This is a genomic window from Shewanella glacialipiscicola (assembly GCF_023283485.1).
GTDB classification, from domain to species: domain Bacteria; phylum Pseudomonadota; class Gammaproteobacteria; order Enterobacterales; family Shewanellaceae; genus Shewanella; species Shewanella glacialipiscicola.
Genome location: NZ_JAKILU010000011.1, coordinates 1 through 57,671 on the forward strand (window position 1 = coordinate 1; position 57,671 = coordinate 57,671).

Below are 57,671 nucleotides of genomic sequence, written 5' to 3' on the forward strand. Positions count from 1 at the left end.
GCAAGAGCTTGCCAGACGAACCCTTCGGGCAGCGTTTGGCTGGCGTTTCTGCTGCGTTATCGCCCGTTTATGTAGAATAACTACACTGCACAGGCTTTGCCTTGCATAAAAGCCAGCCAACTCGCTGCAAAAATAACCCTGAAATGTCAACACGCCCTAATAATGGCCCAATAAAAAACCCCGCAAGCGCGAGGTTTTCAAATCGAGTTTAAACGTTATTCAGCATCATCTGCCGATCTGTCCATATTCTCTGTATTTTCAAGCCATAAGGCGTTGATGATACCGAAAGAACAGGCTAACAAAACCCCTAACAACCACGTGAAATACCACATAGTAGATGCTCCTTAAATTGTCAGTATTAGTAGAGTGAGGCTTTATTATCTTCAATATGTTTACGGCCGATACGACCAAACATTTTGAAGTAAGTCCACGCTGTGTAACTTAATACTAAAGGTACAAAAATCGCAGCGGCAACCGTCATCACACCTAAGCTTGTTTCACTGGCTGTTGCATCCCACATAGTCAAACTCACATTAGGATCTAATGACGATGGCATCACAAATGGGAACATCGCTGCGCCACAGGTTAAAATGACCATAGCCACTGTGAGTGAACTAAATAAGAAGGCAAAACCGGAACGGTTAAAGCGACTCACCAAAATCACTAACAAAGGTAATACCACACCTAAGATTGGGAACAACATAGTGATGGGATATTTGTCATAGTTAGCTAACCATGCACCGGCTTCAATCGCAACCGTCTTTAATGCTGGGTTAGAAACCGCATAATGATCGAGTGTAGAAGTCACTACATAACCATCAATCCCATTGGCTAGCCACACGCCTGCTGCGGCAAAAAACACTGCCACTAATAACGCAAAGAATTGTGTGGCTTTTGCTGCACGAACGCGCAGTTCACTATCAGTCTTCATTTGCAGCCAAGAAGCGCCCTGCATCATGAACATGCTTACGCTCACCAGACCTGCGAGCAGACCGAAAGGATTCAACAGACCAAATAAACCACCGTGGTATTTAGCCCGTAGGAACTCGTCAAATTCAAACGGTACGCCTTGTAATAAGTTACCAAAAGCGACACCGATAATCAGCGGAGGCACAAAACCACCGACAAACAAGGCCCAATCCCATGACTTACGCCACTTTGGATTTTCAATTTTTGAACGGTAATCAAAGCCAACTGGGCGCATATAAAGCGCAAACAGTACCAACATCATGGCGACATAAAAGCCAGAAAAAGACACTGCATACACCATAGGCCAAGCGGCAAATAACGCGCCGCCCGCTGTAATTAACCACACTTGGTTGCCATCCCAATGGGGGGCAATGGTGTTGATCATAATGCGGCGTTCTGTGTCGTCTTTACCAATAATCGGTAACAACGCACCCACACCCATATCAAAACCGTCCGTTAACGCAAATCCGATGAACAGTACGCCGATCAAAGCCCACCAGATAACTCTCAACGTTTCATAATCAAACATAATGAAATCCTCTGCTTAAGCTTCTAGTTTCTCGAAATGATAACGACCCGTTTTTAAACTACTCGGACCAATACGGATAAACTTAAGCATTAAGAATACCTCAATCACCAACAGCACTGTGTAGAACAAGGTGATAGACAGGATGCTGAACCATAAGTCGCTAGTCGTTAAACTTGAGGCTGACATAAAGGTCGGTAATATCTCTGAAATAGTCCAAGGTTGACGACCATATTCAGCGACAAACCAACCACACTCAATAGCAATCCAAGGCAATGGCAAACTATAAAGCGCGGCTCTAAGTACCCATTTTTTCTCTTGAATTTGGTGACGAGTGCTTTGCCAAAATGCAGCAGCAAAGACAAACAACATAATAAAGCCTGCAGCCACCATTAAGCGGAAACTCCAGAAAATAGGCGCTACGTTTGGAATAGAATCTTTAGCAGCGGCTTTAATCTGTTCTTCGGTCGCATCGACAATATTATCGGTATAACGTTTGAGTAAGAAACCGTAGCCTAAATCCACTTTTGCAGCGTCAAAAGCGGCACGCAGTTCAGGAGTAACATCACCCGCACGCAATTTGACTAACATGGCATACGCTTTCATACCGTTACGAATACGTATTTCATGCTCAGCAATTAAATCGTGAATACCCGTGACTTGTTCATCAAGTGAGCGGGTAGCAATAATGCCCATTGCATAGGGGATTTTAATTGCATAATCGGTATGCATGGTTTCCTGATTAGGGAAACCCACAGCGGTAAAGGCTGCTGGAGCAGGTTCAGTGTGCCACTCAGCTTCAATCGCCGCTAATTTAACACGCTGTGCCTCACCCACTTTATAACCAGACTCATCGCCTAACACGATAACCGATAAAATCGACGCCATACCAAAACTGGCCGCAATCGCAAATGAGCGACGAGCAAAAGGCAAATCACGCTTTTTGAGGATGTAATAAGCACTGATCGCCAATACAAACATGGCACCAGCGACATAACCAGATGCCACGGTATGGACAAATTTCACCTGCGCGACGGGGTTAAAGACCACCTCAGAGAAGTTGACCATCTCCATACGCATTGTTTCGTAGTTAAACACAGAACCGACAGGGTTTTGCATCCAACCGTTTGCGATCAAAATCCAAAGGGCTGACATGTTAGAACCAAAGGCCACTAACCAAGTCACCATTAAATGTTGGCGTTTAGAGAAGCGATCCCAACCAAAGAAGAACATACCCACAAAGGTCGATTCTAAGAAGAACGCCATCAGGCCTTCAATCGCTAATGGCGCGCCGAAAATATCGCCTACATAGTGCGAATAGTAAGACCAGTTCGTTCCGAATTGGAACTCCATCGCCAAACCCGTCGTCACACCTAAGGCAAAGTTAATTCCAAATAACTTACCCCAGAACTTCGTCATATCTTTATAAATTTGTTTATCTGTCATCACATACAGTGATTCCATGATCGCCAGCAAGAATGCTAGCCCCAAAGTTAAGGGAACAAATAGGAAGTGATACATGGCTGTCAGCGCAAACTGCAACCGTGACAGCTCAACAACCTCTGCAACAATCATCGGTGACTCCTTACGTGGTGCGTCCAATGGCTATGGACATAGGCAATTATTCGCAACAAGTGCCTTGGTAGGATAGTGAGTTTCATTTTGTGCTTATATCTGTCATCAGTATAAACCGTTAAATTTAATCTTTCGCATTACATCCAAGCTGCAAGGTGTAAAAAGTCCTCAGCCTCATAACATATCGAGATGTGAGTCACACTATTGCATAACATTGAGAGCAATACTTTACTACTTAATAGGTCAAATGAGTCATCAATATAAATATCAGCAAGTTAAGATATATATTTACGCTCATCTACTATTATTTTATACGCCTGAGTTTGATTCAAATCAATCAAACCCAGTGGTTTAGATGGGTTTTGCGGCAAGGCACACACTTCCCTACAGGAAGGTATTGACAACATCCACCAACGAGAGTAGTGAACTTGCATTATTCTATATAAAGCCATGGTTTTACACCTTAGCCACCAAAAACGTACGCTAACAGCAAAAACCAGAACAAATTAAAAATATAGCAACAACCAGACTAATGAAAAATAACAAATAAAAACACATTAACATATAAAAATACATAAGTAACAATGACTTATATTTATACAGTGTATTTAAACCAATAAAACAAGAAATTAACCATTATTTTATCTAATGTATAATTGTATTTTTTATCGTTTGATAAGCGCATTTGAGTTGTCTAATATATAGCCTGTGTTAAGGAGACCATTGGGTTACACGGTGTCGTCGCCCAGCCCAAACCTACTTCGCGCACATTGGTATTAACTTTTGGTGTGGAGATATTGATATGACTAAATTATTTGAACGTCTGGTTAACAGTTACAAGCGTGTTTTTGTTGAACTTTATACCGCTAATGAACTTAAATAACACTCCGAATGACTCGAAAAAGTCATTGGATTAATTTGACGTACTATTAACAAAAAAAGCCCCTATCTCATTAAGATGGGGGCTTTTTTTGTTAATAATCATGATGGTTTTCTTGAGTGATCAAGTGAAGTAAAACAACCTGTCGTAGATCAACTCAGCTACGACCTACTTAGTAATAGGTATTTAATGCTTGAATACGACTATTTTATCACTTTGATCTATTAGCATATTTACAATAAGCATTAATAGCCTGAAATACATCGTTTTTTGTAAAAGTGCATTTTAAATATGAAAAAAGGAGCGAAATTATCGCTCCTTTTTTACGATGACATAAACCGGATTTTACCCTTCAATATAGGTAAAAGCTGGTTATTTTAATCACTTAACCTAAGGTCACTCGTGCATTTCTAAACATACGCATCCACGGGCTATCTTCACCCCAAGCATCAGGATGCCAAGAGTTAGCTACGGTTCTGAACACACGTTCTGGGTGCGGCATCATCAACGTTACGCGGCCATCGGTGGTACAAATACCAGTCAAGCCATTTGGCGAGCCGTTCGGGTTTTGTGGATACTGAGTCGCGATATCCCCCTTGCCATTGACAAAACGCAGCGCAATGGTGCCTGACGCTTCGGCCTTTGCCAGCGATTGTGCACTGGCGAACTCAGCCAAACCTTCACCGTGGGATACGGCAATAGGCATACGCGAACCCGCCATACCTTGGAAGAATAACGACGGGCTCTGTTGCACTTCAACTAAGCTAAAACGCGCTTCGAAACGCTCTGAGCGGTTACGCACAAAACGTGGCCAATGCTCGCTGCCTGGGATAATTTCTTTCAGGTTCGACAGCATTTGACAACCATTACACACGCCAAGGGCGAAACTTGCATCACGCTCAAAGAAACGAGAAAACTCATCGCGAGCTCGCTCATTAAACAGAATCGACTTAGCCCAACCTTCACCCGCGCCTAATACGTCACCATAAGAGAAGCCACCGCAAGCCACTAGGCCTTCGAACTCATCTAAGCTGATACGGCCCGATAAAATATCCGACATGTGCACATCGTGGCTTTCAAATCCGGCACGGTCAAAGGCGGCAGCCATTTCTACCTGAGAGTTAACGCCCTGCTCACGCAAAATAGCCATCTTAGGGGCGATACCTTTAAGGATATAAGGCGCAGCGACATCAACACTTGGGTCAAAACTTAAGTTAACCGTTAAGCCTAAATCGGTTTCGTCTTGTTTGAGCTTAAACTCTTCAAGCGCGCACTCTGGGTTATCACGCAGTGCTTGCATACGATAAGTGGTTTCTGACCACACAGTACGCAGCGCTACACGGGTATCGCTGAAAACTTCACGCGCGCCATCGTTAATAGTGATGCGTTGATCATCGGCTAAAGTCCCGATCACATGGCAAGGTACGCCAGCGATAGCAAACTGAGCAGCAATTTTTGCGGCGTTGTCGCGGCTCACTTGCAGCACAGCGCCGAGTTCTTCATTAAAGAGCCTTTCTAAATCAGTGCCATGCAAATCGTCTATATCGATGTCTAAACCAGTATTACCTGTAAAGGCCATTTCTACTAACGTGGTAAATAAACCGCCGTCACTGCGATCGTGATAAGCGATAACAGACTTTTTAGCGACTAAATTTTGCATGGTTTCAAAGAAACCGCGCAGTAGTGCAGCGTCATCAAGATCTGGCGCGATATCACCCAGCTCACCAAACACCTGCGCTAAACAAGAACCACCTAAACGATTTTTACCCGCACCTAAATCCACTAACAATAAAGACGTCTCGCCTTTATCTGTGCGTAGTTCTGGTGTCACGGTATTACGAATGTCTTGCACCACACCAAAGGCGGTAATGACCAATGACATTGGTGACGTCACGGTTTTATCCGCGCCATCTTGCTGCCATGCTGTCTTCATTGACATCGAGTCTTTACCGACCGGAATGGTTAGGCTCAGCTCTGGGCACAATTCTTCACCTACGGCTTTCACCGCTTCATAAAGACCGGCATCTTCACCTGGGTGACCTGCCGCAGACATCCAGTTGGCAGATAATTTAATCCGTTTAAACGAACCGATATCAACGCCAGCGATGTTCATGATTGACTCAGCAACTGCCATACGGGCAGAGGCGCCAAAATCGAGCAGTGCCAACGGCGTACGCTCGCCCAGCGACATAGCTTCACCGGCGTAGGTATCAAAGCTCGCCGCAGTCACAGCGCAATCGGCAACTGGCACTTGCCATGGCCCCACCATTTGGTCACGGTTAACTAAACCTGTAACTGTGCGGTCACCAATGGTGATGAGGAAGCTTTTATCCGCCACGGTAGGTAGGCTTAATACACGTTTAACTGCTTCTTTTACATCAATACTATCTTGGTTTAGTGCGGGAGAGACTGCTTTAGCTGATACCACATCGCGGCTCATCTTAGGTGCTTTGCCTAATAAAACTTCAAGCGGTAAATCAATAGGGTTATTGTCAAAATGGCTATCGGTAAGCGTTAAATGCTTTTCTGCTGTCGCTTCACCCACTACGGCAAATGGCGCACGTTCACGCTCACAGATTGCCGTGAATAATGCGAGATTTTCAGGGGCAACTGACATCACATAACGCTCTTGTGACTCGTTACACCAGATTTCTAGCGGGCTCATTCCCGGTTCGTCCGATGGCACATTACGCAGATTAAACAGACCACCACGCTCTGCGTCATTGACTAACTCAGGGAAAGCATTTGATAAGCCGCCCGCGCCCACATCGTGGATAAATTGGATCGGGTTTTTATCACCAAGCTGCCAGCAGCGGTCAATCACTTCCTGACAACGACGCTCCATTTCTGGGTTTTCACGTTGTACAGAAGCAAAATCAAGATTTTCGCTCGATTGACCCGATGCCATAGATGAAGCCGCGCCGCCGCCCAGACCAATGTTCATTGCTGGGCCACCGAGCACAATCAGCTTAGCGCCAACGGTAATTTCACCCTTTTGCACATGTTCTTCGCGAATATTACCTAAACCACCAGCTAACATAATGGGCTTGTGGTAACCGCGCACTTCAACACCGTTATGGCTACTGACTTCTTGCTCATAGGTACGGAAATAGCCCACCAGCGCAGGACGACCAAACTCGTTGTTAAATGCCGCGCCGCCCAATGGGCCTTCGGTCATAATATCTAGCGCACTCACAATACGATCGGGTTTACCGTAATGGGTTTCCCACGGCTGTTCAAAACCGGGAATATTCAAATTTGATACGCTAAAACCGGTTAAACCCGCTTTAGGTTTAGAGCCGCGGCCCGTTGCGCCTTCATCACGGATTTCGCCGCCTGAACCCGTTGCAGCGCCTGGATATGGGCTGATAGCGGTTGGATGGTTATGGGTTTCCACTTTCATCAAAATGTGCATAGGTTCAGTGTGATAGTTGTACACCCCATCAGGATCTGGGAAAAAACGACCCGCAACTGAACCTTCCATCACCGCGGCGTTATCTTTGTAGGCCGACAACACATGATCTGGCGTGGTTTCAAAGGTATTCTTGATCATCTTGAACAATGATTTTGGCTGTACTTCGCCATCAATCGTCCAATCTGCGTTAAAAATTTTGTGACGACAATGCTCTGAGTTTGCCTGAGCAAACATCATCAATTCAATATCGTGGGGATTACGGCCTAAACGGACGAAGCTTTCGACTAAATAGTCAATTTCATCTTCGGCTAAGGCGAGGCCCAGTTCAGTATTGGCTACCTCTAATGCACGGCGGCCTTCGGCAAGAATATTTACACTCTTAAATGGTGCTGGCTCGGTGCGTTTGAATAACACATCAGCTTTAGCAAAATCATCGAGAATGATGTCAACCATGCGGTCATGCAGCAGTGCATTTAAAGCTTGTTGCTGAACCGCTGTCAGTGCATCTGATTCAACATAATAGGCAACGCCTCGCTCCAAACGCTTCACTTTACCAAGGCCACAATTATGGGCAATGTCAGTTGCTTTTGAAGACCAAGGAGAAATAGTACCGGGACGAGGCGTGACAAACAGAAGTGAACCTTGGGGGATATGAGTTTCTATCGCGGGTCCATAGGTGAGAATTGTTTCAAGTTGCTGGCGTTCGTTAGTGTTGAGCAACTCGCTCAAATCCGCTAAATGGACATATTCAGCATAGATTTGGCGTACCGGAAGCGCCGCATTCTCGCAGGCCTCCATCAGCTTTTGCATTCTAAACGTCGAGAGTGCAGGGGCTCCGCGGATGATCTCCATCACGTCTATTCACCTTATTATTTATTATTGCAGGGGTCAGAATTGGCGCTATTATAGGGAAATGTCTAGCACAAATCACCTGTGTCATTACGCAAAACAGTGTTTCCTGTAATATAAAAAGCGACGTATTTTTAAGTCATCATTTACCTCTACGAACGATTTTTTTACGTTATCACAGACAAACGGATATAATCCCACCAATGTTGGTCAGTTCATCACTCATGCCCTACTGTTAATCCTTTATTTATAACGTTGATTTAATTTGATATAAGCACATTTAATGACTCGATTCTTATTGGTTTTTATCCTAGGTTTCTTACTGACTGCCTGTCAGCCTGTTGCCGTGGACGAAACAGAATTTGTGCCTAAAAAATTAACGGAGTTAAGAGTTGGCACCTTGTACGGGCCACAGATTTATATGACCTCTGGTCAAGGCGATAGCGGTTTTGATTACGATATGGCGGTGTTGTTTGCTGAATACTTAAACGTGCCACTAAAAATGGTGCCTTACACTAACAATGCCGAACTGTACGAAGCTCTCAAAAAGAATCACATTGATATTATTGCCGCGGGTATGACTGAAACACCCGCTAGACGAGAACAATTTCGCCTTGGCCCACCGCTATACCGTGTTAATCAAGTCTTAGTTTACCGCGAAGGCATGCCGGTCCCTAAAGACATCAGTGACTTAAAAGGTAAGATTACTGTGATTGCCGATTCGGCCTTCGTCGAAACCTTAACCCAGTTGCAAAAACATTATCCAACACTGGTATGGGATCAAATTACCGACAAGGACAGCGAAGAATTATTGGCGATGATTGCCAATAAAGAAATTGATTACACCATAGCCGATTCCAGCAGTGTACAAATCAACCGCCGCTATTTACCTGACTTACGTTTAGGCCCCGTGTTAGAAGAAAAACTCAATATTGTCTGGTTATTACCGCCCAATCGTAGCGACCAGCTCATGAGCCAATTATTGGCTTTTTGGCATCAAGAAAAACGCGCCGGTACACTCGACCACTTAAATGAAAAATACTTTGGTCATGTGAAACGTTTCGATTATGTCGATACTCGCGCATTTATCCGCGCCATCGAAACCGTATTACCCCGTTATCGTCACTTATTTGAAAAATACGCCGGCAATTTAGATTGGCGTAAACTGGCGGCGACGAGCTATCAAGAATCGCACTGGAACCCGAATGCTCGTTCAGCAACGGGGGTACGTGGCATGATGATGCTGACCCAACCCACGGCTAAGGAAATTGGCATTACTAATCGTTTAGATGCCGAAGAAAGCATTCGCGGCGGCGCGGCTTACCTAAATGACATGATCAACCGTTTGCCAGAATCGATCCCCGAAAGTCAGCGTATGTGGTTTGCACTGGCGTCATACAATATAGGTTATGCCCATGTTGAAGATGCGCGAAAGCTCGCGGAATCAATGGAGTTAAACCCTAATGCATGGCGAGATTTAAAGAAGGTGTTGCCGTTACTGCAAAAGCGTAAATACTATCAAAAAACTCGCTATGGCTACGCTCGTGGCAGTGAAGCGGTGCATTATGTCGATAGTATTCGCCGCTATTATGACACGCTGGTGTGGATGGATAATCAATCAAAACAACACCCTGATGACGATAGCAGCGATTTAGAGGAAGAACAGCCCACACTCCCTGCTGGAACATTAAGCCCAGATCAGCCTAAATAACCTCACTCACCTTTAGAGACGTAAGCTTATCCAAGACTCAGGCTAAAACACATCTGTAGGCTAAACGCATGCTGAATTAAGCTTATCTAACCCGTGCTATTGCCGCATTTAAGTGCAACTGTTACTGTCTTGGTTTAACGGCTACGATAATGCGTTAACCGACAGCAAAATAACAATAAATGGGGTCTATATGAAAAGAAAAGCCATCAGCAACACAGCTGCGCGTCGTCGCACTTTACTAAAAGTCCGTCATAGACGTATTTTAAATCGTCAAAAACTGTTCTTTACTTTTATCCAATCTCAAGATTAATCCTGCCACTTAAATCAATGTTTACTCAATCGATTGCTGCGCCTTTTGAGCCTGTTTCAGGGCTTTTTTTTCATCTCTGCGACGTTTAAAAAAACGACTCAATTGCGCGCTACAAGCCTCGGCTAATACTCCAGAAGTGACTTCAACTTGGTGATTAAATGCAGGATGCTGCAGTAAATTGATCACGGTACCAGCTGCGCCAGTTTTTTCATCCCGTGCGCCAAAAACCACCCTTGCAATACGGCTATGCACCATAGCACCTGCACACATGGCGCAAGGCTCAAGCGTGATATATAGCGTTGCATCTAACAAACGATAGTTTTCGACTAAGCGCCCCGCTTCCCGTAAACATAAAATTTCCGCATGGGCACTAGGATCGTGTTGGCTAATCGATAAATTGTAACCGGTGGCAATTTGTTGGCCGTCCTTTACCAATACGGCGCCCACTGGCACTTCGCCTGCGGCCTCGGCTTTTTCGGCCATCTGCATTGCTACTTGCATCCAATATTCGTCTTGCTGTGATGGCTCATCTAGCTCAATTTGATCCACTCATGCCCCTATCTCATCGCCAAAAATAAGGCGGATTATATCAGTCAATTAACCATATTTCATAACAGAGTCATTCAACCCAAGTTACTCCATAAACAACAAAAAAGGCGCACTTGGCGCCTTTCACGTTAATTCAAATAATTAACTTATTCCCATTCGATCGTCGCTGGCGGTTTGCCAGAGATATCGTAAACCACACGGGAAATGCCATCGACTTCGTTGATGATACGGTTAGACACACGGCCTAAGAAATCATACGGTAGATGCGCCCAATGGGCGGTCATAAAATCGATTGTTTCTACGGCGCGCAGTGATACAACCCAATCATATTTACGGCCATCACCCATTACGCCGACAGAGCGCACAGGTAAGAACACCGTAAAAGCTTGGCTGACTTTGTTGTATAAGTCGGCTTTATGCAGTTCTTCGATAAAGATAGCATCGGCGCGGCGCAGCAAGTCACAATATTCTTTTTTGACTTCACCTAATACGCGCACACCAAGACCTGGCCCTGGGAACGGATGGCGATAAAGCATATTGTAAGGCAGACCTAACTCAAGACCAATTTTGCGTACTTCATCTTTAAACAGTTCGCGCAGTGGCTCAACTAGACCCAGTGCCATATCAGCAGGCAGACCACCCACGTTATGGTGAGATTTAATCACATGGGCTTTGCCTGTGGCGCTGCCCGCAGATTCAATCACATCGGGATAAATGGTGCCTTGGGCTAACCATTTTGCATTGGCACATTTTTTTGATTCTTCATCAAAAATTTCTACAAATACACGACCGATGATCTTACGCTTAGCTTCTGGATCGGCCTCGCCTTTCAGCGCGTCAAGGAAGCGGTTTTCTGCTGCAACATGAATAATATTCAGGCCAAAATGATCGCCAAACATATCCATCACTTGCTCAGCTTCGTTCAAACGCAGTAGACCGTTATCAACAAATACGCAGGTCAGATTTTTACCGATAGCACGGTGCAGCAGCATAGCCACCACCGATGAATCAACACCACCTGATAAACCGAGGATCACTTCATCATCACCGATTTGCTTTTTCAAGCGCTCAATCGCATCTTCGATAATTGATGAAGGTTTCCAATTTGCCGCGCAGCCACAAATGTCTAAGGCAAAGTGCGATAACATGCGCTGCCCTTGGCGAGTGTGGGTCACTTCTGGGTGGAATTGTACGCCATAGAAACGCTTTTCTTCATTGGCCATAGCTGCAAACGGGCAAGTGTCGGTTTTAGCAACCGCAACAAATCCTTGAGGAATCGCCGAGACTTTGTCACCGTGGCTCATCCATACATCTAGTAGTGGCTTGCCTTCGCCGCTGACTGCATCTTCAATGCCTTTAAATAACAAAGAATCTGTCAGCATTTCTATTTGCGCGTAGCCAAACTCGCCCTCACCCACACCTTGAATGACTTTACCGCCCAGCTGCTCAGACATGGTTTGCATGCCGTAGCAAATACCAAGCACAGGAACGCCCGCAGTAAATACGTATTCAGGTGCACGTGGCGAATTTTCAGCCGTCACACTTTCAGGGCCACCAGCAAGAATAATACCGTTCGGGGCAAATTCGCGGATTTGGGCTTCTGTTACATCCCACGCCCACAATTCACAGTACACACCGATTTCACGGATACGACGGGCAATCAATTGAGTGTACTGAGAACCAAAATCGAGGATCAGTATCTTGTGCTCATGAATATCGCTCATGGGTAACCTTTATCTCATCTATTGTTTTAACATTGCTCAACGCGGCAATAGCCAACGTTGAGTATTGAATCATAGGTTGTCAAAGAGGCGCCTTAGCGCCCTCTCATCAAACGCTTAAGAACCTGAACGGTAGTTTGGTGCTTCTTTAGTAATCATGACATCGTGTACATGGGATTCACCCATGCCCGCAGAGGTCACTTTAACAAATTGCGCTTTTTCATTCAGTTCGGTAATTGTGGCACAACCGGTTAAGCCCATGCATGAACGCAGTCCACCCATGTGTTGATGAATGATTTCTTTCAACTTACCTTTGTAAGGTACGCGACCCTCAATGCCCTCAGGCACCAGTTTGTCGGCCGCATTGTCAGATTGGAAATAGCGATCTGAAGAACCTTGAGACATAGCACCTAATGAGCCCATACCGCGGTATGACTTATAAGTACGACCTTGGAATAGTTCTGTTTCGCCAGGGGCTTCTTCTGTTCCTGCAAACATAGAACCCGCCATAATGCACGATGCGCCCGCTGCTAAAGCCTTAGCTAAATCGCCAGAAAAACGCACACCGCCATCAGCAATAACCGGAATACCTAAGCCTTTCAATGCTTCAGCCGCATCAGAAACGGCAGTAATTTGCGGTACGCCCACACCTGTTACGATACGCGTAGTGCAAATAGAGCCAGGGCCGATACCTACTTTAACTGCGTTAACGCCAGCTTCAACTAGCGCTAATGCACCTTCCGCCGTGGCAACGTTACCGCCTATAATTTGTAAATTGGGGTGCTTAGCACGGGTTTCACGAATACGTTGTAAAACGCCTTCTGAATGTCCGTGGGAAGAGTCGATAAGTAGTACGTCAACACCGGCTTTAACGAGTGCGTCAACACGCTCTTCATTACCCGCGCCAGCACCCACGGCTGCACCAACGCGTAAGCGGCCTAACTCGTCTTTACAAGCGTTAGGTTTACGTTCGGCTTTCTCGAAGTCTTTAACGGTGATCAAACCTTTTAGTTTGAAATTATCATCAACAACAAGGACTTTTTCGATGCGATGCGAGTGCATCAGCTTTTGTACTTCATCTAATTTAGTGCCTTCGGCAACTGTGACTAAACGCGATTTTGGCGTCATCACCTCTTCTACCGTTCGACTCCAGTCCGTGACAAAACGCACGTCACGTCCGGTAATGATTCCGACGAGTTCATTGGCATCGTTAACAACGGGGTAACCCGCAAAACCATTCTTCAATGTTAATATTTTGAGGTCAGCTAAGGTTGTTGATGGGGTAACAGTAACAGGTTGTTGAACCACGCCTGCTTCGTAAATTTTCACTTTACGAACTTCCTCGGCTTGCTGTTCAATACTCATATTTTTATGAATAAAACCTAAACCGCCTTCTTGCGCGATAGCGATCGCCAGACGAGCTTCGGTTACTGTGTCCATAGCAGCAGACACAAGTGGGATATTCAATTCAATGGTTTTGGTCAGGCGAGTTTTTAGGATGGCGGTATTTGGGAGTACAGTCGAATGCGCAGGAACAAGCAACACATCGTCAAAAGTAAGCGCTTCTTTAATTAAACGTAGCATTTGCAACATCTCCCCATTTGAGTAGGATTTTAGAGGTGAAATATTGCGGCGGGATTATACCTTGCATATCGCCACTGGTAAATGGAAAATAGTAAATATCACCCATTTTTTGAGTAAAACGATGCAAGGCACCAAAAATAATATTTACACTGTCTCGCGGCTCAACGGTGAAGTCAGACAAATTCTCGAAGGGCAACTGGGTAAAATTTGGCTCAATGGTGAAATCTCCAACTTTTCATCACCCAGCTCAGGTCATTGGTATTTAACCTTAAAAGACCACTCGTCACAAATTCGTTGCGCTATGTTTAAAGGGCGTAATCAGAGCGTCAGTTTTAAGCCCATCAATGGTCAGCAAGTGTTAGTTAAAGGCGCGATCAGCGTTTATGAACCCAGAGGCGACTATCAATTATTAATTGAGTCTATGCTACCCGCTGGGGATGGGCTACTGGCGCAGCAGTTCGATGCACTCAAGATGAAACTCGCCGCCGAAGGGTTATTTGCTGCTGACACTAAAAGGCCTTTGCCGAAAAATATCCAACGTATTGGCGTTATTACTTCGCCAACGGGCGCGGCCATTCGCGATGTACTGCACGTATTAGCAAGGCGCGACCCTTCAATTGAAGTCGTTATTTACCCGACTCAAGTGCAAGGCGCTAATGCTGACATCAATATTTGCCAAGCGATTAATATCGCCAATCAAAGGTTAGAAGTTGACGTGTTACTGCTTACCCGCGGGGGTGGCTCGCTTGAAGATTTGTGGTGTTTTAACAGCGAAGCCCTCGCGCAGACCATTTATAACAGCGCCCTGCCCATTGTTAGCGCAGTAGGTCACGAAGTCGATACCACCATCAGTGATTATGTGGCCGATATTCGCGCGCCAACTCCTTCTGCTGGTGCTGAGTTGTTATCCCAAGATAGCGACAATAAAACACAAAAACTGGCAATGGCATTATCGCGTCTAGCGCAAAGCGCAAAGCATTATCAGCTCAAGCAGGAACGGCGCTTAAGTTTGCTTGAACACCTACTGCAGCGCCAAGATCCTAAACGTAGCTTGCAGCAGTTCGAACAACGATTCGATGAGATGCAATTAAGACTAGAGTCGGCGCTATCGAATCGTTTACACCTGCTTAGCCGCCGCCAGCAATTGCTCACCAGCCGCCTTGAACAGCAGTCTCCCAAACATAAACTTGTTATTGAGGCTAACAGACTAAGTTATCTTGCCAGTCGCTTACAGGATGCATTGCAGGACAAACAGAGCCAAAGTGAACAGCGGATAAAATACGCGGCCCATCAGCTTGAAACTGTCAGTCCGCTTGCCACTTTAAGCCGCGGCTACAGCATTACCACCGATGTGCATAACCAAGTTATCGATTGCACCGATAACGTAGCAATCGGTGATAGTGTGCAAACCCGCTTGCGCCACGGGCAACTGATCTCAACGGTTACGCAAATAACCTTGCTCGAATAGTCAACGTAACCCCTTGGTACGAAAAGGTTAAATGGTCGTAAAACACAAAAGGAACCCTAGGGTTCCTTTTGTTTCAAATGTGTATGATAAATAACACTATTTGGTTTTTCTGTCTTTGATATGGCTTTGCGCGCGCTTGCGACGACGCTCTTGGCTCATGGTCAACTTTTCAGTCTTGTTTTCAAATGGGTTATCACCCTCGTGGAAACGCAGTTGAATCGGCGTACCAACCACTTTAAGTGAACGACGGAAGTAGTTCATCATGTAACGCTTATAAGAATCCGGTAAACGACTCACTTGGTTACCGTGAATGACCACGATTGGCGGATTATAACCCCCCGCGTGAGCATATTTAAGCTTAACACGACGGCCATTGACCAATGGTGGTTGGTGATCATCCTGCGACATTTGCATGATACGAGTCAGCATAGAAGTACTGACACGGCGCGTGGCACTGTCATAAGCTTCTTCAATCGATTCAAATAAATGGCCAACACCAGTACCGTGCAACGCCGAAATAAAGTGAATACGGGCAAAGTCAATAAAGCCAAGGCGACGGTCAAGCTCGCTCTTCACTCTGTCTTTAATACCTTGATCTATACCATCCCACTTATTAACAGCAATCACCAACGCACGGCCCGCATTAAGTGCGAAACCTAATAGGCCTAAATCTTGCTCGGCAACACCTTCACGGGCATCGATAATAAGCAACACCACGTTGGCATCTTCAACTGCTTTCAAGGTTTTGATCACCGAGAATTTCTCAATGACTTGATGTACTTTACTGCGACGACGTACACCCGCAGTATCGATAAGCACGTATTCGCGGCCTTCACGTTCCATTGGAATATAAATGCTGTCACGAGTTGTACCAGGCTCGTCAAATACCACGACGCGTTCTTCACCTAAAATCCGGTTAGTAAGCGTTGATTTACCGACGTTAGGCTTACCGATAATCGCCAGCTTAATAGGCAAATCTTGTAGACGCTTTTGCTCAGCTTCAGCTTCTTCTTCGGTGTATTCGCGCTCTTCGGTCACTTCACCGTCTTCTTGGCGCACAATACCCATAGCTTCGGCGTAAGGCGTTAGCGCATATTCAATCATGTTGGTGACGCCGCGTCCTTGAGACGCTGCCATTTGGTAAACTTCACCTAAACCTAATGACCAAAATTCACCGCAGGCTGAGTCGGCATCAATACCGTCAACCTTGTTAGCAACCACAAAAGTGGTTTTTTGACGGCTACGTAAATGCTGAGCAATAGAAAGATCCGCAGCAGTCAAACCCGCGCGCGCATCGGTCATAAATAAAACGACATCGGCCTCCTCAATGGCGGCAAGGGATTGCTCGGCCATTTTAGTCTCGATCCCCTCTTCAGTGCCGTCGATACCACCGGTATCCACCACAATGAACTCATAGCCAGATAAAAATGCGCGACCATATTTACGGTCACGTGTTAGGCCAGGAAAGTCAGCAACCAACGCATCACGCGTGCGCGTAAGGCGATTAAATAGGGTGGATTTACCGACGTTCGGCCGACCAACAAGGGCCACTACAGGGATCATGATTTTGCCTCTATAAAACTTTTCAATAAAAAGCCCCCGGAACACACTTCCAGGGGCTCTACAAGGATAACACTGTTAACTATGGAAGTGTTACAACAGCTAACTTTCCGCTGCGACCTTGAACATAGATTTTATCATCAACCACTAATGGTTGGCTGTATAACCCAGAACTGTCCACTTGGACACGACCAACAATCGTCCCTGTACTGCGATCGATAAAATGTAGGTAACCTTCAAAATCACCTACTACTAAATAGTCTTGATACACAGCGGGCGATGTCAACGTGCGGTTGGCAAGCTCTGAATTACTCCATAACTCTAAACCGTTACGTTTATCAACCGAGTAAATACGGCTGTGATCATCAACTAAAAACAAGCTTAAGCCCGCTGAGGCTAACTCGTTAAAGCTAGAATACTTACGCGTCCACACCACACGACCCGTGCGTAATTCCATCGACACTAAGTTACCGTTGTAACTTACTGCATATAAATTGTCGCCAAGGATCAACGGCGTCATATCCACATCGGCCATACGAGTAAACTCGTTACCACCGGTTGGGTTATAAATCGCTTGTTCCCATGCTGCTTGACCATTATTTTTGATCACTACGGCCACTTTGCCATCGGCGGTGCCAATGAAGAAACCACCGGCTTCGTAAGCTGCTGAACCAGTACCACGCAGGGTTAGGTTCGGTAATTGCATTTCATACACCCATAGCTTAGCGCCTGTATCGACGTTAAATGCTTCGAGTGAGCCTGAACTCGTGCTAACCACCACCACATCATCGGCAACCGTAGGTGCTGACAGTAACTCGCCGCCTGCAACGACATACCATAACACTTGGCCGTCTTCGGCGTTGAGCGCGGCTAACAGCCCACTTTCACCACCTATAAAAACTTTATCACGCGCAGCAGTCACGCCAGCGGCAATACGGGCGCCTTTGTTTTTAGCTAAGACATTGTCGCGAAATTCTTCACTGAAATCTTTAGTCCATACGCGCTCGCCTGTCGTTTGATCAAAGGCGATAACTTGTCCATAGCGATCGGCAGCAAAGATTTTGCCGTAATTCACAGCCGGAGCTAGGCGAGAATAATAGTCACCCACGCCACTACCAACAGAGGCGCTCCAACTCACTTCAGGAAATACTGTTGCCTGAATTTCCGTTAGCTCACTCACTGGCTCCTCTTCAACATCGCTCGACGAACAGGCGGATAACATAGCCAGACTTAATCCAGCGGCCAGCAGGTTTTTGCACCAAGACTTCATCAAAGGATCCCTTATGCCTGATTTAGGCTATCAAGTTTGATTTTAAGCGCAGGGCTTGTCACCACACCACCATTATCCATGGCAGCTTGATAAGCCACTTTGGCTTTTTCATGTTCACCTTGACGAACTAAAAAGTCACCTTTCAATTCTTCACGCTGGGCGATAAACGCTTTGTCAGTCACTTGCTCTAATGTTGCAAGCGCTGCATCCATTTGATCTTGTTCTGCCTGAACGCGTGCTAAACGCAAGGTTGCAATCACATCAAGACTTGCACCCGGTTTAGCTGCTATTACCTTGTTTAAAGCATCAATAGCTTTAGGGTAATCTTTCGCTTCTACCGCTGTTTTTGCCACGATCAGTTCTAATAAGGCTTGATAACCCTTTTGATCATGACTTTTAGAAAACTCAGCGACGCCCGCAAGTATTGCGGCTTCGTCGCTTGATTTTGTGGTCAATTCGTGAAACGCTTTTGAGGCTTCTTCCGCCTGCGCCACTTTTGCGTCGGAATAGTAATTCCACGCATATAAACCACCTAATCCCACTACTGCACCAATTAAAATTGAACTGCCGTAATCTTTCCAGAACTGCTTGATAGCATCAACTTGTTGTTCTTCTGTGCTATAAATTTCCACGCGCACGTCCTCTTATGTAATCTGTTACTTAATGGCCAGTTCAGCTAAATATGCACTTAAGGCATGTCGAGCTATCCGTTGTTGTTCGTTGTTATTGCGTAAATGTTTCACTGTAACCATACCGTCAGCGAGTTCATCCTCACCTATCAGTAACGCTACACTCGCACCACTTTTATCAGCACGTTTCATTTGTTTTTTCACGTTGCCACCGCCACAGTGACTCATCACTTTAAGACTTGGCAGTGCATCACGTAATTCCTGCGCCGCTTTAATCGCTTCGACAAGGCAACTATCACCCATAGCGATAACATACACATCGACAGCTGCTGGGATATCTTTTGTCAGCTCTAAGGTTTCAAGCAGCAATACAATGCGCTCTAGCCCCATCGCAAAACCGACTGCAGGGGTATCTTTACCGCCTAATTGAGCGACTAAACCATCGTAGCGACCACCAGCAAGTACAGTCCCTTGCGAGCCTAAACTAGATGTAACCCATTCAAATACCGTGCGATTATAATAATCTAAACCACGAACTAGGCGCGGATTAATGGTGTATTTGATACCAACAGCATCAAGTAGTTCACGCAATTGCGAAAAATGTGTCTTTGATTCTTCACCGAGGAAATCCATCAACTCTGGCGCATCGGCTAAAATAGCTTGTACATTGGCATCTTTTGAATCTAAAACCCGCAGCGGATTAGTGTACATACGGCGCTTGCTTTCTTCATCGAGCGCATCTTTATGCTGCTCTAAAAACGCAATCAAAGCATCACGGTAAACCACGCGTTCGGCTGGATCGCCAAGGGTGTTTAGCTCTAATGAAACATGCTCACTAATTGCGAGCTTATCCCACAGGCGGGCAGATAACATTAAGACTTCAGCATCAATGTCAGGCGTACCTATGCCATAGACTTCAACACCGAATTGGTTAAACTGGCGATAACGACCTTTTTGCGGGCGTTCGTGGCGAAACATAGGGCCCATATACCAAAGGCGTTGCTCTTGGTTATACAGTAGGCCATTTTCGTTACCCGCCCGCACGGTTGATGCCGTACCTTCTGGGCGCAACGTTAGGCTGTCACCATTGTTGTCAGCGAAGGTATACATTTCTTTTTCAACAATATCAGTTACTTCACCAATAGAGCGTTTAAAAAGATCAGTATTTTCGACTATTGGAGTGCGGATCTCGCTGTAACCGTAAGCACTGACGCTTGAACGTAGTACCGCTTCCACTTTTTGCCATAGAGGACTTTGAGTTGGCAGAATGTCATTCATTCCGCGAATCGCTTGGATCTGTTTTGCCACTGTATCGACTCGTCTGATTTCGCTAAATTAATAAAAAATGTCACGCATTATAGGCTTTTCAAGACTAAACGTAAAACGACCCCGTCAGTTTCGGGGTATAGCTCAAAATCATTAGGCGTAATCTATACCCAAATGCGTACGCATATTACTCAGTTGTATCTTTTACTTGAATACGGTTGGCCATTAAGCTGGCTTTTGCACGTATTTTCGCTTCGAGGGAATCGACTATGTTGTCGTTATCAAAACGCTCTTTCTGGCGTTCACCCTCGTCGTAATATCCGCTCTTATTGTATCCGCCGGTTAAGCCGATATGTGACACTAAAGCTTCACCTGGGCCATTTACTACGCAGCCGATAATAGACACATCCATGGCGGTAGTAATGTCTTCGAGACGACGTTCTAACTCATTAACCGTACTTATCACATCAAACTCTTGCCGAGAACACGATGGGCAGGCAATGAAGTTGATGCCGCGGCTACGAATACGCAGCGATTTTAGAATATCAAAACCGACTTTGATTTCTTCGATAGGATCCGCTGCCAGCGAAATACGTAATGTATCGCCAATACCTTCGGCCAATAGCATGCCTAAACCTACCGCTGATTTGACTGAACCGGCGCGCGCGCCGCCCGCTTCGGTAATACCCAAATGCAAAGGCTGACGAATTTGTTTTGCTAATAAACGATAGGATTCAACCGCTAAAAAAACATCAGACGCTTTAACGCTGACCTTAAATTGTTCAAAGTTTAATCGGTCTAAAATATCCACATGACGCATGGCTGATTCAAGCAAGGCTTGTGGTGTTGGCTCTTTGTACTTGTCCATTAGATCTTTCTCTAATGAACCACCGTTTACACCAATACGAATAGGAATATTGTGGTCACGGGCACATTCAACCACGCTACGAATACGTTGTTCATTGCCGATATTACCTGGATTAATGCGCAGGCAATCGACACCGTACTCGGCCACTTTTAAGGCAATACGGTAATCAAAATGAATGTCAGCGACTAAAGGCACATTAACCGCTTGTTTGATGAGCTTAAAGGCTTCTGCCGCATCCATAGTCGGCACAGAGACACGTACTATGTCGGCACCGACTTTTTCTAAGGCACGAATTTGAGCAACGGTTGCTTCAACATCGGTAGTCTTAGTATTGGTCATTGACTGAACAGCAATCGGCGCCCCATCACCAATCGGTACATTACCCACATAAATGCGGGTGGAAGGACGTCTTTTTATGGGAGTTTCATTATACATGCTTAATACGCTCTATTTCAGTTCGTGCTGCAGATCATTACGTGGTCATCAGACTTTAGGCAAGGTTAGACGTGCAACACGCCCCTTGGGGAAATCCGCCAAACTAACTATTTGACCATCTAAACTTAAGGTTGCCACATGGGGCGCACCTAAAATAATTTTAAACGGCGGCATACCGCTCACTTGCACGACAGCGCCAGCACCTTTAACGCCATCAACTAAGGCTTTACCTTTCGCATCGACAATGTTTATCCAGCAATCACCGCTCAACTGAAGATCTATCGTAGATTGGCCTTCAACTACTGCCGCGGTATTGATGTTAGTGGCTGGAGATACCGGAGTCGGTGCAGGAGTTGATGCAACAAGAGGCTGCTGAACCATTGGAGCCGTTTGCGAGGTGACCGTTGCAGCAGCGACCGAACCACCATCTTCATTGCTCGTGTCAGCTGCTCGAGCATAATTATTGTCAGTAGGTCCAGTGCTGACATCAATAGTGCTGGCATCGGTATCTTTAATTGGGCCATCAATCGACATAGAGCCATTAGCGGCTATTTCCGTTAACTGTTTGCTCGCATCGGTTTCGGTCAAAAGTACGTCGCCCGGCAAAGTTTGATTGACCGCTGCGACCTCTTCAGCTGTAGGTTGTGATAAATCAACTGTTGTCAGTAAGGTAGATTTTTGCATCCACCAAACGACCAATAAACCAAGTAACACAATGACAATAAAAATACTCAGCCAAGTTAAACGTTTGTCACTGGCTTGATAGGTTGTTTTACGAGAAAAGCTCTGCATTGGCGGCTCAGCCACTACCGGCACTTGACGTAATAAACAGGCTTCAATCAAAGCAGTATCAGCATTAACCATACGAGCATAGTTTTTAACATAACCACGGGCATACGTTGGCGAAGCAATGTTGGTGAAGTTATCAGCTTCAATATCCTCTAGAACACTAGGACGTAAGTGCAGTTTTACTGCTGCTTCTTGAAGGCTGAGGCCCATTTTTTCACGGCCATGTCTTAATAAAGTTCCAAGCGTTACATCTGGCGCAATTGACTCTGTTACTAAGGATTCAACTGGTGCATGGGTTTCATGATCTTTCATTGATGCAAATTAGCTCTGTATTGCTTGGCCTGAGGTGATGCTGGGAATTTGGCAAGCAATAAAATACCAAATCTTTTCACAGCGGCATCATCATTCACTGCCTGCTCTATTTGAATTCCGAGCGCTAAACTTTCTGGAGTTTGTTCTGCAACTTGGTGATAACGCGCTAATTGATTTCGCGCCTGTATATAATCACCTAGTTCGGCTTCTAACTCAGCTAACTCCAGCAACGACACCGAACGTCTCGGGTCATACTTTAACGCCATCTGAAAATACTGTCTTGCCTTTTCTGCTTGTCTAGCTTCTCGGCTACAAAGGCCTAAGTTTTCATAACTTGAAGCAGTACGCGTATATTTGGGCATTTCAATTGCGGCCAAAAACATTTTTTCAGCTTTGTTGTATTGCTTTTGTTGACACAAAAACACCCCGAAATTATTCATGGAATCGCCAGAGGCGTCCTTAGTACTAATGGCATTCATGTACGACTCTTCGGTACGTACTAAATCGCCCACGGTTTGGTAGTAATAAGCCAAAGCAATATGGACATCTTCAAGCTCTGGAGCATATTCTAATGCTTTATCGAGATTATATTTAGCTTGTTCTGAATTGCCTCGATTTAAATAGGTTAATCCCAGTTGCATCCGCTCACGCGCAGCGGCGACCTTGTCTAACTTTCGCTCCGAAACAGGAATATCGGTTCCGGTATAAGTACGCTCAGTAACGCACCCTGTAATGAATAAAGACAGGGTTAACACTAACGAAAACTTTGGCAATCCATGCTTCATTGGCAAGCCTATAAATCTGTGCAAACAAAGAGTTAATCCATTGTGACTGATATCTGGTTTTCTTGCATGCGTTTTTTTGCTAAACGCTTGGTTCTATCGCGAATATCTCCGGCTAACTGACCACAGGCCGCATCAATATCATCGCCACGGGTTTTACGCACAATCACAGTAAAACCGTATTCCATTAACACCTTAGAAAAACGATCAATTCGAGAATTAGACGAACGGCCGTAAGGTGAACCAGGGTAAGGGTTAAATGGAATTAAATTTATCTTACAAGGCGTATCAACCATCAATTTAGCTAACTCATGGGCTTGGTCTGTGCTGTCGTTAATATGATCGAGCATCACATACTCAACTGTGACGCGGCCACGGTTAGCATTGGACTTAGCAATATAACGACGAATACCCGCTAAAAACTCATTCAGCGGATATTTTTTATTAACGGGGACTAAAATATCACGCAGCTCATCATTTGGTGCATGAATACTGACCGCAAGAGCCACATCAATCGCATCACCTAATTTATCTAACGCTGGAACCACGCCTGATGTTGATAGGGTCACGCGACGTTTTGATAAACTAAAACCAAAATCATCGAGCATGATGTCCATTGCAGGAATAACGTTAGCTAAATTCAATAATGGCTCGCCCATGCCCATCATCACCACGTTCGTGATAGGACGCTCGCCGGTGTCTTTAGCAAAACCTAAAAAGTGCGATACACGCCAGATTTGGCCGACGATTTCAGAAACCGTTAAGTTACGGTTAAACCCTTGCTGGCCGGTAGAGCAGAAAGTACATTCAAGGGCACATCCCACCTGTGATGACACACATAAGGTGGCACGTTCTTCCTCGGGAATATAAACCGTTTCGACTTCTTGGCCTTGGCCAACGTTGATCGCAAATTTAATGGTACCATCGGTCGACTTTTGAAAACTGGCTATTTCAGGTGCAACGATTTCGCAGCGCGCCGCCAACTTTTGACGTAACACTTTGTTGATGTTGGTCATCTCTTCGAAGTCACTGACACCGAAATGATAAAGCCATTTCATGAGTTGGTCGGCACGAAAGGGTTTTTCCCCCATATCCGCAAATAATGCGCGCATTGCCTTACGATCAAGGTCTAACAAATTGATCTTTTTTTCACTCATATAACTAACCTCAACATCAAAAACCGAATCCTGCAACAGGGCGGCGAATTATACAGACGCAAATAAATTTTAGCCAGTAACTCAATTAACCTATGATAGAATACTGCTGGGCTAATGTTGGCCTAAAATACGGAGTTGTAATTCCACCTATATGTTAACCCTCATCATTATAGTGCTTGTCGCTGTCGCAGTATCTTTTCTGTGCAGTGTGTTCGAAGCGGTTCTTCTTTCTGTTACCCCCAGTTATATCGCTTCACTCGAACAGACCGACAGTGCCGCAGCCTCTCGTTTACGTAAATTGAAAGAGAATGTCGAGGCTCCTTTAGTGTCAATTCTCACCCTAAATACGATTGCACATACCGTCGGCGCTGCCGTTGCGGGTGCTCAGGCTGCAAAAGTATTTGGTGACGACATGCTAGGTGTGTTTTCAGGCGTATTAACCTTTATTATCCTGTTCTTCTCAGAAATTATTCCTAAATCACTGGGTGCCAATCATTGGCGTAGTCTCGCACCGAGTGTTTCTATTGCCGTGACATGGATGAAGCGTGTCACTAAACCGCTGATCTGGATGTCACTGCAAGTGACTCGTTTAATGGGTAAAGGCGATGACGGCCAATATATCCGCCAAGAAATGAGCGCAATGGCAAAAATCGGCCATGAATCGGGTGAGCTCGATGAGCAAGAGTCAAAGATTTTAACTCAAATGCTTAAAGTACGAGATATGCCAGTCACCGCAATTATGACGCCACGTACTGTGATGTTCTCATTACCGATTGATTTAACGCAAAATGAGTTTGTGCGCCAATATCGCGAAAAGCCTTTTAGCCGTATTCCTGTGTATGACCAAGATCATGATGATGTGATTGGTTACATCACTCGTACCGATGTTCTGCTGGCTGAGCGTTATACACCAGACGCCCCGATTGGTGAACTTAAACGCAGTCTATTTGTGGTGCCTGAAACGGCAAAAATCCTGCCATTATTTGAGAGAATGATTAAACGTAATACCCAAATTGCTATGGTCGTTGATGAATACGGCAGCAGCCAAGGAATCGTTACTCAAGAAGATATTATCGAGTCTATGTTAGGACTGGAGATTGTTGACTTGAACGATCCTGCCACCGATATGCAACAATTAGCCCGAAAACTGTGGACTAAACGCATGAAACAAAAAGGCATTCGTCTATCCGATGATGGTGATTTTGAAGCCGCATCCGATGACGATGAAGCCAAATCTGGCTAAAACGCGTATAATTCAGCAATTAATGAAGTAAGGGAGCCTAGCTCCCTTACTTGTTTTAGGGGAGACAGCTATCATTTCCCGCCGTAATAGAGGTCAGTTATGAAACAGAGTTACACACTCTCACTCGCGCACATTAATGATACCCATTCCAATTTTGAACCTAGCCGCGTGCAATTTAATCTAACAGTAGGTCATCTTAAGCTTGATATGACTAGCCATAGCGGTGGTTATGCCCGTATTGGCCATCATATTGCCAAGGCGCGCCAAGCGGCGACTGAAGCCAATACACCTTTTATCTTTTTGCACGGCGGCGATAGCTTTCAGGGTACACTTTATTTCAGCCACTTTAAGGGTAAGGCTAACGCTCACTTACTCAACTTGTTAGCGCCCGATGCGATGGTCATTGGTAATCACGATATCGATGAAGGTAACGCAACACTTGCCGAGTTTGCTAAGCAGATTGATTTCCCATTGCTTGCGGGCAATATGGATTTAAGCCAAGAGGATATTAATAAACCGGGTTGTTTGCGCGGTTTACCTAATATTTTGGACTATGACCATGAACTAAAACTAGCCAAATACCTACTTAAGCCTTTTCACGATAAAACGCTGGCCATCATCGGCATTACCTTAGATCAGATGAAAGAGATAGCACGTCCCGATCCCGATACCCATTTTGTTGATGCCATTGCCACCACGGCGCGTACGGTTGAGCATCTTAAACAACAAGGTATCAAGCATATTATTGTACTCAGTCATTTAGGCTTAGATCAGGATAAACGTCTTGCGGCCGAAATCGAGGGCATTAGCCTTATCGTAGGGGGACATACTCATACGTTACAGGGCGATTTTAACGCGCTGGGTTTGAGTAATATGCCCTACGGTGAAGTCATCAATAACACGCCAATAGTGCATGCGGGCAAATATGCTGAAGTGGTCGGCCTAGCCGAGATAACCTTTGATGCTGAAGGTAAAATGCTAACCTTAAACGGCGGCAACTACTTCATGCTCGATCAACATTTTGTGCTAAGTGCTAACGTCGCGGTCAACGATACCGACTACCAAGCTGTACGTCAGCAACTCAACCAACATCCACATATTTTGTGGGACGAAGCCGATGCTGATATCGCCGGCGTGATTAGGGACATCTATAAACCCGCTATTGCCGAGATGGAAAATTATGTCATCGCACAAGTTCCTAAAAATTTAGTCCATACTCGTTTGCCCTCAAAAAGTTTGCCCCACGGCAGTCAAATTGCGCCTTGGGTGAGTCGCAGCATGTTTCAAGAGGCTAAACTTGTTGACCCACGGATAAACTTTGCCCTGCATAACGCTGGCGGTGTGCGCCAGTCTGTTTCCCAAGGGCAATTGACGCTTGCTGATGTGATGGGGCAATTACTGCCATTCGAATTACCGCTAGTAAAGTATGAAATCCAAGGCCAGTTTCTGTATCAAGCATTAGAGTCTGCCATTAACTCCGCCACTAACAATAGCGTGCTGGGTACAGGTGCAGGTAGCTTCCCGTATACCTATGGTTTACGTTACTACTACGATGGTAGACGGCCATTGGGCGAGCGTTTATTTAGGCTAGAAATGATGCAACAGGGCAGCCAATCCCTTTGGCAAACAGTAGAATATGAATCACTGTATGTAGGTGTTTCAACCTCTTACACCGCTGCAGGGAAAGAAGGTTATCATCCACTATTGCAAGCACGCTGGCAGGAATCGATGGAATCATTGACCTTACCACAGGCATTTATTCGTTTTTTAAAGCGCTCACCTAATTTATCGGATTTGTGGTCACAACACGTGCATTACACCAGCCACAGGCCGCGCGGCAAATAAACGCTGCACCTGGTAGTTGCGCATCCTTCCTAAATGGCAAACTCAAACTTAAAGCGGCAACTTAAAATAGCCAAGCACATTGGGGTAAGCGCTCAGTAAACCATGCCTGCGCTTTACCCTCTTTATCTTTACGCCAAGCCATAAATACCTTTTGGGCTGGACGCGGGATTTCTACCTGACAAGCAACTAACGCCCCCGTAGCCAATGCATCCAAGATCAGGTGCTTTGGAATATAGCCCACACCTAACCCTAATTGCTGCGCCTTAATTTTGGTCTGCATATTCGGCACTCTAATCACTTGGCGACTATCAAATAAACCGCTTGAACGTTGCGCTAGTGCGGTTGAACTATCGGCTACCACAATCGAGGGAAACTGCAATAAGGCCTCAGTCGGAATAGGATCTCTATGTTGCGCTAATGGGTGGGCAGGATTTAAAGCAAACACAAACTCTAATTCACCCATTTCAACCACATGATATTGGCCTTTGGGCCTCTCACCCGTCACGCCAATCGCAATATCGGCACGGCCCGAATAGAGTGCATCCCAGCCGCCACCCAAGGACTCTTCACTAATATTCACGGCCACTTGCTTGCCTAGCTCAGTAAATTCACCAATCAACTGCAACAGGGGTAAATCTGGCACCACGGTATCTATGGCTAAGGTTAGCGAAGACTCCCAGCCCGTCTCCAATTGACGTACTGCCTCTTCAAGCCTTGATGTTGCGGCGAGGATTTCTCGACCTTGGCGCAATACCAGTTGACCAACTAAGGTCAGCTCTGCGCGCTGGCCTTTACGTTCGAATAATTTCGTCCCTAAATCACTTTCTAGTTTTTGTACTGTGTAAGTCAACGCCGACGGTACTCGAAACAAAGACTCCGCCGCAGCAGAGAAACTGCCCTTTTTATCAATCGCATCGAGCACGATTAATCCATCAAGACTAATAGATGGCAACATACACACCTCTTGTTCAAATTATTTGAAATAAAAATTGAAAATGTTCCGATTTTTTTCAGTAAAGATCAAGTCTACACTGCTTAGCAATAGAGGTGTTCTTTCAGATACACGACTAAAGACAATGAAGAACCCGTTAATAACACGCTTAAATAATACTTAAACATAATTTAAATAATTTGAAAGAAGGAACATACCATGAAAACACTCATTACAAAAATACTGAAATCGGCACCAAGTTTTGCACCTCTGGCACTGCGTATTCCTATCGGGATTATCTTAATCGCCCATGGTTCACAAAAACTGTTTGGCTGGTTTGGTGGCTATGGCTTAGAGGGAACAGGCCAATGGATGACGTCAATTGGCCTAACGCCGGGTTACTTAATGGCTTTAATGGCAGGTTCAAGTGAGTTTTTTGGTGGACTGTTGTTGTTATTGGGTCTACTCACTCGCCCAACGGCTCTAGTATTGTCATTCACCATGGTTATCGCGATTTTCTCAGTACATATAGGTAATGGGTTGTTCCTTGCTAACAACGGTTATGAATTTGGTTTAGCACTACTGGCAGCCACAGCATCACTGGCAGTTTCAGGTGCAGGTAAATTATCACTCGACAATCTTTTAGCTAGCCGCATCAAATAAGGGGAATCAAGATGATCACACTACGCAAAGCACAGGATCGCGGTCAGGCAGATTTAGGCTGGCTAAAGAGTCAACACACTTTCTCTTTTTCTAGCTACTACGATCCAGCCCACATGGGAATTTCATCCTTAAGAGTGATTAATGATGACACAGTGGCACCCGGCGCAGGTTTTGATACTCATGGTCATAAAGATATGGAGATCATCAGTTACGTGATATCCGGCACTATCGCCCACAAGGATAGCTTCGGTAATATCAAAATCTTACCCGCGGGCGAGTTTCAATTAATGTCAGCGGGTAAAGGTATTTATCACAGTGAGTTCAATGCCTCTAATACTGAGCCGCTACACTTTTTACAGATTTGGATCCGCCCCGACACCTTAAGTATCGATGCGGGTTATCAGCAAAAAGCCTTCGAGCAAAGCTCTGCACTGACGGCCGTGGTGACTCCCACTGGTGACAATGGCACGCTTAAAGTACAACAAGATGCCACCGTTTATCGTTTAATGCTGAGCGAAGGTGAAAGCGTAACAATGGACAGAACGCCCATACAAGTGAGTCGTCATCTGTATGTGCAATTGATTGAAGGCACATTGGATATCAACGGCACGACATTGACCCCTGGTGATGGCGCACATTTAACCCAGCTTACCAGTGTCGACTTTAGCGCGACTGCTGGTCAAATCACCGCGTTAGTATTTGATTTATCAGCAAACGACTAAAGTTTGATGCCATCGGTTTAATATTTAGCTGGCGCGAATTAACAGCAGTACTTACCTATTAGAGGGCAAGGGTCATGCTAAAGTTAACCAGAACTTGAGCGGCCTGCCCTTTACTCTTATCTAGCGTATTTAAAAAGCGTTTATGCTCATTTCGGCGCGTACTACGAAAGCCCTGTTTCTCAAAAAAAGGCCGCGCTAAATAGGATGCTTCAACCATTAATCGTTTAAGGGCTAAGGCTTTTACTTGTTCAAATAACGCAAAATATAAAGTGGTTGCTACGCCAGAGCGTGCATATTCAGGATGGACAAATAAACATTCGATTTCGGCCGAAGCTTCAACCTCACTGTCATCACCCACCTTAAGATTGATAAAACCTACCAACATGTTTTCCGTCTCAGCCACCCAAATAGTGGTTCCTTTAAGACGCTCAAGCCAATAACTGTCGCTGCGGCTCTCGCCTTCGATATAAGCCCAAGCTGAACGTTCAGCAAACGAGTAATACTCGCCAGAGCCTTGCATAACACTTGCCTCAAAGATTGCCGCAAGCTGCGAAACATCCGCTGGCGTAAATAGTCGAATCTTCATTCTCAGCCCTTAGATTCAATTGTTAATAGATTGAGATTAACGGTATTTTGCTACAAATAGAATAGTCACCTTCAACTGCCTTACGCCCATGCTTTACAGCACGATTCTTTGCACTACTGTTTAAAACCAAAGTTGAACAATGATTAAATCTCTTTAACCATATAAAAGCCGCGAATAATTTGCCCTCGTTTTTGCTGGTAACTGGCCTGTACCTGCGTAAAGCCCATTTGATTAAATAATCCTTTCGATAAATAGGATGCATCCAGGCTCAAACGAGAATACCCCTGCGCCTTAGCCCAATCTTCTACAACAAGGTAAGCACGTTCGCCTAATCCCTTGCGCTGATAATCCGGATGTATATATAAACTATCAAGGTAACCTTGCTGGCTAAAATGGGTTTCAATATTAATGAAACCGATACAGATTGCCGATGTTGCTAGGGCATCTTTGGCCAATACCACCCACGCTTTTGAGCGTCTTAAGCGCAAATCCCAATGTTTAGCCGATCTTGGCGCCGCTGACCAAGCCGCAAGCTGCGCCGATGAATAACGGGCATGATTGATACTATGCACGCAAAGATGAAATAACTCACTCACCTCAAGGGCATAACATGATTGATAAGGCTGGATGTCAAACTGTTCAAACGCCGCCACTTAATTGTTCCTCCGACTAAAGCATAGCTAAAAATAGTGATATTTTGCCGCGTTTAGCCCCATTGAGATAGCCAAAAACTGATATTTAACGCCATTAAGCAATAGAAACAAAAACGGCCTCGTAAATATCGAAGCCGCTTAATCGATGAGGTGCAAAGTGCACTCAATACAACTGACTATTTCTTATCGATTTGACCCACAAATAACAGTTTATCAAAGGTGCGATTCAACGTTTTGCTAGTGAATTCATTCATCCACATTTGCTCAACTACAGACACTTTATCGCCTTTATTCACTTGAGTTTCAGGACCCGCTGCCCAAAAAGTTGTGTCAGCTTCTTTAATCTGTACGTAGGTGTAACCGCCACCATTCATAGTATCAACAACAGTACCTTCGTGGGTTACGCCCTGCGCCCAAGCACTTGACATGCCTAACGCTAACGTTGCTACCGCTGCTAATTTTACCAATTTTGCTATCATGCCTATGTTCCTTTTGTTTTACTAATATGCCGCATTAAAGCACGCTCACAACAATAAATCGCTAATCTCTATCACGAAATACAACACTTATCGCAAAAGCAATATTTTTATGCCAAGGAAGGGAACTCATTTCAATAACGGTTTTAGCATGCCTTCTAAGCCATTTAGCTTAACTTCATACATCAAGGCTAATTGCTCACCCAACTTCCCCTGAGGAAACCCTTGCTTATGAAACCACACAAGATAAGGCTCGGGTAATGTTAATAATTTACGCCCTGCGTATTTGCCAAACGGCATAGTCTGGTTAACCGCATCAATCAGTAACTGTTGATCCACTTCATTATCCCCCACGCTATTTAGCGCTATATATTACCGCAAAACCAAATCATTTGCCTGTGCGCTCCAGTCGCAAAAAATAGCTGAGAGATGCTATCAAAAATACCATAATCTTATTTACCAGCACTTATCGATATAGGGCTAAAATGCCTTAGAGCATAAGCTTTTAACATAATATGCCTACACGTTTAGCTTATTAGGCCAGTAACAATACGCACATGTACGTTTGCAAATCTATTATCTATAAACGGCAATCTTATAAGCGCTTAATCGTAAACACCATTAGATTTAGATGTTTGAGATAACGCGCACTGGTCTCGGCTTGAATATGCTCAATACCAAGCGATTTAAATACTTGTGTCTTACATTAATATTTCGGTCACTCGTGAACGGTAGCTAAAAGCAGGAAAGTGATAATAATATGCTGGTAATGAAGTCGTCACTCTGTTGTTTTTACCCCAAAGGTTGACTTCACTCGGCTTTGTCCCCATTAGCTAATAATGTAGTTAACGACATTTCATCTTGCTAAAGGCACATTATGCTCGCGATCTCACTCACTGTGCTACTTAGCGTTGCCGCAATAGCTTGGTTAATCTCAACCCGTTGGCGTAAAACATTACATCGACGTCGTATAGCGGCAAGACCATTTCCTAAAAGTTGGCGAGTGATCCTTAAACAAAGGTTGCCTTACTTTCATGCGCTACCAACCGATTTACAGCTACAACTCAAGCGGCATATTCAAATATTTATTGATGAAAAGATATTTGTTAGCTGCGATGGTTTTGAAATTACCGATGAAGTTAAAGTCACCATAGCCGCCCAAGCTTGTCTTTTATTACTGAATCGTAAAACGGATTTTTACCCCAAACTGACACAAATCTTAGTCTACCCCGATGCCTTTATCGTTAATAATCAGCATCAAGATGCAAACGGTATTGTGTGGGCAGAGCGCAATGTGCTGGCGGGCGAGTCGTGGGAATATGGCAAAGTAGTGCTCTCGTGGAAAAATACTGTAGATGGCGCCGCCGATCCCCACGATGGCAATAACGTTGTTATCCACGAGTTTGCTCACCAGCTTGATCAAGAAGATGGCCAAGCCAATGGCGCGCCGATACTGCAGCATTTTGCCGATTACAGCACTTGGTCCAACGTACTAAGCCATGCTTTTACCCAATTACAGCATTGTGCCCAAATAGGCGCGCCCTCATTGTTTAATTACTATGGTGCGACGAATCCCGCTGAATTTTTTGCCGTTATTACTGAAGTCTTTTTTGAAAAACCAGAGGATTTCTACCGACAACACCCAGACTTATATCGGGAACTGAGCCGCTTTTATCAACTCGATCCGATAAACTGGTATTAAACACTCAAACAGGAGGCACGTAAAATGCTCAAAGACACTTATACATTTGCAGTTAAAGGTTCTACTGTTAATCGTCCCGCTAATGTGAGTCGTGCCACTCATATTAATCGCGCGACTTTGGGGTTGCTGTTCAGCGCGCTAATGCTTAGCGGTGTTAAGGTAAGTGCACAAGCACAGGACTCGCCGACACAAAAAGCTCAAATACAAAAAGCTCAAACAGTGTCGAGCCCAGACCAACAAGCTGCGGCTCAGGTGTTAGATTTACTCAACCAATATTCGAGCGATGCCGATTGGGATAAGTATTTTGCCCTGTACCGAAAAGACGGCATTTTTATTGGCACGGATGCGAGTGAGCGTTGGGGAATGGCGGAATTTGAACATTACTCCCGCCCTACAAAAGGTTGGCGCTATGATTTAACCGAGCGACATTTAATCCAACATGGCGAGGTCATATTGTTCGATGAGTTATTAAACAGCCCCGCCTATGGCGTCAGCCGAGGAACCGGCACTTTGATCAAAACCGATGGTAACTGGAAAATTGCGCAATACCACTTAAGTTTCCCAATCCCCAATGAGATAGCAAAACAGGTCACCACCGAGATTAACGCCACAAATAAACAGTAACGCCGCACTCCCATAAATGCGGTTTCGAAAGAGCAAAGTTTAAAAAATAGCTTTAAAATACAGTAATTCACCGCGAGCGCTACCTTGAAGAAACAGTAAAACACACATTTGCCAATTGGGAGAAGTGGATGAAGCTTTGAAAATCTACGTCTTCAAATGCCCTTTGTGAAGGGCCCCGATCTGCGTAATAAAACCCGATCACTTTGCTATCAACCAACAAAGGCGCCAGTAAAAAGCCCTGCCGTGACAGGTGCCGCGCTAGCAACTCCTTGCACTGTCCCTGCCATTTTTTAGAACAGGGATCGTCCACCCAAAGTGGCGCCTTATGCTCCATCGCTTGATAAAATAGCCCGCGCTTGTCAGTTAAATCGATAATAAACTCTTGTTTTATCGCATCGGCATCACTGCCTAGTATCACCCTAGGTTGGAGCTGTTTACGGCTGGGCGATAATAAGAGTACGCCGCAGCGGTCAACACCGACTCCCTCAAGAATGCCTTCAAGAACCGTTTGCATTATCTGATTAAAATCCGCTTTATTAATGGCAAAGCCTGTCAATTCCCGCAGCTTAGCCAACTGCACATTCAAGTTGGCTTGATAGACTGGCATATCTAACGGAATGGGCGGCAGATCGGGTTCAGCAGCGACAAAACGTTGAGGTTCGGGTAAGTAATCGAGTAACACATTAGCACCGTACACTTCTGCCAACTTATGGGTCGCATTCGCGCAGCGTTGCATCCGTACCAAAAACTCACTCTCTTCTAGCCCAGTAAAACTCGCCGCTTGAGTCATGCGTTTTGCTAGTTCGAGCTTATTGAGAGTGGGCTGCGATAAAATATCGCAAAGCTTATCAGCAAGAAAAATAGCCCGAATGTCTGGCCGCTGGTCCTCAGGATAATTCAACGCTTGGATAAGCAACTCTCCCAATCCCCAATTGCGGGCAATACTTTGGGTGAGCTGTAAAAAAGAAGTACCTAGTGCTTCGCGGGTAGCACTTCTTTCTTCGGCGGGCGTTTCACATTGGCTGAGCGTTAAATCTAACTCTTCGGTAAACTCGCCCCCAACACTCCAAAAAGCGCTCTCGCCTATGTGATACAACAAAGAGGCAATAAAGGCTTCCTCCTGCATCTCCTCGTCATGATGACTGAGCATCATCCGCGCAATCATGGCTGCTTGAAATGCCTTGGCCATCAACTTGATTAATCTTTGATATACATTTTGGGCGAGATTTTTACTCTCTAACAAGCTTGAGAGTAACTTGGCGGTGATACAGATATTTCGCACCGCATCGAAACCAAGCACTATCGCGGCGCGGCTAACGGTGGAGATTTGGCTACTCCCCTTATGATAAATAGCACTATTGGCGACTCGAAGAATACGAGAGGTTAAGGCGTTATCGTGCATCACGCTACGCCCAAGTAATGCAAGAGAGGAAACGTCATCCTTGGCGAGTTTTTCTAGCGATTTAACCGTCGAACACAGTGCGGGCATTTCTAATTCACTGATCCGATTTGTCCAATAATCGACCCCTTTATTAGTATTGTTATTAGGCTTCAACCTAAATTTACCTTAGCTTTATAATCTTGTTGTTTTGAGTATAGATAAGCACAAATATTTCGCCCGTAGTCTAAGGCTTGATTTCACAAATAAATCCTTGATGGCTTAGTAATACCAATCGTATTAAATATCTGTTCATTCAGCGGGAGTTCAACGCGCTTTAGACAAGGCGAAGGATTGAAGACATAGTGGTGCTCTGTCGAAAGCCTTAAACGCAGTATAAAGCGCTTTGAAACCCGCCCTTTGGGAGCCTCACAGGTATCCCACTCCCGTGTTGCATTGACTTAAAAGGGAATAACCATTTCTACGCCAATACGCCTCGGATTGAAATACCTGTGAGGCTCTGAACTGATTAGATATTTAATGTGATTGGTATAATTCAACATCACGTTATACCCGTAAATAAAAATGCCCGAGACAAAGCTCGGGCATTAAAGATTTTAAAGCAAGCTGTGCCTAGGCGGTAAAGTGCTGCTTAACAACACGCAACACTTTGTCTATGTCCTGACGGCTCACATCTTTGTGAGTCACAAGCCTGATCGTACGCCCTGGGCTTATCAAAATACCTTCTGAACGACAGTGTTTCGCCAATAAATCTGCATCAACATGGGCCGCTAATTTGACAAATAACATATTGGTTTGTACTGCGGTTAAATCTATGTCGAATTCGCTCAACTCGACTAACTGGCGAGCCAAATACGCTGCGTTGTCATGATCTTCACTCAGTCTTTGCACTTGCTCAGTTAATGCGAGTGTACCCGCAGCAGCAAGGATACCAGCTTGGCGCATGCCCCCGCCGAGCATCTTACGCCAACGTATGGCTTTGTTAATTAAACGCTCGTCACCTAAGAGCAATGAGCCGACTGGGGCGCATAGTCCCTTCGATAAACAAATCGATACTGAATCAAAATGCGCGGTAATGTCACTTATTGCAATATTCTGCGCAATGGCAGCATTAGCGACCCGCGCACCGTCTAAATGAATTTTTAAACCACGATTAAAAGCAAGCGCCTGCGCGCTGGCTAAATAGTGCTGTGGCAATACCTTACCGCCAATCGTATTTTCTAAACTCAGTAAACGCGTGCGGGCAAAATGGATATCATCGGGTTTAATCGCAGCTTCAATATCGGCTAAAGCAATACTGCCATCCATTTGATTGATAATGGGCTGTGGTTGAATACTACCTAAAACAGCCGCGCCCCCCCCTTCAAATTTATAATTGTGCGCTTGCTGGCCGCACAGATACTCATCACCACGTTCGCAATGGGCCATCAAAGCCAATAAATTAGCTTGGGTTCCTGAGCAGGTAAATAATGCGCTTTCAAAGCCAAACATGTCGGCGGCCATCTCTTGCAAGTGATTGACGCTAGGATCATCACCATAAACATCATCGCCAACTTCTGCTCTGGACATGGCCAAACGCATCGCGGCGGTTGGCTGAGTAACGGTATCACTGCGTAAATCTATCATCTTGTCCTCGACTTAGGATCTGCTTGGTACTTTACAGGCACAGGACTCTAACGCCAAAAAACCATGTTGTATAGTTTGCCATATACTCCAAAGGCACACTAAGCGATAAAATGTACGCTTACAATGACTCTTTGGCATACGAAATAATGTAAACCTGAATATACTCAATAGATTGTTACTATCACGTCTCTCGCTTGTATAAGCAGTTTAACTTGGCGAAATGTGTCTAAATCGATAGAATGACTCGCTAAGATGGTCGTGCTACAACAAGTCATAACTCTTAGTGATTTTGGCTAAGGCTTATCATATAAAAGGGGTTTGTGGTGAATAATTCCCAGTCCAGTTGGATTAAACTGTCGCTTTTAATCCTATGTTTAAGCCTAACATCGCCTGTATTTGCTTGGACAGATAGCGATCGAGATGGCGTACCGGATATCAAAGATGCCTGTCCAAATACGCCGCTTAATACCGCTGTTATGGCTAATGGTTGCCCTGAAGCGCCGGTTGAAGCGGCTAAAATCACAACAGGGGCGTCACTCGACTGTGGCTCTACCAATCTTAATCAGGCAAGCGCTGATTGTTATGATATTTCATCGGCGGTAGTGTATTTTGATTTTGCTATTGCTGAAGTTAACTTTGCTCAATGGAAAACTCTCGCTTTTGTAAAAGCATTTTTAGAGCAAAATGATGTTGCATTAACTTTGATTGGGCACACGGATGTCGTCGGCACTCCAGAGTTTAATTATCAACTCTCCCTGAAAAGAGCTCAAAACGTAAAACGGATTTTAGTTGAAGATTATGGCTTTAATCCAAATCGCTTTACTGTAGTTGGTAAAGGAATATCTGAACCTGTCGCGGATAACCGTTCTAGCGAAGGGCGCAGTTTAAATCGACGAGTACAATTTATCGTCAACAATTAAGTAGTTTTTGTTCGCGTACATTTAAGGAATAACTCAATGGAAAACCTAGAAGGTTTATTAAAACAAGCACCTGATTTGCTTATCACTTATGGCTTAAAAATATTATTTGCGCTAATTATTTTTTTTGTAGGTAAATATTTTGCGGGTATAGCACAAAGATTAGTACGCAAGTTACTTAATAGTCGAAAAGTGGATCCTACGGTTGTCTCATTTGTCGCGAACCTCACTTGGGCGATAGTGTTTGTATTTGCGGTCATTGCTACCTTAGGGCAAATAGGTGTACAAACAGCATCTCTGGTTGCGGTTATCGGTGCGGCAGGTTTAGCAATAGGCTTAGCCTTACAAGGTTCTTTGTCTAACTTTGCCTCAGGCGTATTAATGGTATTATTCCGCCCTTGCCGTGTCGGTGACTACATTGAAGCTGCGGGCATTGCTGGCACGGTTCAGGAGATCACTATTTTCTCGACTAAACTTCTTACGCCAGATAACAAACTTATTACCGCGCCTAATTCATCAATCATGAATGGCACAATCACTAACTATTCGGCAATGGATACACGCCGTATTGATTTGGTTATTGGCGTCTCTTACTCTGCTGATATTGCACTCACTAAACAGATTTTTCAGAATATATTAGACAATAACCAATATGTGCTAAAAAATCCGGCCTATACGATTGGACTCTCAGAATTAGCAAGCTCATCAATTAATTTCGTAGTGCGTCCTTGGGTAGCAAAAGCGGATTATTGGACTGCACGTTTCCAGCTTCTTGAGCAAATAAAAAATGAATTAGATGCCGCGAATATCGGTATTCCATTCCCACAAATGGATATCCATGTCAAAGAATTGCCTTTAAACAAGTAACTACTGAGCAATGAAATGTTAGTTGTTGGCGAGAGCTATAATACTTATCAATTAAGCTAATCCATTTATCAAAGGCCTATCGCATACGAACAGGCCTTTTTTATGGTTCTGAGTATCATTTTAGCGTACCGTAAAGCACTGATAGCCGCTAAGACACTGACATTCATTCGCAAGGAAAACTCATGCAAAAATACGTTTCATTTTTAGCCGCAAGCTGTATTTATGGTTTAGTTCTGGTAAGCCAAAATGCAATCGCCAATGATAAAACACAGGTTCTTATGGGCGAAAAAGCCGTCACCCTAGAAGGTAGGCTACCTAAGTTGTCACAAATGGCGCCAGGATTTAAAGTCGTTGATGAGCATTTTACGCCAGTAATGCTAAGTGACTTTAAAGGCAAAACCATACTCATCAGCGCAGTCCCCAGCTTAGATACGGGCGTTTGTGCATTACAAACTAAACGTTTCAATAGCGAAGTGAGCCATTTTTCTGATGATGTCGTGATATTAACGATCAGTACCGATTTACCCTTCGCACAAAAGCGTTTTTGCAAAGTTGAAAACGTAGATAAAATAAAGGTGTTATCAGATTCTGTATGGCGTGATTTTGGCGAAAAATATGGCTTGTTAATTGAAGATTATGGCTTGCTGGCTAGAGCTATTTTTATTATTGATGCCGAGGGTAAACTGCAATACCAAGAGTTAGTCCCTAACATTACAGAGCATCCTAATTATGATGCCGCACTTGCGGCCCTGAAAACGATCAAAGCTCAGTAGTCATTCAAATCAACATGGCAGCCTTAGCTGCCCTGTCTTACAACAATCAGCAAAACGACGAATATGACAACTAATGCGTATGTTGATCGCCATTGGCCTGATAATCAAAGGTCGGCATAGACCAATGATATCGCAGTGCTAACATACGCAAACTAAAACCAACACTGAGACAAATCAACAAATTAATCCACTCTGTCAATTGATAGTCTTTTAAGAGGATATACAAACTTGCCGTCAGCAATGAAATCACCGCATAGAGTTCTTTCTTAAAAATCAAAGGCACTTGATTACACAGAATATCGCGGATCACGCCGCCAAATACGCCAGTGACTAATCCCATCACTACGGCTATTGTCGGGCTAAATCCCAGCATTAAGGTCTTCTGCGCACCCACGATAGAAAATACCGCTAAACCCAAAGCATCAATGGCTAAAAATAACTTAGACAAATAGCGCATCACGGGTGCGATAACCACAGTGAGTAACGAAGCAAATGCTATGGCAATGAGGTAATGCACATTCTCAACCCAAATTAACGGATAATTACCTAGCATCATGTCTCTTAGTGTACCGCCGCCAATCGCAGTAGCGCAGCCAATAATCACCACTCCAAATAAATCCATCTGCTTACGACCCGCCGCTAAAGCGCCCGTCATCGCCTCAGCAAGAATACCTATTAGCCAAAGTAACCCAATAATCTCAGTCTCATGCATCTTAACTACGGCCGACAACTCAAAGAAGCTGATTTTGCCTGAAAAGTCTGAGGTTCTATAATGATTTAATTTTGAATTAATCATTAGTAATTTTAATGCAAAGATCAGCTCTCTACTAAACGAAATGCGATTTACTATCAAAGGCCATCAAATAAAGCATTTTAATAATAGCGAGTTATAAAAATACTGACTCTAACTGTGACTTATTTCGCAAAAAATAATGATAAGTATTAATAAAGCAAATTTAACTAAATTGTAAATAACGACTCAGAATCTGTTTTAATGTGTGAATGTATAAAAATCAGCCACAAAAAAAAGCAACCATGAGGCTGCTTCATTTTTACTAAAACACTATTAAAACTTAAGCTTGAACAGTGTTACTACTTAGCATCGGGTTTAGGTGGATAATTTGCCATCACACTCGCCACCGCTTCATTAATAATCTTCACTCTTTCTTCTGGGGTATTTTTATCACGAATAGTATCAACGACCGATCCGCGCCAGACAAGTTTAGAGGTTTTATTATCAACAAAATCAATTATCAAGGTACCCACTTCATATTCTCTAACCGTAGTTTGGGTCTGCATATTACCGCCCCATCCCCAGCCAGGCCCATAGTAAGGGCTGTAACCGAAGTTACTATTAAAGGTGTCTACATTGATTTTTTTATCCACTTTAGTGAAGTAGTTAACTAACACATCGGCATCTTTGGCATCGACTAACGTCATACCTTTTGCTACCAACTGTGTATTAACAGCTTCTCTTACTCTTTGGTCCATTAAACCATCGAGGTGATAATTTGTAGAGTCTGATTTCTGAGCAACCCAAGCATAGGTTTTATATTGCGTAAAACTGGCGCTGGGATCGTAGTCCCAACCGGCCTTCATTGTGCTACAAGCACTGAGTGCCAGCGCGGCTAGCGCGATAAAAATATTTTTCATCTTAATTTCCTCAGATATACAAACCGAACAAAGATAAGTAAGTGCTATAGATATAAATTTAGCTTACATAGCAATTGCTGGTTCTACAACTCAATTGATTATTAAACTAGCATTTCATTTAACTTGACTTAAGTAAAATAAAACCAGATGATAATGATTATCAATTGAATGATTAAGCAAAGGGTGGCGTACATGTATTGGTTTGCGAGCGCGTTTATTGTAGCGTCTATTATTTTTTTCCTTGCACCAGAAAAAATTTCACTTGAAGCCAATAACGCTAAGCTAAAAAGGCACTTACCCGTAAGCCTGCTTGTTTTACCTGTCATAGTGCTAGGTTGGTTAGTGATTAATGCCCTTTCTAACGGCGCCAATTTTACCACAGTCGCGGCTTTGGGGTTCGTCATCACCGCCTGCTTAATTGCCTTACCTAAGCTGCATAAATTTATCATGCCTAGTGCCTTACTCACTGCTACCGCTTTGATTATCATGCTAGTTCTACGCATTCATTAATCTCGTTTTCAAAAAATATGCTTACCTCCCTGCAAAGAGTTAGCATTTTGTTCGGACCACTTAGTGATAATTCTTAAGTGGTCTTTTTTTACCTCCCAGAACCCCCTCTAATTTGGTAAACTCAATGAGTACCAGCCACTTCTCTTACCAATGAATAAAATCTATGAAAGCAGATCCTAATGTGTCTTTAGTATATAGCACCGATAAAGGCCGTATTAATGCAGAGCCTGTTGCTGCGCTTATTCCAGAATCCGATGGCATCGTCAGGATCTATAGGGACAGTAAGGGCCGAAAAGGCAAAGGTGTTTCTATTATTTCTGGCTTGGGTCTTGATGAAAGCGCATTAAGAATACTGGCTCAAACCCTTAAAAAACAATGTGGCTGTGGTGGAACCGTTAAAGATTTTACCATTGAAGTCCAGACGGACAACCGCGAACAACTCAAGCTATTACTAGAGAAGCTACATTACAAAGTAAAATTAGCAGGCGGTTAATCTCGCTCAATACAGCAATAAACCCTATGCGCTAATACAACTTAGCCATATCAAACGGAGTCGTTTAATGGAGAGTTTGCAGAATCATTTCTTAATTGCCATGCCTTCACTGCATGATACGTTTTTTGAACGCTCGGTTATCTACATCTGTGAGCATGATGCCAAGGGCGCCATGGGGCTAGTGATCAACAAACCACTTGATATCGAAGTTAATTCTTTATTAGAACAAATGGAATTACCTACTGAGCAAATTTCCTCGGATATGGTACTCAACACCAATGTTATGATGGGTGGACCCGTTTCCCAAGATCGTGGCTTTGTGCTGCATACCTCTCAACCTTATTGGGCCAACAGTACAGATCTTAATTGTGGTTTAATGTTAACTACCTCCCGCGATGTATTAACCGCTATAGGAAGCAATAGATCGCCAGATAAATTTCTCGTCGCTCTAGGTTATGCTGGCTGGAGTAAAGATCAGCTTGAACAAGAACTTGCTGATAATTCTTGGTTAACGATTCCTGCAACGCATGCCCTTTTATTTGACGTTAAACACGAAGACCGTTGGCCGCAAGCTAGCCGTACTCTTGGATTTGATGCTTGGCAAGTTTCAGCTCAAACGGGCCATGCTTAAACCTAATTTTTAATATAAGTCTGCACACTATGAATTCGAAAACTGTATTAGGTTTTGATTTTGGCACTAAGAGTATTGGTGTGGCTATAGGCCAAGAAATTACTGCCAGTGCCACACCATTATTGTCAATTAAAGCCGTCGATGGCATTCCAAACTGGGATCAAATTGGTGATTTAATCAAAGAATGGCAACCCGACTTAGTCGTCGTAGGCCTCCCCTTAAATATGGATGGCACAGAGCAAGACATGACCCATAGGGCGCGTAAATTTGCCAATCGCATCAATGCTAAATTTAAAGTAAAAATAGCCACTCAAGATGAGCGATTAACCACTGCCGATGCTAAAGCCAGACTGTTTGAATTAGGTGGCTTTAAGGCGCTGACTAAAGGCCAAATCGATGCTGTGTCAGCGGTGCTGATTATTGAAAGCTATTTCGAAAATAATTTCGGCCAATAAAACCACCGCAAAAAGAAAAAGGATAAGTTGCCTTATCCTTTTTATATCACTTCAACACTCTGATTTATCGAATTAAAAATAGGGTTTAACTAAGTTAGCCATCATAGTGATATGTTCGTCATTATCATTCAGCGCAGCAATATAACGGAATTTCTCGCCGCCCGCAGCTGTAAATATATGGCCATTTTCACCGACGATCTCCTCCAGCGTTTCTAAACAATCGGCGCTAAAAGCAGGGCAAACAATAGCAACATCACGCACACCGTCTTTAGGCAATGCTCCCATTGTCGCGTCAGTATAGGGTTGCAACCATTTCGCTTTACCAAAACGCGATTGGAAAGTCATCACAAACTCATCTTTACCTAGACCCAGTTTTTCTGTAACGAGCCGAGTCGTTTTCATGCAGAAACAGTAATAAGGATCGCCTAAATGCAAATTACGCTCAGGCATACCATGGTAAGACAACACCAATTTTTGCGGTTTACCATGGGCTTCAAAATCAGCCCTGATCGAACTGGCTAACGCATTAATAAAATCAGCATTGTCATGATAAGTATTAATAAAATGCAGTGCTGGAATATAGCGCCACTTGGACAACTCAGCCGCAATCGCATCAAAAGCAGAGCCCGTAGTTGGCGCCGCATATTGGGGATACAGAGGTAACACAATGATTTTATCAACGCCATTTTTATGCATTGTCTGCAACGTACTGGCGACCGAAGGATTACCGTAACGCATGGCTAAATGTACCGAAACGTCATGGTTATCCGCTTTTAACTTTTCGGCCAACTTTGCCGTTTGGCGTAAACTAATGTCCATTAACGGCGAGCCTGCAGCGCTCCAGACTTTCTGGTACAACGCCGCCGATTTAGCCGGACGTATGCGCAAAATAATCCCATGTAAAATTAGCATCCAAACTAATTTAGGAATTTCGACTACGCGAGTATCCGCTAAAAACTCTGCAAGATAACGCCTAACCGCAGATGCGGTAGGCTCATCAGGGGTGCCTAGATTCAATAACAACACGCCAACTTTACCGCGTTGCCCGTGTCCAACCTCTTTGGATAAGCCTGAAAATTTAGCCAAAACAGCCTCTTAATTAATATTATAACAATGAAATTACAGTACCGATTCTATCGCTTGTTTAAGCTCTTCGCTATCAGGCTTCACTTTAGAATTAAATTGTTGCACCACAGTACCGTCTCCACTGACGACATACTTATAAAAATTCCACTTTGGCGCCGCTGTTTTTTCGGCTAAGTATTTAAATACACTATTGGCATCGCTGCCCCGTACCGGCGATGTTGCCAGCATAGTAAAGGTGACACCGTAATTGGTGTAACACACCTTAGCGGTATCTTTTTCGTCATTTTCTTCTTGGAAAAAATCATCCGATGGAAAACCAATAACGACTAAGCCTTTATCTTTATAGTTTTCATGCAATGCTTCGAGGGCTTTAAACTGCGGCGTAAAACCACAATTACTAGCCGTGTTTACAATCAATACCGGTTTTCCTTGCGTTATCTCGCAAAGATTAACGGTTTCTTCAGAATGTAACTTTCGTACTTCAAGGTTCAGATACTCGGGGCAAGTGGCCGCCATAGCGCCAACGCTCATCAAGCTCGCGGTTAAAGCCAAAACTGTGGGTAATTTATTCATTGCTTTCTCCTTTACCTTTTCATTACGCAAACATACGAGGTAAAGATCATATTGAATTAAAAAATAAAAGCTACGCCTGTGGACTGCATAGCGATGAAATAAAACCACTTTATTTATAAGTCTTTATCCATATAAATAAAAACAGCCCATAAAGAGCCGTTTAACACTTACTTTGACTGAGTTAATCCATATCTAAGGTGACGCCTTCCATAAAACCTGAGCCGGTAGATTCTTTACTTTGCAATTTAATCATTAGACGTAAATCATTTGGAGAATCAGCATGATGCAGAGCATCTGCATAACTAATCTCACCATCGACATAGAGTTTTAATAGAGCTTGATCGAATGTTTGCATGCCTTGTTCATTCGATTTAGCCATAGTTTCTTTCAACAAATGTAGTTCGTTCTTCGCAATTAAACTCGCAACTCTTGGAGTGTTAATTAACACTTCAATCGCGGCGCGGCGGCCATTGCCATCGAGTCTAGGAATTAATTGTTGTGCGACAATACCGCGTAAATTCAATGATAAATCGAACAATAATTGTTGATGTTTACTCTGGGGCACGAGATGCATAATACGATCTAAGGCTTGGTTAGCATTGTTTGCATGCAAGGTCGCCATGCAAAGGTGGCCGGTCTCGGCAAATGACAGGGCAAACTCCATCGTCTCTTGGGTACGAATTTCACCAATTAAAATAACATCAGGGGCTTGGCGTAAAGAGCTTTTTAATGCAGCATCAAAAGACTCAGTATCGATACCGACTTCACGCTGGGTAATTATGCTCTTTCTATGGTCGTGAACAAATTCAACCGGATCTTCAATCGTTAAAATATGTCCACGCGCATGACTATTTCGATAACCGACCAATGCCGCCAAAGAGGTCGATTTACCCGTACCCGTTCCACCCACCATAATGATGAGACCACGCTTACTCATCACCAAATCTTTTAGGATTGGCGGTAATTTAAGCTCATCTACATCAGGGATTTTTGTTTCGATACGGCGCATAACGCAACCAGGAGATTCACGCTGCCAAAAAGCACTAACCCTAAAACGGCCTAAATCCTTTACGGCAAAAGCAAAGTTACATTCACGACTCGTATGAAACTCTTTTTTCTGAGCCTCTGTCATCAATGACTCTACAAAATCCAGTGATTGGGCTGGCGTAAAAGCACTTTCGGCCAAGGGACGCAATTCACCGTCAATTTTGGCGCTAGGCGGAAAACCCGCTGTGATAAATAAATCAGAGGCTTTGCGCTCAACTATCACTTTTAAATACGGACGAACATCCATCATAAATCCTTAAAATGTCGCTTGCTTATTTGAACTTTTCGCCATCGCATCTTCACGAGTGATAAGACCGCGATTGACCAAGTTCTGCATACATTGTTCTAAGGTCTGCATGCCGTGAGCCATACCTGTTTGAATTGCAGAATACATCTGCGCCACTTTATCCTCACGAATAAGGTTACGAATTGCCGGGGTGCCCATCATTATTTCATGTGCTGCCACACGACCTCCACCCACCTTTTTAATCAGGGTTTGTGATATTACGGCCTGTAATGATTCTGACAACATAGTGCGCACCATGCTCTTTTCGCCCGCAGGAAACACGTCAACTACACGATCAATAGTTTTAGCGGCAGACGTGGTATGCAAGGTGCCAAAGACTAAATGGCCTGTTTCTGCAGCCGTCATAGCCAAACGTATGGTTTCAAGATCGCGCATTTCACCGACTAAGATCACATCAGGATCTTCACGCAATGCGCTCCTAAGGGCAGCATTAAAGCTGTGAGTATGGCGGTGAACTTCACGCTGGTTTATCAAACATTGTTTATTTTGGTGAACAAATTCAATGGGATCTTCAATGGTTAAGATGTGATCATGTCGATTTTCATTCACGTAATCCACCATAGCAGCAAGTGTGGTACTCTTGCCTGACCCCGTTGGGCCCGTCACTAATACTAACCCTCTGGGGAAACTGGCAATTTTTTTAAAAATTTCCGGAGCACCTAATTGCTCGAGTGACAAAATATCACTCGGGATAGTACGAAATACAGCGGCTGCACCACGGGACTGATTAAATGCGTTAACACGGAAACGCGCTAAATTAGGGACTTCGAACGAGAAATCGATTTCTAAATGTTCTTCATAATCCTTACGCTGCTTATCATTCATTATGTCATACACTAGACTGTGTACACCTTGATGATCGAGCGCCGGCAGGTTAATTTTTCTCACTTCACCGTCGACACGGATCATGGGAGATACCCCTGCAGAAAGGTGTAGATCTGAAGCTTTGTGTTTTACACTAAAGGCCAATAACTCAGTGATTTCCATCGTTTGGGATATCCTTGCAACTAGATAATTACATCATGACAACAATAGCAGACAGACTCGCAATCGCCCATAGCAGGATTGCACAAGCGGCGCAAAAATGTGATCGCCAACCTAGCAGTATTCGCTTACTTGCCGTTAGCAAGACTAAACCGATTGAAGATATTATAGCAGCCTATCAAGCTGGGCAGCGCTGCTTTGGTGAAAACTATGTCCAAGAAGGCGCTGAAAAAATTACCGCACTCAAAGGGGATTATCCGGACATTGAATGGCATTTTATTGGCCCACTTCAATCCAATAAAACCAGCATAGTCGCGCAACATTTCGATTGGATGCACACAGTGTCTCGCGATAAAATTGCACAACGTCTTAATGATCAACGCCCAAACGAATTAGCACCATTAAATATCTGCATTCAAATTAATATCAGCGCAGAAGACACTAAATCGGGCATAGATACAGACCAAATGTTACCACTGGCTAAACTGATAGCTCAGTTACCTAACCTAACACTGAGGGGCTTAATGGCTATTCCCACGGCAACCGCGGATACCGAGTTACAGCTTAAAGAATTTTCAACCTTACATAATTTATTCCAAACATTAAAATTGCACTATCCCTCTATCGACACGCTTTCTATGGGGATGAGTAATGACCTAGATGCAGCCATTAGCAGCGGTTCAACTATGGTACGCATTGGCAGTGCTATTTTTGGTGAGCGCAATTATCCAGTATAAAAACGACTCATTGGCATGAAATGTAATGATAGCGTGTTACTTTAGCCTTGTTTTTAATAAACAAGGCCCAAATACTTTATTTAAGATCCGTTAATTTTAACGATTATATTATAAGGTCAATTAGCTTAAGCCGTTCAATCAGGCTTTCATATTCAAATGACTAACCGTTTTATCATCTTAATTTAAGGTGAATCTGTTACAAGATAACGGTTAACACACTGAAGAGAATCAAATGAGTCAACAAAAAATCTGCTTTATCGGTGCCGGCAACATGACGCGCAGTATCATCAGTGGCCTAGTGAAGAGTGGCTACCCCGCTCAATTTATTCAAGCGACCAATCCTAGCCAAGGCAAACTCGATGCACTCCAAGCGGATTTAGGCATTTTGGTTTCTCAAGATAATTTAGCCGCAGCGCAAACTGCCGATGTCATAGTGCTGTCGGTAAAGCCACAATTAATGCAGCAGGTTTGTGAAGCATTACAGACTATTGATATGTCAAAAAAGTTAGTCATTACTATCGCAGCAGGCATTAAAGCACAGCGTTATACCGACTATTTAGCGCAAGATATTACACTTGTCCGCGCCATGCCAAACACACCGATGCAAATAGGCGTGGGTATGACAGGTCTTTATGCGCCTCAAGCTATCTCAAGCATTCAAAAAGCTATTTGCGATCGTTTGATGTCAAGCGGCGGCGAAATCGTGTGGGTGAATGAAGAATCAGAATTAGACCAAGTGATTGCATTATCAGGCAGTTCACCGGCTTATTTCTTTTTGCTGATGGAATCTATGATAGATGCGGGCAAAGAAATGGGTATGGATGAAGCTAAAGCCAGAAGTTTAGTGCAGCAAGCCGCACTCGGTGCTGCTATGATGGCAAAGCAAAATCCGCAGCTTACTTTAGGTAATCTAAGAGAAAATGTGACCTCAAAGGGTGGTACAACCGCGCAAGCACTTGCGACCTTTGAAGCTGCGGATATGCGAGGCTTAGTCAAAAAGGCCATGGATAATTGCATTAAGCGTGCAGAAGAAATGGCGAAGACATTTTAACTTATCCCCTTTACCCTTAACGCGTTTTGTATCGAACTTAAATAGGTAGAAATATCGATGAATGCATTGACCTTTTTAATCACCACTCTATTCGATCTCTACTTGATGGTAGTGATTTTGCGGATCTGGCTCCAAATGGCAAGAGCGGACTTTTATAATCCGTTTAGCCAGTTTATTGTTAAAGCGACTCAGCCCATTATTGCGCCAATGCGCCGTATTCTGCCTTCACTAGGACGATTTGATACCGCATCTTTCGTGCTGGCATTACTGGTTGTTATTGTAAAAGTATTGCTGATCAGTCTTATCGCTGGCGGTGGTATAGATATACTGTTGTTCTTGATGTTTGCTGTCGTATCTGTGATCAAAAAAGCCGGTGTTTTATTATTCTGGATGCTCATCATACGTGCGATTTTAAGTTGGTTTAACCAAGGCTATAATCCGATTGTGATGGTCATGGGTCAACTCACTGAACCTGTACTTGCACCAATCCGCCGTATAATACCGCCTATAGGTGGCTTAGATTTATCGGTAATGCTGGTTATCATTGGAATGAACTTCCTCAATATGCTACTCGCTCAATATATTCCATATTGGGCTGTGATCTAATGTGTGCAGTGACTTTGCAGCAAGGTGACTTGCTGCTTAATCTGTATATTCAGCCGAAAGCTAGTCGTGATCAAATTGTAGGATTACACGGTAATGAGCTAAAAGTGGCCATCACCGCGCCGCCCATAGATGGCAAAGCCAATGCCCATTTAAGCAAATACTTAGCCAAAGCCTTTAAAGTGCCAAAGAGTAATATTCATATAGTAAAAGGTGAACTTGGCAGGCATAAGCAAATTCGAGTTATCGACCCCAAGCTCATCCCAAGTGTCATTACTGAACTGATGAGTAACAGTAACTAAGGTTGATACTGTTGAAAAAAACAGCCACATTAAATACCAATAACTTATTGAAAAATGTACTCACCCCCTAACAGAAAGGTACCCCATTATGCTGCGTCATCTTCTCGCTATATTCGCTCTCACTGCGAGCCTTTGCGGCGTTGCAAATGCTGAACAAAAAGAAACTATTGGTAATTTCGATATTCACTATATGGCTCTTGGTAGTACATTCCTAACACCTAGCATAGCTAAATCCTATGGTATTCAGCGCAGTAGCTATAGAGGTATTATTAATATTGCCGTACTAGATAATAGCGAAACCAATAAACCCGCGGTGCCTGTTGAAATCACCGGTGTCGCTAATAATTTATTAGATGCACGAATCAACTTAACTTTCAAAGAGATCCGCGAAGGTGATGCGATTTACTATATTGCAGAAATCCCTTACCGCGATGATCAGGAGATCAATTTCAATATCGCAATAAAGCACGGTAACCAGTTAAATACCAATTTGCAGTTTAAGCAAAAATTCTACGTCGAATAAGCTAGGTTGCGGTTATCGCAAATAATAAGTCACTTTTGGACGGCACAAACCAGTACTGTCCCGCCCTTTTTCTGTCCTTTAGCCCTCAGCTTGGGTATCATTGCCGCAGTATAAATCGCCCCAATGATATAGGTGTTACATGCAACAAATCGTCCTCGCCAGTGGTAATAAAGGCAAACTCGCTGAATTCGATCAAATGCTCGCAAGCTACGGTGTTACAGTGCTGCCACAGAGCAAATTTAATGTCAGTGAAGTGGCCGAAACCGGCACTACCTTTGTCGAAAACGCCATTATCAAAGCCAGGCATGCCGCCGAAATCACCGGACTTGCAGCCATTGCCGATGATTCAGGTTTAGAAGTCGATTTACTCCAAGGCGCTCCCGGCATTTATTCAGCGCGTTACGCGGGCGAAAATGCGAAAGATCAAGATAACGTCTTAAAACTACTTGAGACATTAAAAGATAAGCCTGCACCTCGCAGTGCGAGATTTCAATGCGTGCTGGTGTATATGCGCCACGCGAAAGACCCAACCCCAATTATTTGCCAAGCGTCATGGGAAGGCCACATTGACGTTAGTCAGCGTGGCGAAAATGGCCACGGCTACGATCCGATTTTTATCCCTGAAAACTTCCAATGTAGCGCAGCTGAGCTGAGCAGCAACGAGAAAAATACCTTAAGCCATCGCGGTAAAGCCCTAGTGCAACTCATTGCGGCCATGCAAGCCCAAGGCGTGTTAACTGGCGGGAATGCACAATAATGTCATCAACTGCAGTGACTACTGCGATAAAGCTTGAACTGCCACCACTGAGTCTGTACATCCATATTCCTTGGTGCGTACAAAAGTGTCCTTATTGTGACTTTAATTCCCATGGCCAAAATGGTGAGCTGCCGCAAGAAGCTTATGTTGATGCACTACTAGAAGACTTACGCCAAGATTTACATCTCGTCCAAGGGCGGCAAGTTCATACCATCTTTATCGGTGGCGGCACACCATCCCTCTTCGATGCTCTGCAAATCAAACGCATACTCGATGGTGCCAATGCGCTAATTCCCTTTAGTGATAATATTGAAATCACTATGGAAGCCAACCCAGGCACCTTAGAGCACGATGACTTTAGTGCCTATCGTGCAGCGGGCGTGACTCGTTTATCTATCGGTGTACAGAGTTTTTCTAAGGATAAGCTCAACTTACTTGGACGTATTCACGATCAAAACGAGGCACAAGTCGCCGCTCAAAAAGCCAGCCAAGCGGCATACTTGAGTTTTAACCTCGATTTAATGCATGGATTACCCAACCAAAGTTTTTCTGAGGCCATGGCAGATATCGACACGGCAGCAGCGCTGAACCCGCCGCACCTATCTTGGTATCAGTTAACGATTGAGCCCAACACCCTATTCCACTCAAAACCGCCGCAGCTGCCCGATGACGAAGCGCTCTGGCATATCTATGAGCAAGGTCAGCAAAAGCTGGCGGCATTAGGGTATGAGCAATACGAAATATCCGCCTATGCAAAACCCGGTTACCAATGTAGACATAACCTTAATTACTGGCAGTTTGGTGATTATCTAGGCATAGGCTGTGGCGCCCACGGCAAAGTGACGCTGCCAGAAGAAAACCGCATCATACGCACGGTAAAAATTAAACATCCTAAGGGGTACCTCAGTGCCAGCAACTACACCTTCGAATCAATTGAAGTTGCAGAGGAAGATCGTGCGCTCGAATATTTAATGAATCGCCTGCGCCTAATGACGCCTATCCCTAAGCAAGAATTTGAACTGCGCACCGGACAGCACAGAGAGACATTGATCGCCGGCATGGAAAAAGCCAAACAGCGCGGTTTACTCACAGAATCAGCAGAACATTGGCAATTAACCAGTAAAGGTCATATGTTTGTTAATGATTTACTGACACAATTCTGCTGAGTTAATCTTTAAAATACCTTCACAAACAATGCATTACTGGCTAATTGTGCAATTTAACTGTATTGCTACTAACACATTTTCTAACACTAATATCCATACATTCTTGCCAAGCTTCTTTAGAATTGATGCACATCAATCTAGGAAGCTCGATCATGCCAATAAAAACTAAAATCAGCTTAGTCGCACTGACCCTTTCAGCTCTGCTGACCCTCCCCGCCTATGCAGGCTCAACTTCTCCCACTTTGCACAATGCAAGTGAACCTGTGAATGTGGTAGTACAAACCGAATCAGACAAAGCCAATGCTCTGTTCGAAACCATCTTCATGGAAAACATCATGGCGAGCCCCATTTCGCAAACTTATATGGGGATCAAGCAAGACTATGATAAATGGGATGAACTGGGTGATGCCGCCGATGATGAAACCCTAGAGCGCACCAAAAAACAACTGGTGCAAATCAATCAGATTGATGCAGCCAAACTCGATCCACAAACGCATCTTAGCCTCAGCTTACTGAAACAAAATCTGCAAAATGACATCGAAGATGACCAATGGCGCTATCATAATTACCCTGTAAATCAGATGTATGGCGGCCACTCTATGATCGCCTCCTTCTTGATTAACCAACATCAAATCACTGATATCAACGATGCCAAGGCCTATATCAGCCGCTTAAATGGCGTTCCAAAACGCTTAAGTCAATTACAGACAGTATTAACCGTTCGCGCAGATAAAGGCATTATTGCGCCTAAATTTGTGTTCGCTTATGTGATTTCAGACAGCCAAAACATCATCAAAGGTGCGCCTTTTGATAAGGGCGACGACAGCGCGCTACTCGCAGATTTCCGCCGTAAAGTGAACGCATTAGCGATTCAAGAAACGCAGAAGCAAGCACTACTTCAACAAGCTGAGCAAGCATTACTGACCCAAGTCGAGCCCGCCTATAACAAGCTCATCACTTACGTCAAAACTTTAGCGACCAAAGCTGATGACCGTGATGGTGTCTGGAAGCTCCCTAATGGCGCCGCCTTTTATAATAATGCTTTGGCTCGTACTACAACGACAAATATGACCGCCGATCAAATCCATGACTTAGGTCTTTCGGAAGTGGAACGTATCCACAATGAAATGCGCGCCATTATGAAGAAGGTCAACTTTAAAGGCGATTTACAGCAATTTTTTAGCTTCATGCGTGATGATCCCCAGTTCTACTACCCCAATACCACCGAAGGCAAAGCCGCCTATTTAGCACAGGCGACTAAGCTCATCGACAATATGAAATCACGCTTGGATGAAGTGTTCAAAGTAAAACCTAAGGCTGCCATGATAGTGAAACAGGTTGAAGCCTTTAGAGAAAAATCGGCAGGTAAAGCCTTCTATGAACAACCGGCACCGGATGGTTCGCGCCCTGGCAGCTATTACGCAAACCTATACGACATGAAAGCCATGCCAAAATATCAGCTGGAAGCGCTGGCTTACCACGAGGGTATTCCGGGGCATCATATGCAAATCGCGATTTCTCAAGAACTACAAAACATTCCTAAGTTCCGTAAGTTTGGCGGTTATACCGCATATATCGAAGGCTGGGGTTTGTACAGCGAATCCTTTCCGAAAGAAATGGGACTCTATGCCGATCCATACTCTGACTTTGGCCGTCTAGCAATGGAGCTGTGGCGTGCATGTCGCTTAGTCGTTGATACGGGTATCCATGCTCAAAAGTGGACCCGCGAGCAAGGCATTGCCTATTACGTGGATAATACGCCAAATGCTAAATCAGATGCGGTGAAAATGGTTGAACGCCATATCGTTATGCCATCGCAAGCGACAGCCTATAAGGTGGGTATGATTAAACTACTGCAACTCAGACATAAAGCAGAGCAACAGCTTGGCAGTCAATTTGATATCCGTGACTTCCATACGTTAGTGCTTGCTAATGGCGCATTACCACTGGATGTATTAGAGCAACAAGTCGATATTTGGATAGCCAACCAAAAAAAACTTAATAAGCTTGAGCTATAAAGCGCTTTATCAGTGCTTTATAGCTAGAAATACCAGTGAAAGCGTTAAACAGCGCCCAATAAAAAAGCCACTTCGAGTGGCTTTTTTATTGGGTTTATTATCAAGCTAGATAACACAACTCACCTCACTGTATGTTACTTATTTAGAGTGTTGGTTTATGTGTCGTCTTCACATCACTTAACACACAGTTACGGCTTTAGGTTACAAGGAAACAAAATGCTTACCCGAGTTTATAAACCATCCATAAAAAATTACCTCAGCAATAAAGCTGAGGTAAACCAAAAAACTAGGATGATGGTTTAAAGCCAACATGGTTTTAGTTCTCAAACTTCTGTTGGCGGTGCTCCAGAATTGCATTAATGCCAACCTGTACACAAAAATTGAAAGGGGTCATTTCCAATAAATGTATAGGACTCAGGTCACTCTGAATCAACCGCTATCATTGTACTTAAATAAAAACAGACTTCAATAATGTTAGCACTTTAAGCTTTAGAACCCACTAAAAAACCATTAATAAATACACGTAAAAGCAATGCGCAACCTACTGATTACAAATAAAAACTAAATAAAGAAACTGACCAAGGATTCAATAGAATTGATTTTGTGAACAATGTTTTCTATTTTACTGACGTTCACTGAATAACTCGACATAGGGCGCATCCCAATAAGGCGGTGTACCTATGTGTTCTTTAATAAACTCGATAAAGGAACTGACCTTAGGCGCTAAGTGTTTACGACGGGGATAAACCGCCTGTAAGGGTAAATGATGGGTCAATTGCCAATCTTTGAGTAAGGGGACTAATGTCCCTTTAGTAATTTCATCTTCCATCAGATAACTCGCCAGATACACGACTCCAAGGCCACTGATTGCAGCAGACTTTAATGCGGGCGCATTATCCACTCTGAAATTGCCTGATACGCCAATTTCACAATAATCATCGCCCTTTTTAAATTGCCACATACTGTGCTCATGCCATTCACCTTGATAGACCAAACAATTATGGTCAACCAATTGTTCAGGTCGAGAAGGTTCGCCATGTTGCGCAATATAACCAGGAGAGGCGACTAACAAAAACTGACACTTCATCAGCGGCCTTGCGACCATGCCTAATGGTAATTGCTCCGACATGGTTAACAGTAAATCTAAACCTTCACTCACTACATCGACTTTATGGTCAAGTAAGCTCACCTGTAGCTCTAACTCGGGGTGTTTTGCCATAAAGGATGGCAAAGCGGGAATGATATGCATCACCCCAAACGATTGGGATATGCCCACTTTAAGCACGCCGCGAGTCGCATCATTTAAGTTATGTACGCTAGCAATCGCTTGCTCTGCATCACGCAGAAGCTCTTCACCCTGTAGATACAATAAATGCCCTGCTTCAGTCAGACTTAAGCTGCGCGTTGTACGTTGGATTAATTGAACACCAAGTTTATGCTCAAGATCGGCGACTTGTGTACTAACCTTCGACTTAGAAATTCCAAGTCTTCTTGCGGCTGCACTAAAACTACCTGCTCTGGCTACATGAGTAAAAATCGCAATAGGTTCTAACAGTTCTAACATGGAAGTCGCCTTAAGCTGTTTACGACAATAATATTAATTTTCGGTGGAGCGGCAATGGCTTAGCGTAAGCTTCGCTTAAAAATAATCAGAGTATTAAAATCTCGCATTTAACGAACAAAACACTGAGATTTAGACCGAAAACATCCACTAAAGTAGGAGTTATATCTGACTGATATGCCAGCTTTTAATTATATTTTAAGAGTATACCAAATATTACTCTGCAAAATGTAACATTCAACGCCAAATTAACGTAAGTGATACCATGTTAAACGCTTTATACCTTCAGTCATTAGTATTACAGGCAATTAACAGCCATATTCAACATTGTAAAAAATAAAGCCCCTCGCACGGTTAAGTGTAGGGGCTCATATAATAAGGCATGGTTACTGCTTCTTAACTTAAAATGATACTGTTAATCACGCAAAATATTTTATTTTAATACCGTTGGCGAAGTCTCTTTAGTTAACGGAAAAGGCGCAAGTTCTGGCACTTCTTGGCGCACTTGTTTTTCTAGTACCAATAGCGATTCCATATTACCGCACACTTTATCTGCGCGTAATTTTAAAGCGTCAGATTGTGATTCAATTTGCTTTTCAATGCCTTTACCTAAACCATCCATTTTTTTAGAAAATGCATTCATTTTTGCTTCAAAAGAACCCCCATCAGCAGACATTAACTGCCCACCCATAGTCATCATAATCGTGCCTAATGAGCTTTGTACTATCTGACCCATTTCAGCCTCAAATTCATTGTTAAAGGTATCCTGAATTGAACCTTCAGTTGCACTTAAATAGAAGTTATTGCCATTTTGATGAGCGATCCCATCGACTCTTGTCTGTACGCCGCCCATCATCTTATCAATCTGTACACCTGAGGAATCGCCCAATAACGGGGTAAGAGCCGTATTCACCGCTTGCGTTGCGAGTGTCACGCCATCATTCACTAAGCTCACCACTTCAGGTACTTGTGTTGATACATCTGCGGCATATTGGCTAACTAATTTTTGCTGCTTATCATTTAACTTAACTTGTTTACCTTGCACAAATAATTTATTGCTATCAATACGATATTGCTCGGCCCCCTTATCGCTCACAATGACTCTTTTAGGTTCAATGTTAATATCATAATTAAGCGCCACGTCGCAGCGCTTATCCGCAGTAAACGACATCGCAAAAGTCGATTGCCCACTACCCATGCCAAATAACACCGCTGATAACACCAATCCACTACCTATATTTATGTTCATATTGACGATTCCTGTAAGTGAAGTGGCCTTTGAATTAAATGGCCCAATAAACGAAATGAGTGCCCAACTAACAGCATTGGCTATAACTAAGTAAGCTTTAGCAGAATACATGCCAGAATCGTAACGAATTGATTTAATGAATCTTAAATAATAAGTCGGCTATCAATGCGATATAACGCTTTGTCAAAAGCGCAACTTTTACATTGTTACGCCAAATAGTACCTTATTTTACAACTAGATAAACTAAGGTACTAATATGGTAGCAATGCGGTGATGATTAGAAAATAGATCGGCCAAGACGTTGGCTTAAATG

At 44.0% G+C, this 57,671-nt stretch carries 54 protein-coding genes (1 of these 54 running past the window's edge); 23 read left to right on the plus strand and 31 right to left on the minus strand.

The window, feature by feature from the left end:
* Nucleotides 1-215: 215 nt before the first annotated feature.
* The 4 genes from cydX to purL all read right to left on the minus strand — a co-directional run bounded on the left by cydX (nt 216) and on the right by purL (nt 8,217).
* Nucleotides 216-332, minus strand: coding sequence for a cytochrome bd-I oxidase subunit CydX (cydX, locus tag L2717_RS10060; RefSeq protein WP_220773850.1), 117 nt, complete (start codon nt 330-332; stop codon nt 216-218).
* A 26-nt stretch (nt 333-358) separates the two neighbouring features.
* The gene (gene cydB / locus L2717_RS10065) at nt 359-1,498 is read right to left on the minus strand and encodes a cytochrome d ubiquinol oxidase subunit II (RefSeq protein ID WP_220773849.1); all 1,140 of its coding nucleotides are present in this window, start codon (nt 1,496-1,498) and stop codon (nt 359-361) included.
* Between the two features lie 15 nt (nt 1,499-1,513).
* A complete protein-coding gene (locus L2717_RS10070) occupies nt 1,514-3,070 on the minus strand; it encodes a cytochrome ubiquinol oxidase subunit I (protein WP_220773848.1) in 1,557 nt (518 codons plus the stop codon).
* 1,265 nt (nt 3,071-4,335) lie between these two features.
* Nucleotides 4,336-8,217 carry a phosphoribosylformylglycinamidine synthase gene (gene purL, locus L2717_RS10075; protein ID WP_220773159.1) on the minus strand — a complete coding sequence of 1,294 codons (3,882 nt, stop codon included), beginning with the start codon at nt 8,215-8,217 and terminating at the stop codon, nt 4,336-4,338.
* A 280-nt stretch (nt 8,218-8,497) separates the two neighbouring features.
* Here purL and mltF point away from each other — a divergent pair, with 280 nt between their 5' ends.
* Nucleotides 8,498-9,925, plus strand: a complete 1,428-nt coding sequence (gene mltF / locus L2717_RS10080; protein ID WP_220773157.1) for a membrane-bound lytic murein transglycosylase MltF — start codon at nt 8,498-8,500, stop codon at nt 9,923-9,925.
* 331 nt (nt 9,926-10,256) lie between these two features.
* Here the strand turns inward: mltF and tadA are convergent, their stop codons facing one another.
* From tadA to guaB, 3 genes are all read right to left on the minus strand, one after another.
* Nucleotides 10,257-10,784, minus strand: coding sequence for a tRNA adenosine(34) deaminase TadA (gene tadA, locus L2717_RS10085; protein ID WP_220773156.1), 528 nt, complete (start codon nt 10,782-10,784; stop codon nt 10,257-10,259).
* A gap of 146 nt (nt 10,785-10,930) precedes the next feature.
* A complete protein-coding gene (guaA, locus tag L2717_RS10090) occupies nt 10,931-12,508 on the minus strand; it encodes a glutamine-hydrolyzing GMP synthase (protein WP_220773155.1) in 1,578 nt (525 codons plus the stop codon).
* A 114-nt stretch (nt 12,509-12,622) separates the two neighbouring features.
* The gene (gene guaB / locus L2717_RS10095) at nt 12,623-14,089 is read right to left on the minus strand and encodes an IMP dehydrogenase (RefSeq protein ID WP_220773154.1); all 1,467 of its coding nucleotides are present in this window, start codon (nt 14,087-14,089) and stop codon (nt 12,623-12,625) included.
* Between the two features lie 121 nt (nt 14,090-14,210).
* Here guaB and xseA point away from each other — a divergent pair, with 121 nt between their 5' ends.
* Entirely contained in the window at nt 14,211-15,557 is a 1,347-nt protein-coding gene (gene xseA, locus L2717_RS10100; protein WP_220773158.1) for an exodeoxyribonuclease VII large subunit, read from the plus strand.
* Between the two features lie 96 nt (nt 15,558-15,653).
* Here xseA and der read toward each other — a convergent pair whose 3' ends face one another.
* The 8 genes from der to rlmN form a co-directional block, all read right to left on the minus strand.
* Nucleotides 15,654-17,120 carry a ribosome biogenesis GTPase Der gene (gene der / locus L2717_RS10105; protein ID WP_220773153.1) on the minus strand — a complete coding sequence of 489 codons (1,467 nt, stop codon included), beginning with the start codon at nt 17,118-17,120 and terminating at the stop codon, nt 15,654-15,656.
* A gap of 79 nt (nt 17,121-17,199) precedes the next feature.
* The gene (bamB, locus tag L2717_RS10110; protein WP_220773152.1) at nt 17,200-18,387 is read right to left on the minus strand and encodes an outer membrane protein assembly factor BamB; all 1,188 of its coding nucleotides are present in this window, start codon (nt 18,385-18,387) and stop codon (nt 17,200-17,202) included.
* An 11-nt stretch (nt 18,388-18,398) separates the two neighbouring features.
* A complete protein-coding gene (locus L2717_RS10115) occupies nt 18,399-19,019 on the minus strand; it encodes a tetratricopeptide repeat protein (RefSeq protein ID WP_220773151.1) in 621 nt (206 codons plus the stop codon).
* A gap of 24 nt (nt 19,020-19,043) precedes the next feature.
* Nucleotides 19,044-20,324 carry a histidine--tRNA ligase gene (gene hisS / locus L2717_RS10120; RefSeq protein WP_220773150.1) on the minus strand — a complete coding sequence of 427 codons (1,281 nt, stop codon included), beginning with the start codon at nt 20,322-20,324 and terminating at the stop codon, nt 19,044-19,046.
* A 145-nt stretch (nt 20,325-20,469) separates the two neighbouring features.
* Nucleotides 20,470-21,585, minus strand: coding sequence for a flavodoxin-dependent (E)-4-hydroxy-3-methylbut-2-enyl-diphosphate synthase (ispG, locus tag L2717_RS10125; protein WP_220773149.1), 1,116 nt, complete (start codon nt 21,583-21,585; stop codon nt 20,470-20,472).
* Between the two features lie 48 nt (nt 21,586-21,633).
* Nucleotides 21,634-22,686 carry a RodZ domain-containing protein gene (locus L2717_RS10130; protein WP_220773148.1) on the minus strand — a complete coding sequence of 351 codons (1,053 nt, stop codon included), beginning with the start codon at nt 22,684-22,686 and terminating at the stop codon, nt 21,634-21,636.
* Nucleotides 22,683-23,471, minus strand: coding sequence for a type IV pilus biogenesis/stability protein PilW (gene pilW / locus L2717_RS10135; protein ID WP_220773147.1), 789 nt, complete (start codon nt 23,469-23,471; stop codon nt 22,683-22,685). The genes L2717_RS10130 and pilW overlap by 4 nt, the downstream gene beginning before the upstream one ends.
* 32 nt (nt 23,472-23,503) lie before the next feature.
* On the minus strand, nt 23,504-24,625 hold the full coding sequence (gene rlmN, locus L2717_RS10140) for a dual-specificity RNA methyltransferase RlmN (RefSeq protein ID WP_220773146.1): 1,122 nt from the start codon (nt 24,623-24,625) through the stop codon (nt 23,504-23,506).
* 151 nt (nt 24,626-24,776) lie between these two features.
* Between rlmN and L2717_RS10145 the strand changes: the two genes are divergently transcribed.
* Together L2717_RS10145 and L2717_RS10150 are read left to right on the plus strand one after the other, a co-directional pair.
* Nucleotides 24,777-25,868 (plus strand): CNNM domain-containing protein, encoded by a 1,092-nt coding sequence (locus L2717_RS10145; RefSeq protein ID WP_220773145.1) that lies wholly within the window; start codon nt 24,777-24,779, stop codon nt 25,866-25,868.
* A gap of 99 nt (nt 25,869-25,967) precedes the next feature.
* Nucleotides 25,968-27,713 carry a bifunctional metallophosphatase/5'-nucleotidase gene (locus tag L2717_RS10150; protein WP_220773144.1) on the plus strand — a complete coding sequence of 582 codons (1,746 nt, stop codon included), beginning with the start codon at nt 25,968-25,970 and terminating at the stop codon, nt 27,711-27,713.
* 61 nt (nt 27,714-27,774) lie between these two features.
* Here L2717_RS10150 and L2717_RS10155 read toward each other — a convergent pair whose 3' ends face one another.
* The gene (locus tag L2717_RS10155; protein WP_220773143.1) at nt 27,775-28,668 is read right to left on the minus strand and encodes a LysR family transcriptional regulator; all 894 of its coding nucleotides are present in this window, start codon (nt 28,666-28,668) and stop codon (nt 27,775-27,777) included.
* A 195-nt stretch (nt 28,669-28,863) separates the two neighbouring features.
* On the opposite strand from L2717_RS10155, the gene L2717_RS10160 reads away from it, so the two are divergent.
* Both L2717_RS10160 and L2717_RS10165 read left to right on the plus strand, forming a co-directional pair.
* Complete coding sequence (locus tag L2717_RS10160) at nt 28,864-29,307, plus strand: DoxX family protein (RefSeq protein ID WP_220773142.1); 444 nt, start codon at nt 28,864-28,866, stop codon at nt 29,305-29,307.
* Between the two features lie 11 nt (nt 29,308-29,318).
* The gene (locus L2717_RS10165; protein WP_220773141.1) at nt 29,319-30,029 is read left to right on the plus strand and encodes a pirin family protein; all 711 of its coding nucleotides are present in this window, start codon (nt 29,319-29,321) and stop codon (nt 30,027-30,029) included.
* A 58-nt stretch (nt 30,030-30,087) separates the two neighbouring features.
* Here L2717_RS10165 and L2717_RS10170 read toward each other — a convergent pair whose 3' ends face one another.
* The 4 genes from L2717_RS10170 to L2717_RS10185 all read right to left on the minus strand — a co-directional run bounded on the left by L2717_RS10170 (nt 30,088) and on the right by L2717_RS10185 (nt 32,083).
* Complete coding sequence (locus tag L2717_RS10170; RefSeq protein ID WP_220773140.1) at nt 30,088-30,615, minus strand: GNAT family N-acetyltransferase; 528 nt, start codon at nt 30,613-30,615, stop codon at nt 30,088-30,090.
* Nucleotides 30,616-30,758: 143 nt separating this feature from the next.
* On the minus strand, nt 30,759-31,268 hold the full coding sequence (locus tag L2717_RS10175) for a GNAT family N-acetyltransferase (protein ID WP_220773139.1): 510 nt from the start codon (nt 31,266-31,268) through the stop codon (nt 30,759-30,761).
* A gap of 176 nt (nt 31,269-31,444) precedes the next feature.
* Nucleotides 31,445-31,747: an NrfJ gene (locus L2717_RS10180; RefSeq protein WP_220773138.1), complete on the minus strand. Its 303-nt coding sequence runs from the start codon at nt 31,745-31,747 to the stop codon at nt 31,445-31,447.
* 126 nt (nt 31,748-31,873) lie between these two features.
* On the minus strand, nt 31,874-32,083 hold the full coding sequence (locus L2717_RS10185) for a DUF3820 family protein (protein WP_076496591.1): 210 nt from the start codon (nt 32,081-32,083) through the stop codon (nt 31,874-31,876).
* 538 nt (nt 32,084-32,621) lie between these two features.
* Here L2717_RS10185 and L2717_RS10190 point away from each other — a divergent pair.
* On the plus strand, nt 32,622-33,446 hold the full coding sequence (locus tag L2717_RS10190; protein ID WP_220773137.1) for a M90 family metallopeptidase: 825 nt from the start codon (nt 32,622-32,624) through the stop codon (nt 33,444-33,446).
* A gap of 24 nt (nt 33,447-33,470) precedes the next feature.
* Nucleotides 33,471-34,070, plus strand: coding sequence for a nuclear transport factor 2 family protein (locus L2717_RS10195; protein ID WP_220773136.1), 600 nt, complete (start codon nt 33,471-33,473; stop codon nt 34,068-34,070).
* A gap of 79 nt (nt 34,071-34,149) precedes the next feature.
* Here L2717_RS10195 and L2717_RS10200 read toward each other — a convergent pair whose 3' ends face one another.
* Together L2717_RS10200 and ltaE are read right to left on the minus strand one after the other, a co-directional pair.
* Entirely contained in the window at nt 34,150-35,625 is a 1,476-nt protein-coding gene (locus L2717_RS10200) for an HDOD domain-containing protein (RefSeq protein WP_220773135.1), read from the minus strand.
* Between the two features lie 456 nt (nt 35,626-36,081).
* Nucleotides 36,082-37,095, minus strand: coding sequence for a low-specificity L-threonine aldolase (ltaE, locus tag L2717_RS10205; RefSeq protein WP_220773720.1), 1,014 nt, complete (start codon nt 37,093-37,095; stop codon nt 36,082-36,084).
* A gap of 323 nt (nt 37,096-37,418) precedes the next feature.
* Here ltaE and L2717_RS10210 point away from each other — a divergent pair, with 323 nt between their 5' ends.
* From L2717_RS10210 to tpx, 3 genes are all read left to right on the plus strand, one after another.
* Nucleotides 37,419-38,015 carry an OmpA family protein gene (locus tag L2717_RS10210; protein WP_220773721.1) on the plus strand — a complete coding sequence of 199 codons (597 nt, stop codon included), beginning with the start codon at nt 37,419-37,421 and terminating at the stop codon, nt 38,013-38,015.
* 36 nt (nt 38,016-38,051) lie between these two features.
* On the plus strand, nt 38,052-38,879 hold the full coding sequence (locus L2717_RS10215; RefSeq protein ID WP_220773722.1) for a mechanosensitive ion channel family protein: 828 nt from the start codon (nt 38,052-38,054) through the stop codon (nt 38,877-38,879).
* A 182-nt stretch (nt 38,880-39,061) separates the two neighbouring features.
* Nucleotides 39,062-39,652: a thiol peroxidase gene (gene tpx / locus L2717_RS10220; RefSeq protein ID WP_220773723.1), complete on the plus strand. Its 591-nt coding sequence runs from the start codon at nt 39,062-39,064 to the stop codon at nt 39,650-39,652.
* A 70-nt stretch (nt 39,653-39,722) separates the two neighbouring features.
* Here tpx and L2717_RS10225 read toward each other — a convergent pair whose 3' ends face one another.
* Nucleotides 39,723-40,364 carry a trimeric intracellular cation channel family protein gene (locus tag L2717_RS10225; RefSeq protein ID WP_220773740.1) on the minus strand — a complete coding sequence of 214 codons (642 nt, stop codon included), beginning with the start codon at nt 40,362-40,364 and terminating at the stop codon, nt 39,723-39,725.
* A gap of 380 nt (nt 40,365-40,744) precedes the next feature.
* A complete protein-coding gene (locus L2717_RS10230; RefSeq protein WP_220773724.1) occupies nt 40,745-41,305 on the minus strand; it encodes a DUF4136 domain-containing protein in 561 nt (186 codons plus the stop codon).
* 192 nt (nt 41,306-41,497) lie between these two features.
* On the opposite strand from L2717_RS10230, the gene L2717_RS10235 reads away from it, so the two are divergent.
* The 4 genes from L2717_RS10235 to ruvX all read left to right on the plus strand — a co-directional run bounded on the left by L2717_RS10235 (nt 41,498) and on the right by ruvX (nt 43,394).
* Nucleotides 41,498-41,815, plus strand: coding sequence for a hypothetical protein (locus tag L2717_RS10235; RefSeq protein WP_220773725.1), 318 nt, complete (start codon nt 41,498-41,500; stop codon nt 41,813-41,815).
* Between the two features lie 163 nt (nt 41,816-41,978).
* Nucleotides 41,979-42,308, plus strand: coding sequence for a stress response translation initiation inhibitor YciH (gene yciH / locus L2717_RS10240; protein WP_220773726.1), 330 nt, complete (start codon nt 41,979-41,981; stop codon nt 42,306-42,308).
* 67 nt (nt 42,309-42,375) lie between these two features.
* Entirely contained in the window at nt 42,376-42,939 is a 564-nt protein-coding gene (locus L2717_RS10245; RefSeq protein WP_220773727.1) for a YqgE/AlgH family protein, read from the plus strand.
* A 29-nt stretch (nt 42,940-42,968) separates the two neighbouring features.
* Nucleotides 42,969-43,394 carry a Holliday junction resolvase RuvX gene (gene ruvX / locus L2717_RS10250; RefSeq protein ID WP_220773728.1) on the plus strand — a complete coding sequence of 142 codons (426 nt, stop codon included), beginning with the start codon at nt 42,969-42,971 and terminating at the stop codon, nt 43,392-43,394.
* 72 nt (nt 43,395-43,466) lie between these two features.
* Here the strand turns inward: ruvX and hemH are convergent, their stop codons facing one another.
* The 4 genes from hemH to L2717_RS10270 form a co-directional block, all read right to left on the minus strand.
* Nucleotides 43,467-44,480, minus strand: coding sequence for a ferrochelatase (gene hemH / locus L2717_RS10255; RefSeq protein ID WP_220773729.1), 1,014 nt, complete (start codon nt 44,478-44,480; stop codon nt 43,467-43,469).
* A 33-nt stretch (nt 44,481-44,513) separates the two neighbouring features.
* Nucleotides 44,514-45,053, minus strand: coding sequence for a glutathione peroxidase (locus tag L2717_RS10260; RefSeq protein ID WP_220773730.1), 540 nt, complete (start codon nt 45,051-45,053; stop codon nt 44,514-44,516).
* A gap of 181 nt (nt 45,054-45,234) precedes the next feature.
* Entirely contained in the window at nt 45,235-46,347 is a 1,113-nt protein-coding gene (locus L2717_RS10265; RefSeq protein WP_220773741.1) for a PilT/PilU family type 4a pilus ATPase, read from the minus strand.
* A 9-nt stretch (nt 46,348-46,356) separates the two neighbouring features.
* Entirely contained in the window at nt 46,357-47,394 is a 1,038-nt protein-coding gene (locus tag L2717_RS10270) for a type IV pilus twitching motility protein PilT (protein WP_220773731.1), read from the minus strand.
* A gap of 35 nt (nt 47,395-47,429) precedes the next feature.
* On the opposite strand from L2717_RS10270, the gene L2717_RS10275 reads away from it, so the two are divergent.
* The 8 genes from L2717_RS10275 to L2717_RS10310 all read left to right on the plus strand — a co-directional run bounded on the left by L2717_RS10275 (nt 47,430) and on the right by L2717_RS10310 (nt 54,548).
* A complete protein-coding gene (locus L2717_RS10275) occupies nt 47,430-48,128 on the plus strand; it encodes a YggS family pyridoxal phosphate-dependent enzyme (RefSeq protein ID WP_220773732.1) in 699 nt (232 codons plus the stop codon).
* A gap of 232 nt (nt 48,129-48,360) precedes the next feature.
* A complete protein-coding gene (gene proC / locus L2717_RS10280; RefSeq protein ID WP_220773733.1) occupies nt 48,361-49,179 on the plus strand; it encodes a pyrroline-5-carboxylate reductase in 819 nt (272 codons plus the stop codon).
* A gap of 57 nt (nt 49,180-49,236) precedes the next feature.
* Nucleotides 49,237-49,785, plus strand: coding sequence for a YggT family protein (locus tag L2717_RS10285; RefSeq protein WP_076496571.1), 549 nt, complete (start codon nt 49,237-49,239; stop codon nt 49,783-49,785).
* Nucleotides 49,785-50,084: a DUF167 family protein YggU gene (gene yggU, locus L2717_RS10290; protein WP_220773734.1), complete on the plus strand. Its 300-nt coding sequence runs from the start codon at nt 49,785-49,787 to the stop codon at nt 50,082-50,084. Before L2717_RS10285 ends, yggU begins: the two co-directional genes overlap by 1 nt.
* Nucleotides 50,085-50,172: 88 nt before the next feature.
* Complete coding sequence (locus L2717_RS10295) at nt 50,173-50,607, plus strand: DUF4426 domain-containing protein (RefSeq protein WP_076496569.1); 435 nt, start codon at nt 50,173-50,175, stop codon at nt 50,605-50,607.
* 139 nt (nt 50,608-50,746) lie between these two features.
* The gene (gene rdgB / locus L2717_RS10300) at nt 50,747-51,364 is read left to right on the plus strand and encodes an RdgB/HAM1 family non-canonical purine NTP pyrophosphatase (protein ID WP_220773735.1); all 618 of its coding nucleotides are present in this window, start codon (nt 50,747-50,749) and stop codon (nt 51,362-51,364) included.
* The gene (gene hemW / locus L2717_RS10305) at nt 51,364-52,530 is read left to right on the plus strand and encodes a radical SAM family heme chaperone HemW (protein WP_220773736.1); all 1,167 of its coding nucleotides are present in this window, start codon (nt 51,364-51,366) and stop codon (nt 52,528-52,530) included. Before rdgB ends, hemW begins: the two co-directional genes overlap by 1 nt.
* A 152-nt stretch (nt 52,531-52,682) precedes the next feature.
* Nucleotides 52,683-54,548, plus strand: coding sequence for a DUF885 domain-containing protein (locus L2717_RS10310; protein WP_220773737.1), 1,866 nt, complete (start codon nt 52,683-52,685; stop codon nt 54,546-54,548).
* Nucleotides 54,549-55,170: 622 nt separating this feature from the next.
* On the opposite strand, the gene L2717_RS10315 is transcribed toward L2717_RS10310, so the two are convergent.
* The 3 genes from L2717_RS10315 to glsB all read right to left on the minus strand — a co-directional run.
* Complete coding sequence (locus tag L2717_RS10315) at nt 55,171-56,112, minus strand: LysR family transcriptional regulator (RefSeq protein ID WP_220773738.1); 942 nt, start codon at nt 56,110-56,112, stop codon at nt 55,171-55,173.
* Between the two features lie 430 nt (nt 56,113-56,542).
* On the minus strand, nt 56,543-57,358 hold the full coding sequence (locus tag L2717_RS10320; RefSeq protein WP_248938042.1) for a YggN family protein: 816 nt from the start codon (nt 57,356-57,358) through the stop codon (nt 56,543-56,545).
* A gap of 277 nt (nt 57,359-57,635) precedes the next feature.
* Nucleotides 57,636-57,671 carry the 3' end of a glutaminase B gene (gene glsB, locus L2717_RS10325; RefSeq protein WP_220772660.1) on the minus strand. 879 nt of this gene lie beyond the right edge of the window, so only the last 36 of its 915 coding nucleotides appear in the window; the start codon falls outside the window, past its right edge; it ends in the stop codon at nt 57,636-57,638.

Excerpts from the sequence above, each read along its gene's own strand:
- L2717_RS10170 (WP_220773140.1), bottom strand. The coding sequence starts at position 30,615 with ATGAAGATTCGACTATTTACGCCAGCGGATGTTTCGCAGCTTGCGGCA.
- L2717_RS10070 (WP_220773848.1), bottom strand. The coding sequence starts at position 3,070 with ATGATTGTTGCAGAGGTTGTTGAGCTGTCACGGTTGCAGTTTGCGCTG.
- L2717_RS10190 (WP_220773137.1), top strand. The coding sequence starts at position 32,622 with ATGCTCGCGATCTCACTCACTGTGCTACTTAGCGTTGCCGCAATAGCT.
- L2717_RS10235 (WP_220773725.1), top strand. The coding sequence starts at position 41,498 with ATGTATTGGTTTGCGAGCGCGTTTATTGTAGCGTCTATTATTTTTTTC.
- purL (WP_220773159.1), bottom strand. The coding sequence starts at position 8,217 with ATGGAGATCATCCGCGGAGCCCCTGCACTCTCGACGTTTAGAATGCAA.
- xseA (WP_220773158.1), top strand. The coding sequence starts at position 14,211 with ATGCAAGGCACCAAAAATAATATTTACACTGTCTCGCGGCTCAACGGT.
- der (WP_220773153.1), bottom strand. The coding sequence starts at position 17,120 with ATGATCCCTGTAGTGGCCCTTGTTGGTCGGCCGAACGTCGGTAAATCC.
- guaA (WP_220773155.1), bottom strand. The coding sequence starts at position 12,508 with ATGAGCGATATTCATGAGCACAAGATACTGATCCTCGATTTTGGTTCT.
- yggU (WP_220773734.1), top strand. The coding sequence starts at position 49,785 with ATGTGTGCAGTGACTTTGCAGCAAGGTGACTTGCTGCTTAATCTGTAT.
- pilW (WP_220773147.1), bottom strand. The coding sequence starts at position 23,471 with ATGAAGCATGGATTGCCAAAGTTTTCGTTAGTGTTAACCCTGTCTTTA.
- L2717_RS10230 (WP_220773724.1), bottom strand. The coding sequence starts at position 41,305 with ATGAAAAATATTTTTATCGCGCTAGCCGCGCTGGCACTCAGTGCTTGT.
- cydB (WP_220773849.1), bottom strand. The coding sequence starts at position 1,498 with ATGTTTGATTATGAAACGTTGAGAGTTATCTGGTGGGCTTTGATCGGC.
- hemW (WP_220773736.1), top strand. The coding sequence starts at position 51,364 with ATGTCATCAACTGCAGTGACTACTGCGATAAAGCTTGAACTGCCACCA.
- L2717_RS10295 (WP_076496569.1), top strand. The coding sequence starts at position 50,173 with ATGCTGCGTCATCTTCTCGCTATATTCGCTCTCACTGCGAGCCTTTGC.
- bamB (WP_220773152.1), bottom strand. The coding sequence starts at position 18,387 with ATGAAGTCTTGGTGCAAAAACCTGCTGGCCGCTGGATTAAGTCTGGCT.
- L2717_RS10130 (WP_220773148.1), bottom strand. The coding sequence starts at position 22,686 with ATGAAAGATCATGAAACCCATGCACCAGTTGAATCCTTAGTAACAGAG.
- L2717_RS10285 (WP_076496571.1), top strand. The coding sequence starts at position 49,237 with ATGAATGCATTGACCTTTTTAATCACCACTCTATTCGATCTCTACTTG.
- ispG (WP_220773149.1), bottom strand. The coding sequence starts at position 21,585 with ATGTATAATGAAACTCCCATAAAAAGACGTCCTTCCACCCGCATTTAT.
- mltF (WP_220773157.1), top strand. The coding sequence starts at position 8,498 with ATGACTCGATTCTTATTGGTTTTTATCCTAGGTTTCTTACTGACTGCC.
- L2717_RS10225 (WP_220773740.1), bottom strand. The coding sequence starts at position 40,364 with ATGCATGAGACTGAGATTATTGGGTTACTTTGGCTAATAGGTATTCTT.
- L2717_RS10180 (WP_220773138.1), bottom strand. The coding sequence starts at position 31,747 with ATGATAGCAAAATTGGTAAAATTAGCAGCGGTAGCAACGTTAGCGTTA.
- L2717_RS10160 (WP_220773142.1), top strand. The coding sequence starts at position 28,864 with ATGAAAACACTCATTACAAAAATACTGAAATCGGCACCAAGTTTTGCA.
- ltaE (WP_220773720.1), bottom strand. The coding sequence starts at position 37,095 with ATGATAGATTTACGCAGTGATACCGTTACTCAGCCAACCGCCGCGATG.
- proC (WP_220773733.1), top strand. The coding sequence starts at position 48,361 with ATGAGTCAACAAAAAATCTGCTTTATCGGTGCCGGCAACATGACGCGC.
- cydX (WP_220773850.1), bottom strand. The coding sequence starts at position 332 with ATGTGGTATTTCACGTGGTTGTTAGGGGTTTTGTTAGCCTGTTCTTTC.
- guaB (WP_220773154.1), bottom strand. The coding sequence starts at position 14,089 with ATGCTACGTTTAATTAAAGAAGCGCTTACTTTTGACGATGTGTTGCTT.
- ruvX (WP_220773728.1), top strand. The coding sequence starts at position 42,969 with ATGAATTCGAAAACTGTATTAGGTTTTGATTTTGGCACTAAGAGTATT.
- L2717_RS10265 (WP_220773741.1), bottom strand. The coding sequence starts at position 46,347 with ATGGATGTTCGTCCGTATTTAAAAGTGATAGTTGAGCGCAAAGCCTCT.
- L2717_RS10150 (WP_220773144.1), top strand. The coding sequence starts at position 25,968 with ATGAAACAGAGTTACACACTCTCACTCGCGCACATTAATGATACCCAT.
- L2717_RS10195 (WP_220773136.1), top strand. The coding sequence starts at position 33,471 with ATGCTCAAAGACACTTATACATTTGCAGTTAAAGGTTCTACTGTTAAT.
- rlmN (WP_220773146.1), bottom strand. The coding sequence starts at position 24,625 with ATGAGTGAAAAAAAGATCAATTTGTTAGACCTTGATCGTAAGGCAATG.
- L2717_RS10165 (WP_220773141.1), top strand. The coding sequence starts at position 29,319 with ATGATCACACTACGCAAAGCACAGGATCGCGGTCAGGCAGATTTAGGC.
- L2717_RS10155 (WP_220773143.1), bottom strand. The coding sequence starts at position 28,668 with ATGTTGCCATCTATTAGTCTTGATGGATTAATCGTGCTCGATGCGATT.
- L2717_RS10145 (WP_220773145.1), top strand. The coding sequence starts at position 24,777 with ATGTTAACCCTCATCATTATAGTGCTTGTCGCTGTCGCAGTATCTTTT.
- rdgB (WP_220773735.1), top strand. The coding sequence starts at position 50,747 with ATGCAACAAATCGTCCTCGCCAGTGGTAATAAAGGCAAACTCGCTGAA.
- L2717_RS10270 (WP_220773731.1), bottom strand. The coding sequence starts at position 47,394 with ATGGAAATCACTGAGTTATTGGCCTTTAGTGTAAAACACAAAGCTTCA.
- L2717_RS10215 (WP_220773722.1), top strand. The coding sequence starts at position 38,052 with ATGGAAAACCTAGAAGGTTTATTAAAACAAGCACCTGATTTGCTTATC.
- tpx (WP_220773723.1), top strand. The coding sequence starts at position 39,062 with ATGCAAAAATACGTTTCATTTTTAGCCGCAAGCTGTATTTATGGTTTA.
- L2717_RS10315 (WP_220773738.1), bottom strand. The coding sequence starts at position 56,112 with ATGTTAGAACTGTTAGAACCTATTGCGATTTTTACTCATGTAGCCAGA.
- yciH (WP_220773726.1), top strand. The coding sequence starts at position 41,979 with ATGAAAGCAGATCCTAATGTGTCTTTAGTATATAGCACCGATAAAGGC.
- L2717_RS10310 (WP_220773737.1), top strand. The coding sequence starts at position 52,683 with ATGCCAATAAAAACTAAAATCAGCTTAGTCGCACTGACCCTTTCAGCT.
- L2717_RS10320 (WP_248938042.1), bottom strand. The coding sequence starts at position 57,358 with ATGAACATAAATATAGGTAGTGGATTGGTGTTATCAGCGGTGTTATTT.
- L2717_RS10260 (WP_220773730.1), bottom strand. The coding sequence starts at position 45,053 with ATGAATAAATTACCCACAGTTTTGGCTTTAACCGCGAGCTTGATGAGC.
- L2717_RS10245 (WP_220773727.1), top strand. The coding sequence starts at position 42,376 with ATGGAGAGTTTGCAGAATCATTTCTTAATTGCCATGCCTTCACTGCAT.
- L2717_RS10275 (WP_220773732.1), top strand. The coding sequence starts at position 47,430 with ATGACAACAATAGCAGACAGACTCGCAATCGCCCATAGCAGGATTGCA.